Genomic DNA, 57,671 nt, shown 5'->3' with positions numbered 1-57,671 from the left:
GCCACACCTGCCTCGGTCAGAAACTCGCGCACCAGCCGATGGTATTTCGTGGCAATCCGCAGCCGGTGGCCATGCGCCTTGCGGAAGGCCGCCGCCGCGGCATCCAGATCGTCCAGCGTATCGACATCCACCCAGCAGGCAGGCGTAGCAATGATCAGATCCGCCTTGCCGAACCCCAGTTTCGAGACCTGCTCAACCTGCTGTTCCCAGCGCGGTAGTTTCTCTTGCACCAGATCTGTTCCGGTGACGCCCAGATGAATGCGCCCGGCAGCCAGTTCGCGTGGGATTTCCCCGGCCGACAGCAGGATCAACGATACCCCGTCGATCCCTTCGACCTTACCCGCGTATTCCCGATCCGACCCGCTCCGCGACAGGGTGATGCCGCGCTTTTCGAACCACGAGAAGGTTTTCTCCATCAACCGGCCCTTGGAGGGCACGCCAAGTTTCAGGCTCATTGCGCGTCCTCCTCGATCTCGAGCATCAGGTCCGGGCGGATCACGCCACCCACGGCGGGGATTTCTGCCCCGTTGCCCAATTGCCGTGTCAGCGCGTCATAGCGCCCACCGGTCGCGATGGGCGGCAGGTCCGGGCGTCCCTCGGCGTAAAAACCAAAGACGAACCCGTCGTAATACTCCATCGAAGTGCGGCCATAGGCAGCCTCGAAATCCAACGTCTCGACATCGACACCACGCGCCTGAAGCGAAGCGATCCGAGCCTCAAGCCGGTTCAGCGCTGGCGTGATCTGCGGCAAATCGACTGCCACATCGCGCAACTGTTCCAACGCAAATGGCATGGTTTCGCGCACGTTCAGCAGCGTTTCCAACCCGGCCAGTTCGTTGTCCGAAATTGGCGGCGTTTCGCGATCTTCGCGCAGAGCTTCGATCCGCGCCTCGATCTCGGACGCGCGACGCTTGCCAATCATTGGGACGTCACCATCCAGCGGGTTTTCGGCGTCCAGAAGTGTATCGCGCCCTTCAGGGCCGGGCTTACGCCCAGCGTAACGTTCCAGCAGAATTCGGAACCGGCGTGGACGCCACAAATGCCGCATCAATGCAGCTTTACGGCGATCTGTCGTGCGCAAACCCTGCACCGCCGCCGTCAGGATACCGATATCCCCGGTCGCCGCGCGCAAAGGCAAGCCACGCAGTTGCAATGCGAACAGCGAGAATACCTCGGCATCCGCCCCGGCAGGATCATTGCGGTCGAAGACTTCGTAACCAACCTGAACGTACTCATTGGACCGGTCCGGGTCGTGCTCTTGTCGCCGGAAGACTTCACCGGAATAGGTATAGCGTGCGGGCTCAGCGCCCTCGCTCATATGCATCTGAACCACCGGCATGGTGAAATCCGGGCGCAGCATCTGTTCGCCGCGTAACGCGTCCGAGGTCACATAGGCACGGGCCCGGATATCTTCACCATAGAGGTCCAGCAGGGTTTCGGCCGGCTGCAACAGAGGCGGGTCCACGACCTGCGCCCCGGCGGCCTCAAAACGCACCCGCATCATCGCGGCACGGGCCTGAATCTGGGAACGGTTGGGCATGGGTCAGTCCTGACTGTTCAGAATTTCACGCACCTTGGCGACCAGATCGCCACGCGGCACTTCGAACTGGCTGGGGCGTTCTTTCCACTCCTCCAGCGTTGCGCTTTCGGCAATCTTCGCACCAAGGATCAGGTCCTTGATCTGCACGATACCGTTGGCCTTTTCGTCGCCGCCTTCGATCACTGCAATCGGAGAGTTCCGCTTATCCGCATATTTCAGCTGATTGCCGAAGTTTTTGGGGTTGCCCAGATAAACTTCGGCCCGGATGCCCGCATTGCGCAGCTCTGCCACCATCGCCTGATAATCGGCCATGCGATCACGATCCATGACTGTGACAACGACGGGTCCCGTAGCCCGCGCGGCGATCCGTCCCTTTTCGCGCAGAGCGGCCAGCAGCCGATCGACGCCGATGGAAATACCGGTCGCAGGCACTTCCTGTCCGGTAAACCGTTTGACCAGATCGTCGTAACGCCCACCGCCCGAGACAGACCCGAACTGCCGCTTGCGGCCTTTCTCGTCGAAAATCTCGAAGGTCAGTTCAGCCTCATAGACCGGCCCGGTGTAGTACCCCAGACCACGCACAACAGAAGGGTCGATCTCGATCCGGTCCGCGCCGTAGCCACCCGCATCCAGCAACGCGCCAATCTGTTCCATCTCGGCAATCCCGTCCGCGCCGATCTTGCTGTCGCCGACAGCGGCGCGCAGGTTGGCCAGCGTACCGACGGTGTCGGCGGCTTTGGACGTCAGGAAGGCAATCACAGGCTCGGCCTGATCGTCGCTGAGACCCACACCGTCGATGAACGCGCCTGAGGCATCCAGACGGCCTTTTGTCAGCAACTCGCGCACACCCTGTTCACCTACCTTGTCGAACTTGTCGATGGTGCGCAGAACGTTGTCGCGGGCAGCGGCGTCTTCTCCAAGGCCCATCGCCTCAAGCACGCCGTTCAAAACCTTGCGGTTGTTCACCCGCACCAGATAGTCACCGCGAGGAATGCCGACGGTCTCAAGCGTATCAGACAGCATCGCGCAGATCTCGGCATCAGCGGCCATCGAAGCCGTGCCCACCGTATCCGCATCACACTGATAGAATTGGCGAAAGCGACCCGGCCCCGGCTTTTCGTTGCGCCAGACCGGGCCCATCGCGTAGCGGCGGTAAGGCGTGGGCAGATCGTTGCGGTGCTGCGCATACACGCGAGCCAGAGGCGCGGTCAGGTCATAACGCAGGGCCATCCAGTCGCCCTTGTCGTTCTCATCAACCTCTTGCCACGCAAAAACGCCTTCGTTCGGGCGATCCACGTCGGGCAGGAATTTGCCCAATGCCTCGACGGTTTCAACCGCGCTGCTCTCCAGGGCGTCGAAACCGTACCGATGATAGACGTCCGCGATAGCCCGCAGCATCTCGGTGCGCTGCGTGACTTCCTGGCCGAAATAGTCGCGGAACCCTTTTGGCGTTACGGCCTTGGGGCGGGGCTGTTTCTTGGGCTTGGCCATGTGGGGCGTCCTTGGGAGTATACTTGTTCCGCGCGCGGTCTATCTCATGGTCTGTGCCGGGGCAAGGCGCGCTTTCTCTGGTGTTGGCGTCACAGGCTCGCTATGACCGGCGCAGAGACAGGAGCCCCCAATGCAGCATCTGGAAGAACAGATCGCCCATCTGACCCGCACGGTTGAAGAGTTGAATTCGGTCGTCACCCGCCAGCAGGACGAGATCGACCGCCTGACCCGCCGGGTCGAAATGCTGTTGCAACGCGAGGCCGAACGGGCGCAGGAAGGATCGGGTGGGGTCGTGCTGGGCGACGAACGCCCACCACACTACTGACGTTACAACCCCAGCGTCGTTTTCACCGCATTGTCGACCACTCCGCCCAACAAAGCGTCCTTATCCTCGGCGCAGCCTTCGGCCAGCGCAGACAGAAACGTCTCGCGCAGTGCGGCCTTGTCCTCGTCCGAGGTCGCGTGCTCCTCGATGTTGATCTGACGATTATAGATCGACAGGGCCGTCATCTTTTCGACGACTGCATGAATGTAGGTTTCGTCCCCATCAGCCTCTTCGACGACCGAAGCGCAGGTGTGGTACATCACCGGCAGCGCATCCTGCACCATCTGTTCTGCTGCATCGTCAGCCTGCCCCAACCCAGGCGCGACCAGAAGCGCAGCACAAGTGAAAACTCTGAGATTATCAAAACGCATAGCACTCACTTCCAGTTATGTCCGATAATGGCACCAGCCACAGCACCGGCTGCCGCACCTTTACCATCGCCGATCAAAGCACCAACACCGGCACCAATCAGAGCGCCCTCAATCGTATTTTTCTTCTTTTTGTCATCCGCCAGCCCTGCAGACGCGATCGCCAGAGTTGCGGCGGCGGCTAAAGTGAATGCCCTGAATCCAATACCTGAAATCGCCATATCGGAGCCCTCCTGTGACATGACCCAAAAGGTTACGTCTCAAGCCTAGCCCCGCATTTTCCGTGTGGCAACAAAACGGTGGCTCAGATTTCCTCGACCGACATCACCCCATCCAGCGATTTGATCGCCCCTTTGATCTGAGGGTTGATCGGGAAATCCTGCCCCAGATCCATTTCCACGTCACCCGGTAGACTCGGATCAAGCAGGCACAAGTGGATCGGGCCCTTAGACGCGCCCTTGGCCACGCCGGCGGCGTCTTCCAGGACTTTGGCAACAGTAGGCAATACCTGTGGTTCGTCCACGAAGATACGCAAGCCGGTTGCACCGGCCTCGGCCACGACAGAATCCACCGGCCCAACAGACCGACCCAACAGTTTGAGTTGGTCGGATTCCATCGTCGCTTCGGCGGTCAGAACCACCTGGGCTCCGGTTTCCAGGAACTCGCGCGATTTCTCCAGCGTTTCCGAGAACAGCGTGACCTCATAAGCCCCGGTTGGATCCGAGAGTTGGGCAAAGGCAAAACGATTGCCGCGCGCGGATTTGCGTTCCTGTCGTCCGGCGACAACACCGGCCATCTTGGCGATCAATGGACCAGAGCGCGCCTTCTCCATCACCTCGTCCAGCGTCAGAACCTGCTTGCGCTTCAGCGCGGGCATGTAGTCGTCCAAAGGATGGCCGGAGAGATAAAAGCCGATGGCCTTGAATTCTTCACTCAGGCGCTCGGCCGGCAGCCAGTCCGGCGTCGTCGACAAGCGGGGTTCCGGCAGATCGTCCCCAGCCTCACCAAACAGCGACACCTGGTTCGAGTTCTTCTGATCATGGATCGCTGCCGAATATTGCACCAACGGATCCAGGCTTTCGAACACGCGGCGACGGTTCTTGTCCAACTGGTCGAACGCCCCGGCTCGTGCCAGCATTTCCAACGGGCGTTTGCCAACCTTCTTCAGATCGACCCGACGCGCGAAGTCGAACAGGTTCACGAACGGCTTGTCGCCCCGCCCTTCTACGACCAGATTCATCGCCTCGGCACCCACATTCTTGAGCGCGCCCAGCGCATAGACCAACTCACCGTTCACCACGTCGAACGTCGCCAGCGAACGGTTCACACACGGCGGCACATAGGGCAGCTCAAGTCCCTTGCGAACCTCCTCGAAATAGACCGCCAACTTGTCTGTCAGGTGAATATCGCAATTCATGACGCCAGCCATGAACTCGACCGGGTGGTTCGCCTTCAGCCAACCGGTCTGATAGCTCACCACCGCATAGGCGGCGGCGTGGGATTTGTTGAAGCCGTAGTTGGCGAATTTCTCCAGCAGGTCGAAGACTTCACTGGCCTTCTTAGCATCCACGCCATTCTCACCCGCGCCTTTCTCGAATTTCGGGCGTTCGGCGTCCATTGCCTCTTTGATCTTTTTACCCATCGCGCGGCGCAGCAGGTCGGCGCCACCAAGGCTATATCCCGCCATCACCTGCGCGATCTGCATCACCTGTTCCTGATAGACGATGATACCTTGGGTTTCCTCAAGGATGTGGTCGATCAGGGGATGGACGGATTCAATCTTGCGCAGCCCGTTCTTGACCTCGCAATAAGTCGGAATGTTCTCCATCGGACCGGGACGGTAAAGCGCCACAAGGGCCACGATATCCTCGATGCACGTCGGCTTCATGCGCTTGAGCGCGTCCATCATGCCCGAGGATTCCACCTGGAATACCGCTACCGTCTTGGCCGCCGAATAGAGCTTATACGTCGCCTCGTCATCCAGCGGGATCGCGTTGATCTGGTTTTCGGCCCCGTCCGCGGGTTCATATAGTTCTGTACCATCGGCCGCGACATGCAGGGGACGCCCGGATTTGAAGATCAGATCCATCGCGTTCTGGATCACGGTCAGCGTCTTCAGGCCCAGAAAGTCGAACTTCACCAGCCCGGCCTGTTCCACCCATTTCATGTTGAACTGGGTCGCAGGCATGTCGGACCGAGGGTCCTGATAGAGCGGCACCAGCGCGTCCAGCGGGCGATCCCCAATCACCACGCCCGCCGCGTGGGTCGAGGCGTTGCGCAGCAGCCCTTCGACCTGCTGGCCGTAGGTGAGCAGACGATCCACCACCTCTTCGCTGCGCGCCTCTTCGCGCAGTCGGGGCTCGTCTTTCAGTGCCTTTTCAATGGAGACAGGTTTCACACCCTCAACAGGGATCATCTTGGACAGACGGTCCACCTGCCCATAGGGCATTTGCAGCACCCGCCCGATATCGCGCACGGCGGCCTTCGACAGCAAAGCACCAAAGGTGATGATTTGCCCCACCTTGTCGCGCCCGTATTTCTGCTGCACGTAGCGGATCACTTCTTCGCGGCGATCCATGCAGAAGTCGATGTCGAAATCGGGCATTGAAACCCGTTCGGGGTTCAGAAACCGCTCGAACAGCAGCGAATAACGCAGCGGGTCAAGGTCGGTGATCGTCAGCGCGTAGGCCACCAGAGACCCCGCACCCGAGCCCCGTCCCGGCCCCACCGGAATGTCGTGATCCTTGGCCCATTGGATAAAGTCCGCAACGATCAGGAAGTAACCGGGAAACCCCATGCCTTCGATGATGCCCAGTTCGAAATCCAGCCGTTCCTGGTACTCCTCAGGCGTCACCGCATGTGGGATAACCGCCAGACGTTTCTGCAAGCCTTCATTTGCAATCCGGCGCAATTCGGCAACCTCGTCATCGGCGAATTTGGGCAGGATCGGATCGCGACGATAGGCCATGAAGGCGCAGCGTTTGGCAATCTCGACCGTGTTCTCGATGGCCTCGGGCAAGTCTGCAAACAGAGTGACCATTTCCTGCTGCGACTTGAAATAGTGCTGCGCAGTCAGACGGCGGCGGCCGTCCTGCTGGTCGACATAGGCGCCCTCGGCAATACAGATCAGTGCATCATGCGCCTCGTACATGTCCGAGGTCGGGAAATAGACGTCGTTGGTGGCCACCAGCGGCAGATTCCTGGCATAAGCCATCTCGACATGGCCACGCTCAGTCAGGCGTTCAGCCTCAGGCTGCCCACCCTCGCCGGGATGGCGCTGAAGTTCGATATAGAGGCGATCCGGGAACATCGCGGCCAGCCGATCCACCAAGGCCTCGGCAACCGGGCGCTGACCTAGTTGCAGCAATCGACCCACAGGCCCATCCGGACCGCCAGACAGACAAATCAGACCATCCGACCGTTCAGAAAGTTCCTCCAGCGTCACTTGCGGTAGTTGCCCGCCTTTGTCCACATATAGGCAAGAGCTGAGCTTCATCAGGTTTTCGTAACCGACCTCGGACTGCGCCAACAGCACCAGCGGCGCAGGCAGTTTGGGCTTTTCACCCGGTTGCGCCTGAACGTAGGTCAGATCGACCTGACAGCCCATGATCGGCTGTACCCCAGTCCCGCTAGCGGTGACCGAAAACTCCAGAGCCGAGAACATGCTGTTGGTATCTGTGACCGCGACGGCGGGCATCCGCATCTTCTCGCACAGACCCGGCAGCTTTTTCAGCCGCACGGCGCCTTCCAGCAGGGAATATTCAGTGTGAACGCGGAGATGAATGAATCGAGGAGTACTGCTCATAACGCCTACGCTATCCCAGCCAGCGGCGCGGCAAAAGCGGTAACCGCAGCTTCGAAACGCTTTAAAAACCTGCCATGATTATTCGGTTTTTTTAGAAGGTGCTTCGGCAGGCTTGAATCGCTTGGAACAGAAAACGCTTTGGTTTCAACCGACTGGCCACTAAACTTGTGCAATAATCAACTGCCGTCGAGGCGTAATGATACATCATGCAGGCAGTTTTTCTTGCCAGATCACGCATGCTGTTTCTAACATCTGATGGTAAGCCACCGGCCCGCTTCTCTTTCTACGTCGCATCGAAGGAGGGCACCACAGGGCGAAACCAGGTAAGGCGACGGGTTTCTCGTATGAATATCACGTTTCTTCTGAATGGAGAGACAGTGGAGTTGTCGGATGTCGATCCAACCGCAACCCTGCTGGATTGGCTACGCGAGGATCGCGGCCTGACCGGCACCAAAGAAGGCTGCAACGAAGGCGACTGCGGGGCCTGCACCGTTATGGTGACGGACGAGGGCGGCGCTAAAGCTCTGAATTCCTGCATCCTGTTCCTGCCTCAACTGCACGGCAAAGCGGTGCGCACTGTCGAAGGTGCGAGCGGTCCGAACGGAGAGGCCCATCCGGCACAGCAGGCGATGGTAGACCTGCATGGTTCACAATGCGGTTTCTGCACACCCGGGTTTGTTATGTCGATGGTTGCAAGCCACACCAATGGCGCGACGGATCACGACACACAGCTTGCGGGGAACCTGTGCCGATGCACAGGTTACGCGCCGATCATCCGAGCGGCGAAAGCGGCCGAGGAGCATCCCGTACCCGTATGGGTCAAGGACAAGCCGGTCGCCCCACAGGCCACGTCGTCGATGCTGCCCGGCTCATCCGACGAATTGGCCGCAGTCTACGCAAAGCGCCCGGATGCCACGCTGGTCGCAGGCGCAACCGATGTGGGCCTCTGGGTCACCAAGCAGCTGCGCGATCTGGACCCGGTGATTTTCCTCAACCGTTGCGACGATTTGAAAGAGATCGCCATCACCGATGACGAAATCCGTTTCGGCGCCATGGTCGACATGAACCGCATGGGTGGGGCATTGGCCGGGCTTCACCCCTCCTATGCCGAGATGATCCGCCGTTACGCCAGCGTTCAGGTGCGCCACGCGGCCACCGTCGGCGGAAACATCGCCAATGGCTCACCCATCGGGGATAATCCGCCCGCGCTGATTGCATTGGGCGCGACATTGCATCTGCGCAAGGGTGACGCGCGCCGGTCGATCCCGCTGGAAGATTTCTTCATCGACTATGGCAAGCAAGACCGTGCCCCCGGCGAGTTCGTCGAAGCGGTCAGTTTCCCGCGTCAGACAGATCGTCTGAAAACCTACAAGCTCAGCAAACGGTTCGATCAGGATATTTCGGCCGTCTGCGGGTGTTTCTACATTACCGTTTCGGACGGCACTGTCACGCAGGCGCGCATCGCCTTTGGAGGCATGGCCGCCATTCCGAAACGAGCAACCAACGTCGAGGCCGCACTGATCGGCAAGCCGTGGACGCACGAAACCATTCAAGCCGCGCTGCCATCTTTTGCCAAGGATTTCACGCCACTAACGGACATGCGCGCCTCGGCCACCTACCGTCTGGAGACCGCCAAGGCGATGCTCGAGCGGTACTTCCTTGAGGATCAGGGCGAAACGACAAACGTTCTGGAGGTGTCGGCATGAGTGTAACCAATCCCCTCCCCCATGACGCAGCACCCTTGCATGTGTCCGGCACCGCCCGCTACGTGGACGACATCCCGACGCCCAAAGGGTCGTTACATCTGGCTTTCGGCCTCAGCCCGATTGCCAAGGGCAAGATCACGGCGATGGACCTGTCCGCGGTGAAAGCCGCCGAAGGGGTCGTTATGGTGATGACCGCCGATGACCTGCCTTTCGCCAACGACGTATCACCATCGATCCATGACGAACCATTGTTATCGGACGGAACCATTCACTATATTGGCCAGCCAGTATTCCTGGTAGTCGCTACCAGCCATCTGGCAGCCCGAAAGGCGGCGCGACTGGGCAAGGTCGACTACGCCGAAGAAACTCCGATCCTTACGATCGAAGAAGCTCTGGCGGCAGACAGCCGGTTTGAGGAAGGCCCACGCATCTACGCAAAAGGCGATGTGGATACCGCTATCGCCGGGTCCGCCCATGTCATCGAAGGCGGGTTCGAACTTGGCGGGCAGGAACATTTCTATCTGGAGGGCCAGGCCGCGCTGGCCGTGCCCAATGAAGGCGTGGACATGCTGGTGCATTCCTCGACCCAGCACCCGACAGAGATTCAGCACAAAGTCGCGGACGCTCTGGGCGTTCCGATGCACGCTGTCCGGGTTGAAACCCGCCGCATGGGTGGAGGGTTCGGCGGCAAGGAAAGTCAGGGCAACGCGCTGGCTGTCGCTTGCGCCATAGCGGCCCGCGCGACCGGCAAGGCCTGCAAGATGCGCTATGACCGCGATGATGACATGACTATTACCGGCAAGCGCCACGCGTTCCGGATTTCCTACCGCGCCGGATTTGATGTGCATGGCCATATTCAGGGCGTTTCCTTCCTGCAATACGCCATTTGTGGTTGGGCGCAGGACCTGTCCCTGCCCGTCGCGGACCGTGCGATGCTGCATTCGGATAACGCCTATCTGCTGCCGAACGCCCGGATCGAAAGCCACCGGCTGAAGACCAATACCCAGTCTGCCACCGCCTATCGCGGATTCGGTGGTCCGCAAGGTATGATTGCTATTGAACGGGTGATGGATCACGCGGCGTATGAGCTGGGCCTGGACCCCGTCGAACTGCGGCGCCGCAACTATTACGAACCTGCCCATACGCCGGTTATGAACATCCCCCACCTGCCCGAGCGCCCGCTGGGCCATGTCGATCCACATGAAGAGCTGACAAGCCCCGGAAGGGTTGAACAGGTGAAAACCGCCCCGCCCGTCCGACCGGTCCCTGCTGACGGCAACACTACGCCCTACGGTATGGAAGTCACCGATTTCGAACTGCATGGAATGACAGAAACGTTGCTCAAGTCCAGCGACTATGCGTCCCGCAAAGCAGCCATCGAGAAGTGGAACGCTGAGAATTCCGTCATCAAGAAGGGTATCGCATTCTCTCCGGTCAAATTCGGCATTTCCTTTACGCTGACGCATCTCAACCAGGCGGGTGCGCTGGTGCATGTGTATCAGGACGGCTCGGTCCACCTGAACCATGGCGGCACCGAGATGGGCCAGGGCCTGTTCCAGAAAGTGGCCCAGGTGGCAGCTTCGCGCTTTGGCATACCGCCCGAGATGGTAAAGATCACCGCCACCGATACTGCGAAGGTGCCGAACACGTCGGCGACGGCGGCGTCCTCGGGCAGTGACCTGAACGGCATGGCGGTCAAGGCGGCGTGCGATACGATCCGCGCCCGGATGGCCGATTATCTGGCCCAACGGCATCAGGCAGATCCGTCCACTGTGACTTTTTCTAATGGCCATGTTTCGGTTGGCGAAGAGCGATACAGCTTTGCCGAGGCCGCAGCGCTGACCTATCAGGGGCGCGTCAGCCTGTCGGCAACTGGGTTCTACAAGACTCCCAAGATCGAGTGGGACCGGATCAAAGGCCGCGGTCGCCCGTTCTTTTACTTCGCCTATGGCGCGTCGATTACCGAGGTCGCAGTCGACACGCTGACTGGTGAAAACCGCATCCTTCGTACGGACATCCTGCATGACGCAGGCGCGTCACTGAACCCGGCGCTGGACATCGGACAGGTCGAAGGCGGCTATGTCCAGGGTGCAGGCTGGCTGACAACCGAGGAACTGGTCTGGGACGGCAAGGGCAACCTGCAAACCCACGCGCCGTCGACCTACAAAATCCCTGCCTGCTCGGATCGGCCCGACATCTTCAACGTGGCTCTCTGGGATGGCGCAAACCGTGAAGACACGATCTACCGCTCGAAAGCAGTCGGAGAGCCGCCATTCATGCTGGGTATTTCAGCCTGGCTGGCCTTGTCGAACGCGGTGGCGGCCTGCGGGGACAGCTATCCGGCATTGGATGCCCCAGCCACAGCCGAGGAAGTTTGGCGCGGTATCCAAAGGGTAAAAGGAGGTACCTGATGGGATTTGATCGGGAGGCTTTGAGGGAGGCGGTCAAAACCCACGGAAAAGTGGTCCGGGTGGTTATCGCCGGGATCAAGGGATCGTCCCCCCGCGAAATTGGTGCTGCTATGCTTGTTTGGGAGGATGGGCAATCCGGTACCATTGGTGGCGGTACGCTGGAATTTCAGGCGACCGAGGCTGCAAGAACTCAAACGGCACCGTCGCGCCTGACACAACACGCCCTTGGCCCCGATCTTGGTCAGTGCTGCGGCGGCGCGGTGACATTGTTCAGCGAGGTCTATGACCTGGATGCAGTGGACAGGCTGGACGATAAGATAATCGCCCGCCCGGTTTCCAAGAGCGAAATGCCCCTGTCGGTCAAGCGCCTGCTGGCGCAGGCGCGCGGTCAAGGCGTTGAACCAGATTCCCAACTGGTTGATGGCTGGATGGTCGAGCCGGTTCACCAACCCGCCCGCAATCTGTGGATCTGGGGGGCTGGGCATGTGGGTCGAGCTCTGGTCGATGTGCTGTCGCCCTTGCCTGATCTGGCGATCACCTGGGTCGACACCGGGCCCGAGCGATTCCCGGACACGGTGCCAAACGGTGTGACCGTCGTGCCAGCCGCCAAACCGGCCGAACTGGTACGCCATGCGCCAAACGATGCCGAGCATCTGGTGCTGACTTATTCACACAATCTGGATCTGGAACTGTGCAACAGGCTGCTTTCGCACGATTTTCGCTTTGCGGGGCTGATCGGCTCGGCTACGAAATGGGCGCGATTCCGGTCGCGGCTGGCGGCCCTCGGGCATCCGCCCGAACGGATTAGCCGGATCACCTGCCCAATTGGCGACCCGTCGCTGGGCAAACACCCGCAGATGATCGCCGTTGGCGTCGCAGCGCATATCCTGCGCCCGGCCCGGCAGAATGACTTGAAGAAGGACCTGAGCGCGTGACCACTCCACTTCTAAGCTTGCAAGGGCTGACCAAAGCCTATCCCGGCGTCGTGGCCAATGACCAGGTGTCCTTTGACATCGGCGAAGGTGAAGTTCACGCCCTGCTGGGCGAGAACGGCGCAGGAAAGTCCACGCTGGTGAAAATGATCTACGGGCTGGTGAAACCCGACAGCGGCACAATGCTGCTGCGCGGACAGCCCTTTGCGCCGCCTGAACCCCGCGCGGCCCGGGCAGACGGAATCGCGATGGTGTTCCAGCATTTCTCGTTGTTCGACGCACTGAACGTGGCAGAGAACATCGCGTTGGGGATGGAGAATCCGCCCCCGATGGGTGATCTGGCCTCGCGCATCCGCGAAGTGTCCGAGACATATGGTTTGCCGCTGGACCCATTCCGTACTGTTGGCGATCTGTCTGCCGGCGAACGTCAGCGGGTCGAGATCATTCGCTGCCTGCTGCAGGACCCCAAGCTGCTGATCATGGACGAACCAACATCGGTTTTAACGCCACAGGAAGTCGAGATCCTGTTTGAAACGCTGAATAAATTGCGGTCCGAAGGCACTTCGATCCTGTATATCTCGCACAAGCTGGAGGAAATCCGGACGCTGTGTGACCATGCCACGATCCTGCGTCTGGGCAAGAATGTGGGCGAATGTGTTCCGTCCGAGACCTCGGCGCGGGATATGGCTGAAATGATGGTGGGTTCGACCCTTCAGACACCGGAGCGCTCTGGCCGCGACTTTGGTGAGGTTGCGCTGGATGTCAGCGGCTTATCGGTGCCCTCGCCATCGGAATTCGGAACTGCGCTGAAGAACGTCCATATGAGGGTGCGCAAGGGCGAGGTACTGGGCATTGGCGGCGTCGCCGGGAACGGGCAGGACGAATTGTTGGGGGTACTTTCGGGTGAAATCCCGACAACGGCGGATGCGATCAAGTTCAATGGCCAACCAATTGGCAAGCTCGGTCCTACTGCGCGTCGCACGCTGGGTGTGCTGACCGCACCTGAAGAGCGCCTGGGTCATGCGGCGGCGCCGGATATGAGTCTGACCGAAAACGCCCTGCTGACCGGCTCGGTCCGGGAGGGATTGGAGAATAACGGCTTTCTGAAATGGGCTGAGACCAAGAGCTTTGCCGAGAAAATCATCAAGGATTTCGACGTGCGGACACCGGGGCCTGAAAACGCGGCGCGGTCGCTGTCGGGCGGCAACCTGCAGAAATTCGTGATCGGACGCGAGGTGTTGCAAAACCCCGATGTGCTGGTGGTGAACCAACCGACCTGGGGAGTGGATGCGGCGGCGGCGGCCTCGATCCGGCAGGCCATTCTTGATCTGGCGGCAAAGGGCACCGCGGTTGTCTGCATCAGTCAGGATCTGGATGAACTGATGGAAATATCAGACAGTTTCGCCGCGCTGAACGAAGGGCGGCTGAGCGCACCACGCCCAACCACGGGCCTGACCGTGGACGAGGTCGGCCTGATGATGGGCGGCGCGCATGGAATGGAGGTGGCACATGTGTGATCAACCGGGCCGCTTTCGGCAAGAAAGACTACAAAAAGATGAAATACTTGGGGGGATGAGGTGATGATTGTGTTGGAGAAACGGCCTCAGCCGTCCAAGGCGTGGTCCTATGCGACCCCCCTGGTGGCGGTGCTGGCGACGATGGTGTTTGGCGGCATTCTTTTTGCCATTCTCGGCAAAAACCCGATCGAGGCCATTGGCACAATCTTTTGGGAGCCTCTGTTTGGTGAGTTCTCGTTCTTCTACCGGCCGCAATTGCTGGTGAAAGGCGCACCGCTGGTGCTGATCGCCATTGGCCTTTCATTGGGCTTTCGGGCGGGCATCTGGAATATCGGCGCCGAAGGGCAATACATCATGGGCGCCATCTTTGGCGCTGGCGCGGGTCTGGCATTTTATCCGCTGGACGCATTCTATGTCTTTCCGATCATGGTGATTGCAGGAGCGTTTGGCGGCTGGCTTTGGGCAATGATCCCTGCCTTTCTGAAGGTGCGTTTTGGCACCAACGAAATCCTCGTCTCACTGATGCTGGTCTACGTGGCCGAGCAGATGCTGGCCTCAGTTTCACTGGGTTTGCTGAAAAACCCTGAAGGATTTGGCTTTCCCGGCTCACGTAACCTGCAGGCTTATGAAAGCGCCCATAATGCCGAGCTGATCGCCGGATCTGGGATGCACTGGGGGGTCGTGACCGCCCTGATCGCAGTGATCTTTTCCTATATCCTGCTGAACCGTCACATGCTTGGCTTCCACATCCGGCTTACCGGCGAAGCGCCCCGAGCGGCGAAATTCGCGGGTGTGAACCCGGCCCGTCTGATCCTGTTCTGTCTGGGCCTGTCCGGGGCATTGGCCGGGCTGGCGGGGATGTTCGAGGTCTCGGGTCCTTCGGGCGTGGTCAGCATCGACTTTAACGTGGGTTATGGGTTCACCGCGATCATCGTGGCCTTTCTGGGGCGCCTGCACCCGGTGGGCATTCTGCTGGCCGGTGGCCTGATGGCGCTGACTTATATCGGCGGCGAGATCGCGCAGAGCAGTTTGGGTCTGCCCGGCGCCGCCATTCAGGTGTTCCAGGGAATGCTGCTGTTCTTCCTGCTGGCATTCGATCTTTTGACAAACTACCGCATCCGTGCGGCCCGTAGCGAGGTGGCGTGACCCATGGATCTTGGCGAAATCAATCCCGTACTTTTAGTAGCCTCACTGATGGTGGCTGCAACCCCTCTGCTGCTGGCCGCGATCGGAGAACTGGTCGTGGAAAAAGCCGGCGTTCTGAACCTCGGTGTCGAGGGCATGATGATCGTGGGCGCGATCAGTGGCTTTGCCATCTCGGTCGAGACCGGCTCGCCCTGGCTGGGCTTTGTCGCGGCGGCCATCGGTGGTGCGGTCTTGTCCTTGCTGTTCGTGCTGCTGACACAAGTGGCGCTGGCCAATCAGGTGGCCAGCGGCCTTGCCTTGACGCTGTTCGGTCTGGGATTCAGCGCCCTGATGGGACAGGGCTATGTGGGTGTAAAACCCCCTGACATGGCGGAAATACACATCCCGCTGATCAGCGATATTCCTGTGATCGGACCGATCCTGTTTCAGCACGACCCGATCCTCTACGTGGGTATTGCGCTGACTGCGGCGGTCTGGGCGACATTGAAATACACCCGCGTCGGACTGATCCTGCGCGCGGTGGGCGAAAACCACGATGCGGCACATGCTCTGGGCTACAAGGTCATCAAGATCCGTATCATGGCGATCCTGTTCGGGGGGGCATGTGCCGGTCTAGGCGGCGCCTATATCAGCCTGATCCGCGTCCCCCAATGGACCGAGGGCATGACGGCCGGCGTCGGCTGGATCGCTCTGGCACTGGTGGTCTTCGCCAGCTGGAAGCCATGGCGTGCATTGCTGGGGGCTTATTTGTTCGGTGGAATCACCGTGTTGCAGCTTAATTTGCAGGCGGCGGGCGTTGCCATTCCAGTCGAGTATCTGGCAATGTCACCCTATATCATCACGATCCTTGTGCTTGTGATCCTTTCGGCCGACAAGAGCAGCGCACCTGCCTCACTGGGCCGGATCTTCCACGCCTCTCACTAGAGGCCAACTTTACCAACTTGGGGAGTAACCACATGAAATTCACATCACTTTTGGCAAGCGCCGCCATGGCGCTGGGTCTGGCGACAGGCGCCGTGGCCGAAGACAAAACCAAGGTCGGTTTCGTCTATGTCGGTCCCGTGGGCGACGGCGGCTGGACCTATGAACACAACAAGGGCCGCCTGGCTGTTGAAGAGCACTTTGGCGACAAAGTCGAAACCGTATTCGTTGAATCGGTGCCCGAAGGTCCCGATGCCGAGCGTGTGATGACTCAGATGGCGCTGGAAGGTGCTGACCTGATCTTCACCACTTCGTTCGGCTACATGGATCCGACCATCAACGTGGCCAAGAAGTTCCCGAACGTGAAGTTTGAACACGCCACTGGGTATAAGACCGCGCCGAACGTTTCGGTCTACTCGGCCCGCTTTTACGAAGGCCGCGCCGTTCAGGGTCACATTGCTGGCAAGATGACTGAATCGAATACCGTCGGCTACATCGGTTCCTACCCGATCCCTGAAGTGATCCGGGGCATCAACTCGGCTTACATCCACGCCAAAAAGGTCAACCCGGATATCGAGTTCAAGATCGTCTGGGCCTACACTTGGTTCGACCCGGCTAAAGAAGCGGACGCCGCCAGCGTCCTGATCGAACAGGGTGCAGACGTGATCCTGCAACACACCGACTCGACCGCGCCGCAGGCGGCCGCGCAAGAGGCGGGCAACGTGATCACCTTTGGTCAGGCTTCTGACATGAGCGAATACGCTCCGATGCCGCGCGTCAGCTCGATCATCGACAATTGGGCGCCCTACTACATCGCGCGCACCCAGGCCGTCATGGATGGTTCGTGGGAGACCGTGAACACCTGGGACGGCATCAAGGAAGGTATGGTCGAGATCGGTGAGATCACGGACGCAGTTCCGGCCGACGTGAAGGAAGAGGCGCTGGCACTGAAAGCGTCCATGGCCGATGGCAGCTATCACCCCTTCACCGGCCCGCTGAAAAAGCAGGACGGCAGCGACTGGCTGGGCGAGGGTGAGACCGCTGATGACGGTACCCTGGCGGGCATGAACTTCTACGTCGAAGGGCTGGAAGGCGAAATTCCGCAGTAAACTGCAGAACAGAACGAATTGAAGGGCTGGCCAATTGGCCGGCCCTTTTTTCTTCCTCGGGAGGTATGCTCAGTACTCAGATAAACGCATGGAGCCTTGACGAACAAAGGCATACCGGACCTGATAGTCCCAAGGGTATTTCTCTCACAGAGCGGAACGAAAAAACCGATGCAGACCAAGGCACAAGATCGAAGCCGCTGGTGGATACTTGGCGCAATGGGGGCTATCCTTGGCGTCATTCTTCTGGACGAAACGGTCGTCAGCGTCGCGCTCCCCACGATCCGGGCCGAGCTTCATTTGTCCCGACTGGATGCGCATTGGGTCGTGAACATCTACCTGCTTGTGCTGGCTTGCTTTGCAGGCGCCGCCGGTCGTCTGGGGGATATACTGGGCATACGTGTGTTGCTGGGCACAGGTTTGGTGATCTTTGGCCTTGCTTCAGCACTTGGCGGATTCGCAGATAGCGGGTTTTCTCTGCTCACCGCACGGGCCGTTCAGGGCTTGGGTGCGGCGTTGATCTTTCCTCTGTCGCTTGTGGTTTTGATCCAATCATTTGACGAAAAGGAACGCGGCCTTGCCTTGGGTCTTTATGGCGGGATCGGGACCATATTCCTGTCGATGGGACCTCTGGTTGGGGGTCTGCTGACCGAATACCTTTCGTGGCGCTGGATATTCTGGGTCAATCCTCCGATCGTGCTGATTGTGGCCGCAATCGCGTGGAAGTACTGGAGCGATCCACCGCACCAGCCTGAGCACGGGTTTGACTGGAAGGGTCTTGTGATGCTGGTCCCCGGACTGGCCGCTGTTGTCTTTGGCATCATGGAGGGCCCGGATCGCGGCTGGACACAGCCCGAAGTTCTGGTTGCACTGGTGACAGGGCTGATCTTTCTGGTTCTCTTTGTACGGGTTGAGCGCAATCGAACAGCACCTCTGATCGCGATTTCCCTGTTTACCAATCCCAGTTTTGCCGCGTCGAATATGATCCTGTTTACCGCTCAGTTTGGGAAGATTGCGCTGTTCGTATTCGGCGCGTCCTGCTTTCAGTCCCAGCTTGGCTATTCGCCCCTTGCGGCCGGCGTTGCGTTGTTGCCGATTGCCATTCCGCAGATTTTTATCGCGCCCATGGCCGGAAAGATCGCGGATCGCTTCGGAACTCGCCAGCCATCGTTGACCGGCACCGCGCTGGGTACGGTCGCCGTCGTCGTGGTTGCGCTTGGTATGCACCTGGAAACCGCCGCAGTGATTTACGCGGGCTTCTTCCTGTGGGGATGCTGCGTACCTTTCCTCTTCGTCCCCCCAAGGCGCGCAATCATGTTTTCCGTTCCACAGGATTTGCACGGTCAGGCGAGCGGCATATCCATGACGTTTCAGCTTTTGGGCGGCACAGTTGGAATGGCATTAGGCAGTTCGGTTTATGCCATCACCGGTTCATTCCCGATGGTATTTTGCTTTGTTGCGGCTTTCGCGGCTTGCGTTCTGGCTTTTTCCTACGTCTCTCTTGAAAGAAAAAAGACACCCGCCCCCACATCCACGTAACATCGGGACGCAGGGGCGGGCTGAGGTCAATTGGGCATGGTCCGGATCAGTGACCGCTCAGAACAAGCGTATTCACCGGCATCAGGATCAGGCGCAGGCGCAGCCCTGCCGCATGCACCACGCCGATTGTATCGACGACGTGCAAAAACGCGGCCTGCCAAAAACCCAGATCTTCATGCTCCAGTCTCTCATGATTGTCGGTGTAGACATTGGCAAGGCAGTTACTGCCAGGTGGAATGTCGTCCGTCATGCCTTTGTAAAGAGGCTCCATATAAACCAGAATTGATCCGGGGTTGGTGTTGGTCTGTACGTCACGCAGTTCATCCGTAGGTCGGATCTGACCCGAGGGAATCACGTCCTGAACCTCGACCACAACCATCGGGATAACAGTGAACGGCTTTGTCATACACCCCAGTTCTCCGATCATGCCGGGTTTGATGACTTGGGCGGATAACTGATTGAATGCCGCCTGAAACCGGTTATGCCCCGAGGATGAAGGCACCAGAATACCAGCCGGACGAAGCAGAGGGCTGACGTAGTCACCGACCTGCAGGCCGAACTGTTCGACCCGACCGGTTACGCCTGCGCTGATCACGGTCTTCTCAAGCTCGGTCAACGCCGCATCCAGTTGCGCGTTTGCACTGGCCAACTGGGCGGGGATCAGCTCTTCGATCTGTTGTATGACAGCGGCGCGTTGCGACTGCGCGGCATTCAGTTGGGCTTCACGCTCGGCCACCAGGTTTTCCAACCGGTCTATCTCGGCCAGTCGCACCGCACTCGAGCCTTCGTCGCGCAGGGTGGTATTGCGTTCCAGATCCTCAAGGGACTGGTCCAAAGCAGCACGGGCACCGGCGATACCTGCCTCTGCCTCAGCCAGATCGGTTTCCGCCACTTTCAGTGAGGCCTGAACCTGCGCGATTTCCGCATGCGCCGCCTCGACCATGGCGGTTTGCGTGAAATCCTCGATCCGGAAGATCGGTTGACCCGCGACAACCTGCTGGTTGTTGGCGACGTAGACCTCGGACACCCGGCCACCCAGTTGCGGCAGGATCGTCACGGTGCGGAAATACGAGGCTGCAGTCTTGCTGGATGGATGGAAATAAAACAGCGTCGTGATCACGGTCAACGCCAGAATGGCGCAGGTGGTCAAACCCCAGCGCAGCTCGTACCACATAGTGAACAGCGTGATCTCATGCCCGATCCGTTTACCCTGCACAAATCGGCGGAAAAGATAATCCGGCAGCACCGTCACCAGCGCGCACATCAATGTCTCAAGCATGTCTTACGGCTCCTGCTGCGCGGTGGGTTCGGTGGGCGGAGCCGAGGCGGTTTCCTCGGGGCGTTGCGGGCCCAAAGATCGGATGGCATCCGCTATGGCCCGCAAAGGCGCGGCGACATCGGGGAACTGGAACCCGGCCACAAGAATGGCGGCAACCCAGAACAACCCGTTATGGGTAAACAACGCCAACAAGGCCAGAATGCCTACAAGCTGGAACTGAGGGTGGTTGGATTCATGCGCGATTTTCTCGGGAATCGAATGAAGGGTGAAGTATCCCACTCCGATCAGAACGATCACCAGAACGGTAAAAACAAACATGAACGTCAAAAGAAAATCACTGCCGTCCGCCTGGGTCACGTAGGACGGAATATGCCCCGTGGCCATCGGGTGTAGATCTGCGGTACTCACCCTGCCCTCCTGTTTCTGCGTTACACTTGTTTGGATGGGTTGATGCACAAATTCAAGCCTGCTTAAAGTTCCCGATACGGTTCGGGCGCGCGTAGGAGGCGTTTTCGCCACGGAATTACTCGAAGATCAGAGTGCAAAACCTAAAAGGAGAAAAATGATTGATTTCCTGATCATAGGCGGCGGCATTGCTGGCCTCAGCGCCGGAGCACGGCTGTCGCGCCATGGAAAGGTGACTGTGCTTGAGGCTGAGGATGCCATCGGCTATCACGCATCGGGGCGCTCGGCTGCCTTGTTCGAAGAAAGCTATGGCCCTTCGTCTGTCGTGGCGCTGAACAAGGCCAGCGCCAGTTTCCTGCGCGATGAAAACGGCGGCTACCTGACCCCGCGCGGCTTGATGTTGGTCGGCAGAAAAGATCAGGGCAGGATCTTCGACCAGGATTCCTCCGACCTGAACATGCAGGTCATTGCGACGGAAGACGCTTTGGCTCGTGTACCGATCCTGAACCCTGACACAGTTGGCTATGCAGCCGTCAGCGACTCTGCATTTGACATCGACACGGACAGGTTGCTGCAGGATTTCGCACGCAATATTCGAGGCAATGGTGGCGATGTTCTGATCCGAAAAAAGGTCACCGAAATTCGCAAAGATGGGCAATGGATCGTCGTGGCGGGCCAGACGTTTGAGGCTCGCAATCTGGTCAACGCCGCCGGAGCATGGGTGGATGAAATTGCTGTTCTCGCCGGGATCGCCCCGATCGGGATAACCCCTAAACGCAGATCAATGGCGCGTATTCCTGCACCGGGCGGGCATGACGTCAGAGGATGGCCCATGATGCTTGGGGTAGGAGAAAGCTGGTATGCCAAGCCCGATGCGGGCAAACTGCTGGTCTCTCCGTCCGAGGCTGATCCGGTTGCGCCGCAAGACGCTTATGCCGACGATATGGTGCTGGCCGAGGGGCTGGCCCGATACGAAGAGATGGTCACGGAACCGGTCACGCGGGTCGAGGCGACGTGGGCGGGACTGCGCAGTTTCGCACCGGATGGAACACTGGTGCTGGGTCCTGATCCGTCAGACCCTTCCTTTATCTGGTCGGCGGGTCAGGGCGGTTACGGGTTTCAGACCGCGCCGGCCGCGTCACAATTGGTTGCAGATCTGGCCACCGGTACCCCATCTCAGCTGGATACCGGGATCATTGCGGCCCTCAGCCCGGAAAGGCTCCGCCGATGAGCAAAAGAACCCTTCCATCGAATGCCAGCGTTGCAACCGAAGGACAAAGTGGTCGTCTGGTTGCCCCTGCGGCGACCCGCAATTCGGATGCGTTATGTGACCTTCTGGTTCAATTCGCGCCATCGACCGGTCGGGCGTTGGAGATTGCCAGCGGCACGGGTCAGCATGTCTGTGCATTTGCCCGGCATCTGCCTGACCTGAACTGGCAACCGACTGAAATCGATCCCGAACGGCGCAATAGCATCAACGCTTATGCCGCAGAATTGCCAACGGTGGCAGCGGCCGCCGATCTGAATGCAACAGCGCGGGGATGGCACAAGGATTTCGCAGATCAGAACCTGATTGTATTGATCAATCTTGTGCATCTGATCAGTTGGGCAGAAACTAGGACGCTGATCTCAGAGGTCGCACAAGCATTGGGTTCTAACGGACGCTTTGTTCTCTACGGACCGTTCAAACGGTCAGGACAACTGATAAGTGACGGAGACCGACGATTTCATGACGCGCTGGTCCAGCAAGACGCTGAAATCGGGTACAAAAACGATGATGACGTTACGGGCTTGTTGACGACCCACAACCTGAGCATCGTCGAAATTGTCGAGATGCCTGCGAACAATCTGGCCTTTGTCGCGGAAAAATCCGACATCTGATCGAGATCAAAGTCGCGGCCAAAGTTCCACCACATATTCCGTTTGAGGAATATTTATTGGGACAGTGATATGAACTGGCAGGAAAAGATCAAGGACACTCGCAACGGGCTGCGCAATCTGAACGGCGCGCTACCAGACGCAACCCGCGCCTTCGGGGCACTTGGCGCAGCGGTTAAGCAAGGCGGAACGCTCGACTATAAAACCAAGGAGTTTATAGCACTGGGCATGTCAATCGCCGTTCGGTGCGAGCCATGCATCACGCTACATACCGAAGCTTTGGTCAAAGCTACCGCCTCGCGGGACGAGGTTTCAGACGTACTGGCCATGGCCATTCAAATGGGCGGCGGGCCTTCGATGATGTACGCCGCAAAAGCGCTGGAGTGCTTTGACGAACTAAACGCTCAATAAGACCCACGCGTTTTCGGCTTTCCCAAGGCGGCGACATCAGATGCCGCCTTTTTTGTGCGCGCTGGCCGTTCATGGTGGTGGTCCAACGGGACAACCGATCGCTAGGCCGTATCCCCGGCCCCGCATTCAGCGAAAGCTCTAAACGACAATCCTTGGCGCATCGTCAGCAAACCGATTGAAATCAAAAGCCAAGCCTTGGACAGGCCACGTATCGTGACTTTTTCGGTCTTTTTTGCTAGGGTAACTGAAGGAGTGTAGCCGCGATGAAAGCCATACCAGCTATACTGATTGCCCTGCTGCCCACGCAATCATTGGCCCAGGAAGACCCGATCAGGGGCCGTTTTCTCTGCGAAGTTCTCAGCAACCGATTTGTCCCCTCTGACAATGATCGCACGGTTTCAGACGTTGGGCATCCTATGGGGCATTTGCCCGGCTCAACGTTCATCGTTGATTACACGCTGGAACCTGAAAGCGGCCTGACAATATTTCTGGGAGAACCAAACAGAACGAATGTCCTGATCGAAGAACCCTTTCCGACGAGCAGTTTTAAAGGGATATCCAAGATCACCAACAAGGCTGAATACCGCTCGACCTTCAGCGAATTTTCACTGGGCAAGTATTCGGTGAACTACAAAGGCAATGATCAGTTAAGTATCAAAAGTTATTGTGGCGCTGAATGGTCAGGTTTTTATGTGCAAACTTACGCCAGCGGGCTTTACACTCAGGTCGTCTCGCTAACGTGCCGCCCGTTTGTGGACGCCACAGCTGAGCTGCTCGACCGGTTAAAACTGCACAACTAGCTATTTGCCGATAAGTCACGACCTAGGCTGAGCGATGAAAAATCAAAGATGGAACGCCTTTCGGTGCGTCGGTCGTGAGCGACGCACTTTCAACTGTCCCTAATGAAAAGGCCCCGGACTTCTCCGAGGCCTATGTTTGGTCAGCCGTCCTTGCGGATGGTTTCGTTTTTCGGGTCGTAGGGGCTATCGCAGGTCACCACTGCATCCCACAGTTTGTCCTGGATCTTGACCTTCAGCTTGGTGCCTTCAACCGCCAGCTCGGGCTTCACATAGCCCATACCGATGGATTTCTCGAAGGCCACCGAATACCCGCCCGACGTCAGACGGCCCACGCGCTCACCTTCCGGCGTGTACAGCGCCTCGCGGCCCCACGGATCGGCATCGTCCGGCCCGTCGATCAGCAGGGTGCAGCATTTCACCCGCACGCCGGTTTCTTCCAGCTTGGCCTTGCCGTAAAAGTCCTTGGACAGGTCGACAAAGCGCGGCAGATCGGCTTCCAGTGGGGTCGCATCGCGGCCCAGTTCGGTACCGAAGGCGCGATAGGATTTCTCCTGACGCAGCCAGTTTTGTGCACGGGCACCGACCAGCTTCATACCGTGCTTCTCACCGGCTTTTTCCAGCAGGTCGAACAGGTAGTTCTGCATCTCGATCGGGTGGTGCAGTTCCCAACCCAGCTCACCGGTATAGGCCACGCGGATCGCGTTGACCGGGCACATGCCCAGTTCGATCTGACGGGCCGACAGCCACGGGAAGCGCTTGTTGGACAGCGCGGTTTCCGGATCGGCGTCCTTGATGATTTCTTTCAGAACATCACGCGACTTGGGTCCGGCGATGGCGAAGACGCCCCACTGAGTGGTCACGTCCTGGATCTCGATATAGCCGAACTCCTCCATCTTGTCCTCAGCCGCCTTGCGCAGGTAGTCGGCGTCGTACTCGGTCCAGGCACCGGCAGAGACGATGTAGTAGTTGTTCTCGCCGTTGCGAACGATGGTGTATTCGGTGCGAGTGGTTCCATGCGACGTCAGCGCGTAGGTCAGGTTGATACGACCGACCTTGGGCAGTTTGTTGCAGGTGAACCAGTCCAGGAATTGGGTCGCACCGGGGCCCTTGACGACGTGCTTGGTGAAGGCCGACGCGTCGATCAGGCCAACGCCTTCGCGGATCGCCTTGGCTTCTTCGACGGCATACTGCCACCACCCACCACGGCGGAATGAACGGCTTTCCTTGTCGAAGTTGTCTGACGCATCCAGCGGGCCAAAGTAGTTGGGACGTTCCCAACCGTTCACCCAGCCGAACTGTGCACCGCGTGCCTTCTGGCGGTCATAGGCTGGAACAGTCCGCAATGGACGGCAGGCTTCACGCTCTTCGTCGGGGTGGTGCAGGATGTAGACGTGCTCGTAGCATTCCTCGTTCTTGCGCGCCGCGAACTCGGTGGTCATCCAGTTCGACGAATAGCGCTTGGGGTCAAGCGAGGCCATGTCGATCTCAGCTTCGCCATCGACCATCATCTGCGCCAGATAATAACCGGTACCGCCTGCGGCGGTGATGCCGAACGAGAAACCTTCGGCCAGCCACATGTTGCGCAAGCCGGGTGCCGGACCGACCAGCGGGTTGCCGTCGGGCGTATAGCAGATCGGGCCGTTGAAATCGTCCTTGAGCCCCGACTCGGCACAGGACGGTACACGCTCGGTCATTGCCATGTACTGCTCGGCGATCCGGTCCAGATCGAGTGGGAACAGGTCCGCGCGGAAACTGTCGGGAACGCCATATTCAAAGCGCGCCGGTGCGCCGTGCTCATAAATTCCCAGAATCCAGCCGCCGCGTTCCTCGCGCGCGTAGGACTCCGAGTCGGCGTCACGAACCACTGGATGTTCGGCGTTGCCCGCTTCGCGCCATTCGACCAGCGCAGGGTCTTTATCCATGACGATAAAGGTGTGCTCGACCGGGATCGCCGGCATCTTGATGCCCAGCATCTTTGCGGTGCGCTGCGCGTGGTTGCCCGACGCGGTCACCACATGCTCGGCGGTGATCACTACCTGTTCGTCCGAGGGGACGAGGTTGCCGCCCTGCTCGACCATTTTGGTGCAGGTGACTTCCCAGTGGGTGCCGTTCCAGTGGAAGGCGTCGGCCTGCATTTTACGCACGATGTCCACACCGCGCTGACGGGCGCCCTTGGCCATGGCCTGCGTCACGTCGGCAGGGTTAATGTAGCCGTCTTCGGTGTGGTAGATCGCACCCTTCAGATCGGAAGTTTCAATCAGCGGCCAGCGTTCCTTGATCTGCTCCGGGGTCAGCCATTCGTAAGCGACATCGCAGGTCTCAGCTGTGGACGCATAGAGCATGTATTCGTCCATGCGTTCCTGCGTCTGTGCCATACGCAGGTTGCCGACGACGGCGAAACCGGCGTTCAGACCGGTCTCTTCCTCAAGCTGCTTGTAAAAGTCGACCGAGTATTTGTGGATGTGGGTCGTCGCATAGGACATGTTGAACAGCGGCAGCAGACCAGCCGCGTGCCAGGTCGAGCCCGATGTCAGCTCGTCCCGTTCGATCAGCATCACATCGTCCCAGCCCGCTTTGGCCAGGTGATAGGCAATCGAGGTCCCGATGGCGCCACCGCCAACGACCAGTGCTTTGACTTGGGTTTTCATAACCGGGCGTCTCCCCTTGAATTAAGCTGCCACCATATGGCGCATTTGAAGCCCCCGGCGCGACATTCATCCGACCAGTGATATAAAAAAAACGACCCGCACATGGTGCGGGCCGTCGTTTTTACCGGTCTGCGGGTCAGTTGTTGCCCACCAAACACCGCTTACTACTGCCCAGCGCGGCACAGGATGCCCCCCCTACGCCGCCCTTGCGGACCGTGACAGCGGTCGCGGTAGAGGTGGCGCTCTTTGGGCCTGCCACGTCTGCGTCGGCCTTAGCCTTAAACGCTTTGTTCATCAGGTTTCTGAAAAACCCTCCGGTATCGCCTGCGCCGTCGTCTTCAGGTCCGGTCTCACTCATCGCAGATTTGAGCAGCAGATCCTGCGTACGAATATACGTCAGTTGCGACAATTCCTGATTTTCAAAAACTTCGCCATTGGTGATGTCCACCACGCCCTCGGTGTTGAAGCCCGAGCTTGTCAAAGTGTTGACCATAACCGACGCGACATCCAGATTCTTGAGTTTTTCCTGGGTCACCTTTTGCTGCGCGACTTTCATCGTTTCATAAAGATCATGCATCTCGTCGGCAATTTTGGGCTGTTGTTCCAAAGGTACATCTATACCCTGACCGACGATCAGGGCAGGCAGAGGCAACAGCGCGTTCAACCCTTCGTAATCGACCAGCCCCAAAAACTCCCGAATTGTCGCGTCGCTGGCATTTGCGTTAAGGCGAATGACCACTTCCTGATCAAAACCAATGCGACCGGTGAACGCGCGATATTCGGGCTTATCATTGCCATCGAGCAGGTTTCCGGTCGTTTCCAGGAATGCAACCCCGTCGACTATGGCATAGCCCTTTTGAATCATCGTCCCGTTCATGAACGCTTCCTGGGCGCCCAGAGCCAATCCTGCCATGGTATTGCGGACCGACTTAGGTTTCAGCGAGATATCGAGCCAAACGATCTCTTGATCTTTGGAATATACCATTCCGGTCTCATCCAGTTTGCGGATCACACCCTCTTTCCCGGACCGATTGAGATTGGCCAATTCCATCGGATCGGCGATGGAACTAATCAGCGGAGCAGGCTGGAATTTGGCAAGAACCGCGGAAACGGCTTCGTTGTCGGTGTCGGTCAGGGCGTGACGTTTCCACCCGGGGGGTGGTTCAGGCAGGTATTGTTTCGCACCCGCTTTCCAGAGTTTCTGACGCTCTCGCTCAGCCTGTTGCGCGTCGCGTTCTTTTTCATACAGGGCAAAGCGGTCGTTAATGGTTTCAACATATCCGTTGAGTGAAAGCGACCCCTCGGCCTTTTTGTCCTGCTGGTAGTAGTCCAGGCCCGCCACAACCAAAGCCACAATCAAAGCAAAGCCAATGAACCTTATAGCGTCCATCTGAAATCCCAAATTCTATCGCTGCCCATTTTTTCGGTTGGATAGCAAAGAATTGGGGCGGACTTGTGACTGAAATGCAGAAACTCCGACGTTACTTCAGCGATCGGTCTTTGGAAGAATTTTCCCCGGATTCATTATGTTATTGGGATCCAGCGCCTTTTTAATTGCGTCCATATAGGTGACCGCCGGGCCAAGCTCTTTTACTAGATAGGGTCGTTTACCCTGCCCGATTCCATGCTCACCTGTACAAGTCCCTTCCATTGCAATTGCCAGGTCGTTCAGCCATCCGACAAACCCGTTGGCCTTGGACACTTCGTCTTCGTTTTCCATGTCGATCAGCAACAGGGTGTGGAAATTGCCGTCCCCGACATGCCCGACAATGGGTGCCAGCAGCCCCAGTTCCTCAGCTCTTTCCCGGGTCGCCCTGACGCATTCGGCCAGACGCGAGATCGGAACGCAGGCGTCGGTGGAAATCCCGCGCGCGCCGGGGCGCAGTTGCAGGCTGGCCCAGTACATATCGTGCCGGGCCTGCCAGAGTTTATTGCGTTCCTCCGTGGTCGAGGTCGCCGCGAAATCCGCGCCTCCGAATTCCTCGGCGATTTGGCCGAAGGTTTCCGCCTGCTCAATCGCGCCGGTTTCCGATCCGTGAAATTCCAACAGCAACAGAGGCGTTTCGGGCAGGCTCAATCCGGAATAGGCGTTGGCAGCCTTAACCGACACCTCATCCAGCAATTCGATCCGGGCGACAGGTACGCCGTACTGGATGGTCATCATCACCGCCTGACAGGCGGCATCGACCGTTGGAAAGGAACACCGTGCAGATGTGATCGCCTCTGGGATGCCCTGCAGGCGCAGGGTGAGTTCGGTGATGATGCCCAGCGTCCCTTCGGCCCCAATCAACAGGCGGGTTAGGTCATACCCGGCTGAGGTCTTCCTGGCCCGGTGGCCGGTACGGATGATCTGACCGTCCGGCATCACAGCTTCGAGACTGAGGATATTGTCCTTCATCGTGCCATAACGCACCGCATTTGTGCCCGATGCCCGCGTCGCGGCCATTCCGCCCAGCGAAGCATTCGCACCGGGGTCGATAGGGAAAAACAACCCCTGATCGCGCAGATGCGTGTTCAGGTCTTCGCGCGTCACGCCGGGCTGCACAACACAGTCCAGATCACTGGCGTGGACGGCCAGCACCTTGTTCATCTGGGTCAGGTCCACCGAGATGCCGCCAGCCGGGGCATTCACATGACCCTCCAGCGAGGTACCGGTACCAAAAGGAATGACTGGCACCCTGTGCTGGGAACAGGTCTTAACGATTTCGGACACTTCCTCGGTCGAATGGGGAAAGACTACCGCATCCGGGGATTGGTTTTCGATCCAGGTGGTCGTGTGCCCGTGCTGTTCGCGGATCGCCTGCCCGGTTTGCAGACGGTCCTCAAATTTCTGCTTCAGGATGCCGACAGCCATTTCAATCCCGGCTTCGTTTCGCGGTAGCTCGGCCACCTGCACCATGTGGTTTCTCCTTATTCTCCCAGCGCGATGCCTTCGCGCCGGGGATCGGCACCACCGACCAGTACGTCACCGATTTCAATCGCATGCAGCCCCGACGTCAGATCGCGCGGATTAACCTCGAACCCCTGTTCAATCAACGCATCCGACAAACCCTCGGCCGCCGTGCCCAGTTCAACATCATAAGTCCCAAAGCGATTGACCATATGAGGCAGGGACAGTGCCTGCTGCACATCCATATCCCAGTCCGCCCAGGCGATGATCGACTTGGCCACATAGCCAATGATGCGGCTGCCCCCGGGCGATCCGATCGCCAGCACAGGCGCGCCATCCTCCATCACAATCGTTGGACTCATCGACGAGCGCGGACGCTTGCCGGGCTCCAGCCGGTTGGCAATCGGCACACCGTCGCTGTGGGTTTTGAACGAGAAATCCGTCAGTTCATTGTTGAGCAGGAACCCGTTCGTCATCAGCCGCGACCCGAACCCGTTTTCAATCGTCGTAGTCATCGACAGGACGTTGCCATACTGGTCCACGATAGAAATATGCGAGGTCGAGGGCAGCTCAAGCGAGACATCATCCGCCCAGTTCGACGCGTGATCGAATTCCGGATTGCCCGGCGCAATCTCGGTCAACGCGCCCTCGCCACCCAGCAGTTCACCGCGCTTCGACAAATAATCCGGGTCCACCAAACCCTGGGTGGGCATGGGGACAAAATCATGGTCCGCCATATAGCGCCCTCGGTCGGCAAAAGCCAAACGCGACGCGTCGCCGATCAGACGCCAGACATGCGGGTCTTCGTGTTCCATTGCCGCCAGATCATACCCATCCAACATACCCAGAATCTGCCCGACAGTCAGCGCCCCGGACGAAGGTGGCCCCATGCCGCAGACTTCATAGCTGCGATAAGCGGCACAGACCGGTTCGCGCTCGATCACCTGATACAACGCAAGATCGATACCGGACAAAATCCCCGGATTTCCCGGAGCATTGCGAACCGTACTGACGATACCCGCCGCTATTTCTCCTCCGTAAAACCCGGCAGAGCCCTCATTCGCCAGAACCCGCAGCGTTTCGGCATAGGCCGGGTTCGTCAGGCGTTGCCCTTGCTGCAAAGGTTCTCCCCCGGGCAGGAAATACTCTGCGGTCACGGGAAAGCGTGACAGGCGCTCGGCATCTGCTTCGACAAGGCTGGCCAGACGCGGAGAAACAATAAACCCCTCATCCGCCAGCTTGATGCCATCCTGAAACAAGCTGGGCCACGGGCTGCGGCCCCAGCGACGATGCGCCTGCTCCAACAACGCAGGCGTGCCGGGCGTGCCGACAGACAACCCGCCTACCACGGCATCAAAGAACTTCAGCGGCTCACCATTCTCATCGTGGAAAAGCCTGTGGTTCGCCTCTAGCGGGGCGGTTTCACGCCCGTCCAGCGTTGTCAGTTTGCCCGTCGCTGCATCGTACCAGACCAGAAACGCCCCACCGCCAAGGCCCGAGGATTGTGGTTCGACCAGCCCGAGAACAACCTGCACCGCGACCATTGCATCGGCCGCAGAACCGCCAGCTCGCAATACCTTGGCCCCGGCCTCAACGGCCAGAGGATTCGCTGCCGCAACCATCCAGTTTTGGGACTCCACCGGAACACCGGCAAGTTTCGCCTCAAGTGACGCGATGACTTCCTCGGTCAGCCCCTGAACCTGCCCTTCGGACGCCCCTTCCGGGGCGACCGCATCGGCGGTCTCCTGCGCGAACCCAGACCCGGCAAAGGCCACTGCCGTGACAAACAATCCCGAAATCAGACTTCGTTTCATAGTATCCTCCTGAAAATCTGTTTTTAGTGTCGCCCCGGCAGCCGCGCAGAGTAAAAAACTCGTCACAACATGGATGGCACGACCTGATCCGGCGGCCGGTGACCGTCTTCGAACGTTTTGATATTAATAATGACTTTTTCGCCCATCTCGATCCGCCCTTCCAGCGTAGCCGATCCCATATGGGGCAGCAAAACAACATTCGGCAATTGCCGCAGGCGCGGGTTCACATCCGTCCCGTGCTCATAGACGTCCAACCCCGCCCCGGCGATTCCACCCGAGCGGATCTGGCGGGTCAGAGCGTTTTCGTCGATCACCTCACCCCGCGAGGTATTCACGACGACGGCTGTGGGTTTCATCAGTTTCAACCGCCGCGCGTTCATAAGATGGAAGGTCGACGGCGTGGAGGGGCAATGAATGGATATAACGTCCATCCGCGCCACCATCTGATCCAGGCTTTCCCAATAGGTCGCCTCAAGCTCCTGTTCGATCTCGGGGCGCAACCTACGGCGATTGTGGTAATGCACCTGCATCCCGAAAGCACTGGCGCGGCGTGCGACGGCCTGCCCGATCCGTCCCATACCCAGAATGCCAAGGCGGCGCCCGCCAATCCGGCCGCCCAGCAAAGCGGTCGGCGCCCAGCCGGTCCAGTCACCCTTTTGCATGACAGACAGGCCTTCGGGGATCCGACGGGTCACTGAAAGGATAAGGGCCATGGTCATGTCGGCGGTGTCGTCGGTCAGAACACCCGGGGTATTCGACACAAGGATGCCCCGCTGCCTGGCCGTGGCCACGTCGATATTGTCGACCCCGGCCCCGTAATTGGCAATCAAACGCAGTCTTTCACCCGCCTGCCCCAACAACCCGCCGTCGATCGTATCAGTTACGGTGGGCACAAGGACATCCGCACTCTGCACGGCGGCTACCAGCTCTTCCCGCGACAAGGGCGTATCTTCGTTGCGCAGCTGCACATCGAACAATTCGCTGAGCCGGGTTTCCACCGCCTCGGGCAACCGTCGCGTAACGACAACACTCAGACGTTCTCTTGGCACCTTCGCACTCCCATTGCTTTGCAAACCTTCGCGCGTCATGGCATCGTGGCGCAGGATAAGGCGGGGCACAAGAACCCCAGAGGCATTGAGTCGACCTTTTTTCGAAACCAGACAAACAGGCACGAGAGCAGGCAGTCAGTGAGTGGTATTCTACCGGTGAAACGCCGTTTTTTGGCGATGTCGTCCGTGTTTCTCATCGTACTCGGTGCGGTGACGGCCAACGCGCAGGACAAGCGTGGCCCAGTCACCAACCTGCCCTTGCCGCGATATGTTTCGATGAAAGCTGCCGAAGGGAACGTACGTCGTGGGCCATCTCTGACCCACCGAATCGACTGGGTGTTCAAACGGCGCGGGATGCCACTGCAGATCACAGCGGAATATGGCAACTGGCGCCGGGTCCAGGATCGTGACGGTGCCGGAGGCTGGGTCCACTACGCCTTGCTGTCCGGTGTGCGCACTGTACTGATCGAATCCGAATTGCTGCCGGCCTACACCAGCCCCGACACAAACTCGCCGATAAGCGCCAAATTCGAAGCCGGAGTCGTGGCACGGCTGGGCAGTTGTAGCGTGGACTGGTGTCACATTTCGGCTGGCGGGTATCGCGGCTGGGCCTTGAAATCCAGCCTTTGGGGCGTCGATCCCTCCGAGATCCGCGAGTAACCACGGCATTTGACACCACCTTTGTGGCTTAAGGCGTCCTTGCAATGAAATCTCAGATCGGTTTGACAAATTCTGAACAGACTTCCTCTTGCAGAAAACGGCCTGCATCCGGCAGCAGGACGTAAGATTGCCCGGATGCGGCAATCGCGGAAGTCCTGACGAGCTTAGCGAATGGCAACCAAAGCCGGGCCAACAGGCGAAAAGGCACCAGCATTTCCGCCCAACACACTGCACCGATCAGCCCCTCCCAGTCTCCGCAGAACGGACCAATATTGTGCCGCTTCGTCTCACGCATCTACCCGCTCACTCACAAGACATAGCGCTCATAACTAAAGCCACTGCGCACTTCCGACTTATCCGAGCGTCCGAGTCCGACCAAATTCGGGGCAAGCCGACGATGCACGACAGCCACAAATCCCTAGATCAAATAGCGGTATAGCTTGGACTTACCATGCATCATCGGCAATTGTGCGCCATCGCTGGGCTCTTCATCCATGTATTGACCGCTCTGAGCGCCACATGAATAGTGCAGTTCAGCATCTTAGTCTGAAAAACCTTGGAATCGATCATTCAGACGGAGCAAGGCTTTCACGTCTCAACTTTTTTGCCCCTTTAATTTAGGACCTGATTTCTCATAGCTGCTGTTCCTGCCCCATCGCCAAACAGTAACAGGGTATTTTTCGCAAGATTCATATTCGAACCCGCAATCAGGTTTCTTCCATAAAGAGATGCCACACGCACATACTTACGCGAAATTGGCTGTAAAAACGTTAAAGTGAAAACGTCGCAAACAGGCGCTCTCGCCGCCCGAAAAATATTTTGGAACCTTGTTCATTTTTTGTCGGAAAGGTCTTGAACCCTCCAAACAACAATCGTAGATAGCGCCTCACCGTTGGGGTGTAGCCAAGTGGTAAGGCAGCGGTTTTTGGTACCGTGTATCGTAGGTTCGAATCCTACCACCCCAGCCATGATTTCCCCTTAAATCACGCACTGAATATTTGGTCGCCTATTACCGCGTGTTTTCCGCAGGTTATCATCCGGCTATTCCAGCTGAGACCCGAGTTTATGCGCAACAATGGTTGATTTCGGGCCGCACTCTCCGTTCGCGATTCCGACGGTACGAGTTTGGTGGCTTTGGATGAGTCTGTAGATCAGAGTGCAGAGAACTGCTTGTGCTGATCTGACCAGATAGCCGGGAAGCCCGACTTGATCAGGTAGTCCGTTGACTGGCCATCAGGTTGTTCGCCCGCAGCGATGGCATCCAGAACATCAGGCGCCAGCATTGCCAGATCGATCAAATTCTGCACCCGGCGTTTGGACGTGCCCTCTTCTTCCGCGATTTCTGGAAACGTTCTGCCATCAATGATCATCGCCAACCACCGGCGCGCTTTGATGACATTGCGGACAAGTGTTTGATCGATCTCAGGCGGTGCATCGCCCAGGTGCAGTTTCAGCTCCACACCTCTGCGGCGCATCTGGAATGGCGCTTCGATCGTTAGTTCTTTGGCATCGACCTGATCCGCCCTGCACTCCATCGTTCGGGCGAGTGCCCGAGGATCCAGCTGCACGGCCAGGGACCCCTGTCTCAGATCTGCCCGCGCAATCAGGCCGAGGCATTTGCTGATGGACTGGCAATCTCTGAGATGCTCCGCTGCTGAAGCAATTTCGGCCGCCGACATATGCAGCGCCATTGATGTTACGGCGTTCGGTTGGCTCAGACATTGTCTGACCACTTCGGCCAGTACGTTTTCAAGCTGCTCTGCAGGCAACCGCCATGCATCTGGATGCTTCTGACTACTATCAGTCACCAGTCGCCCGGAGATTTAGTAACGCAAACGCTTCCCATTTTTGCGACTATGACTGGGTGTCAACCGATCTCCGGTCTCGTCAAAGAGTTTTCCGGCCAGCACGGACTGCTTTGCCTTCTGCTTTACTCCACGCTCCCTGGCCGCACCATCTGTAAGTAGCTGTTGCACGTGGCTCCAGACTTCCGGGTCGATAATGGCAGGGTGCTGCCCCTCAAAGACCTGCCCTTTATGTCGGATACGGCCGGCATAGATCGGATTGCTGAGCAAATGATGAATGTGTCCGCGGTCAAAAAACTTACCGCCTGTCACGCGTCCGCCCGGGCGTTGCCGGCGCCGGGACCGGAGCCCCAGTGCCTCCGCCCCCTCTCTGACATCAAGAATGGTTTGATGCTCCAGATAGAGTTCGTAGAGCGCTCTTATTGTTGCCGATTCCTCTTCGTCGATTTTGAGCGTCCGGCCGTCAGCCTGATACCCGAGCGGAACATTCCCGCCCATCCACAGGCCCTTGCGTTTAGAAGCTGCGATTTTGTCCCGGATACGTTCAGCCGTGACTTCCCGTTCGAACTGAGCGAAGCTGAGCAACACGTTAAGTGTCACCCTGTCAGGCTGCAATACCGTTCCGCGGCAACTGGGACACTTCTACTTTGCAGAGGGAGGGACATTTCTACTTGGTTGCAACATCAGCAAGCGGACCGACTGCCCGCTAGGTGCGGACCACGCAAATGGGACCTGCACTGTCAACAGTCTAAATGTCAGAACTCCAATTCAACTATCGGTGCTTCGCTCAAGTCACTTTGGAAAACGCAAACGACAATGGACCCCTTTCAGCCTGTTGCCCGGATGTGGATCGCTCCAACGCCGAAGGTGGTAATTTCCGATCACCCGGACTTCGTGGCGATACGGCCGCGCGGTTCGCCAATGACCGACAAGGCAACTGCCGCAACGTCGACCGCGGCCTCGCCACGCGTTCGCGCCGTCGCCGTCGAGGTCCGGACATCCGCCTGGGCTTCCCCTTCCGCGTGATGGTCACGCGCGACCTGATCCTTGAGCCCTTGGGAGAAGTAAGATGACGAAGCTGAAGCGTGGCCCAATCCATGACAACAAACCGGTCAAGATAACAGTGGAGCTTCCCGCCGACGTCCACCGCAACCTCTGTGACTACGCAACGGTCCTGAGCCACCAGACCGGGCAGGAGCTGGAGCCTGCTCGCCTCGTAGCCCCCATGCTTGCCGGCTTCACGTCAACCGACCGAGGGTTCGCCACAGCAAGAAAGTCTTTCTCGAAGACCGACCAGAAGAAACAACAGCAGCCGCCCTCTCTGAACAAGGATCAGGACTAGAGGTAAGTGAAATCTAAATAGCGGATCGCGTTGCACATCGATCGCACGTCTACACCACCTATCCACCTTAAATCGCAACTGCTTCGGTCCGATCCTACGGACGCGGCTGATCTCGTTATGTCAGAGTTGCACTTGGTCGCTACGGTCCGTCGATCTCTCACTTACTAGACCGGATCCCGCCAGCCAAAACGTAGATCGCTTGGCAACCAACTGCCTCCGACTGAGTTGATCTTTTGGAGCGCAAACCGCCTCTTGCGGTCCTCATTCAGCCTCGGAAAGTCGCTGAACAACCGCCACTGATAAATCGCGCGTCTGCGCACAATCCCGTCCAACAGATCGCGAGGGTCGACCAGTTCGATCTCCGCCGCCGCAGGACTCGGCGCATAAATGGGCGCGGCGACGCGCGCGTCCGGTTTCAGGACCGTCGCGTAGTCCAGAGCGAGAAGCGCAAACCCTGCCGGGTTTGACGGCAGCAAGGGGCGAGTCACCACATTGAATGCGAGACTGACAAGCTGTGCGGCCTCATTGAAGAGACGGAATGTCAGGCGATCTCCGGGCTCCAGAAGCGGTTGCTTGTCCTGAACTCTTACCGCGGAGGCAGCGAGTTGGCCCAGATCTGCGCAGGGCACTGAAAGAGCCGCATAATTCGGCGATCCCGCGAATATGATGGAGACCGCGTCGACTTCACCGCTTTCACCGCGAAGGCCGAGTTGAACCGTGCCCTCAACGCCGCTTCTCTGCAACTCGACGTTGACTGTTACCGGCTTGCCTTTGAAAGTCAGTGACCCATCGTCGCCCTCGGTGAAGCCCGTGCCCGACGTGCCCGACGTGACCGGATCCCCGACCTGCGACCGCAAGCCGACCGCAAACTCGATCCGATCCGGGGGCCGGATGTCGGGCCGGTCGCAGGCGAATGTGATCTCAAGCTCGTTTTCGGGAAGCAAGTTGCTGTCGAGCTTGGCCAGCCCGTCCAGCCGGTCATTGTATTCGGGGTCATCGAAACGCAGGAAACTCTGGCGTTCGGTTAGGTTCAGCCCGGAGCCGGCGCTGAAGAGAGCGAACCGAAGCTTGCGACTTAATGCGCCATTGTTCTCCTGGACGCTCAGTTCCAGAACGACCGGGGTTGCCGGTTTCGCGTATTTCAGGACCTCTTCGGCGGAGCGTCCGGCTTCATCCCTGAATTCCGACAGCTTGATGTCATGCAGACCGCTGATCTTTCCGGTCTCACTGTCCTTGGGCGGTATAATGGCTTTTGCGCGAAAGGACTGGCCGTCGAACCGGAGCGTTGCCGCTTTCGGTAGCCAGAGTTGAGACCGATCACCACCGCTGCCCCAGGTCTCCACCTCCTCAAGGCGAAATACGCCCTCCCAATCCGTCGTGATCAGGCCACGGTCGGGCTCGGCGAGGCGGATCAAGGAGGCCCAGGCCGACCGGGGGCGGCGATCCAGTCCGGTTGGTTCCAGCGCGGTGCCCTGCCGCAACCGGCGCGGCCCGTGCAGGATCGCCTGCGGGTCATGGGATACGGCAAGATGACGGTCTTCATAAGAACTTGCCCGCGGGCGGTCGTTCCGCGCCAAAAGCGGCGGGCGCGGTGTGCGCAGATGGAACGGCACTTCCGAGGCAGCCAATGCAACGCCATCGTCCGATCCGGCGACACTGAGGCCAAGGCGTTCGTTCGCCCAAGCACCGGCACGCGGCGACACCCGGCCCATGCCGACAAAGCCCGGTGCAAAGGCCTGACGCATGGCTGTTTCGCGTCGCACCGTGCCCGGTGTTTCCGAGCGGACGGCAGGCAACAGGCCGAGCGGCGTTTCGGCCTGGAAACCGCTCGGTAAGGCGAAGCTGAGCCGATCTTTAGTGCCATACATCGGCGCGGAGGGCCGGTAGGCAACTTGCATGCGCGAGGCGACCCAGAACGTTTCCCCTTCATTCTCGCCAAGTTCTGCGCCAAGATAGGGTGCTGGCGTCTCGTCCAGAAGCCAAGCGGCATCTGTCCCGGTCGCAGTCAGGCGCGGGCCATCGGTGGAGCGTCCGGGCGTCGTCACCGTCAGCGGGTCGCTGGCCAAAAGGCTGGCACCGGCTTTGCGCGGGGCATAGCCGGCGACAATTCGCGACGGCACCTGCGCCGCGCTGAAGCCACTGCCAGTGACGCGCTGGCCTTCCGATTTCTGAGTCCGGCGCGGCGCGTTTGGCAGGCTTGGCCGTTCGTCCCGTTCTATCGAGGATGGCAGCATGACTCTGAGCGTCGCCGCGCCATATCTGTCCGCCACTTCAAGAAGGCCAGCCGCGCCCCAGGGGGCGAGCCGTGCCAGCGTAGTCTTCGCCCAGATCGCAAACTGCTCAAGGCTGGCGTCGCCCTCGCGCAGCAAGGCGACACGCTGCACGGCCGAGGCCGCCTGACCAGCCGCGAACAGCGCCGCGGTTTCGGTTCTGGCGGCATCTTCCACCGGCGGCAATATGCGGTCGGGAGACGCAATCGCCTGCTGGAACGCGACATCTCTGAATGCTTTCATCGACCTGGAATAGTCGCCCCACGTGAACGGTCCGCCTGAGCCGATCTGACGAAGGGCACCGGCCTCGGCGAAACTCATGGCCTGCGGCGCGGTCTCGTCGGGCGGCAGGGCCACGATGATCTCGGAGATCGCGACGCTCATCGGCGCCGCCGGCATCGTCAATGTCGCAAGTTTGTAAGGCGGCTTCGCCGTGTCCGGATCATCGCCGATCAGCGCGAAGGACTGGAATACCGTGCGCTGGAAGTCTTTCTCCTTGCCGTCCGGGAAGAGAACGGCCGTCGCCAGATCGTCACCTGACACGCGGGCTGCCTCATCGGCCCGATGCAACCATGTTTCCGCCAGTTGCTCTGCCGCCTCGGAGAGCCCGATCTGTGCCTCCTCCACAAGCGGGCTTTCGAGACACGGCAGGAACACTTTTTGCGTCTCACCATCCGGTGCCAGGCTGCGCATGAGCCGCAGCACTTCGGAGCCGCCTTCATCGAAGAGCGTGTCGCTGCCATCGGGGGTGCCGAGGGCGGCGATGCAGGACAGCGGCAATACCGCCGTCGTTTTTGTCCCCTTGCCGTCTTCCCAGCCCAGCGCGTGATGGCCCGAGACTTCGATGACAAGCACCGGGCGCGTGTCATTCGTCTCGTTCAGCCAGGCCTCGGCCAAAATCCCTGTCACATCGGCGTGGCGCGCGCCGAAGGGGTGGTAGGTCGAGGCAAAGGCTGGGTATTCCTTCACCGAATACTCCGTATCAAAGGCGTGAAACGCGCTGGTACTGTGCTTTGCGGGCCTGAGGTCCAGCTCAGCCTTTAGAGCTTCCAATCTGGCGCGGAAGGCGGTCATGGGTGTCAGCCGGATAGTCTCGAATGACCGCCACCGAACCGCGCGCGCGCCATCGGTGATCTCATGCGCAACCGTCGCCGCCAGGGTCATCTCCACGTTCTGATCGAATTCGGAACACGCGACCGATGTCCTGTCGACGGTCACACGGGCGATATGCCGGTAGACCTGTTTAGTTCCGTCCGCGTCCCGAAATGTTGCGCTCTTCCAGTCGTCGAGCGACGCTACCGGGCTGGACGCGACCCTAGGAAAGCGGAAGAGGTTGGGCAGTTCAAGATTGCCGGAGAGCCGGAAGTCCCCGCGCTCGGCAGCTCGGACGTCGTCCTCTTCGATATCGAGGCGGAGATCGACGCCTTTCGTCTCGCCGCTCTGCAACGCATTCGCTTGAAGCTTCAATGCGCCGGTCAATCGCACATCCAATACCGAAAAGTCGCCGTTCGGTTCTCCGTTGTGTTGCAGCACTGCCAAGGTCGTTCCACTGCCCTCCGAAACATCGAAAGCCCCGAGAATGGGCCGTGCCGCCTTGCCATGGGACGGAACGGTCCAGACCGCGCCCAAAACGCTGCCATCGAACCAGATCGACTTGGCGTCGACCTCCTTCAATTCATCCGGGATGTCCGATGGCGTGATCGGAAGTTCGATCCCGGCGCTATGTTCGCTTTCTAGATGCAGCCGTGACGCGTCGCCGAGACCGGTCGCGTCGTCCAGCAATGACTGCGTGACGCCCAGGTCGGCGACGAGCCGGCCTGCCGCAAGCTGCTGTTTCCACGATCCGGTCACGAACCGGCCGCGGAGCACCGCTTCGGCGGTGTCCGGGAAGAACAGGTTTCCGGTTTTCGCGATCCGTACCTTTGCCCCGGTCAATCCGAAGACACCCGCAGACACGTCTTTGCCGCGTTCCCAGCCGCATAGCAGATCCGCGCCGTCCGTGTAGGCTTTCAGAGCCAGGCTGTAGGTGTGCCCGCCAAGCACAAATCGAAGAGTGCCGTTGGCTTTGGCGGGTTGCTTGTCCGGCAAGGGCCATTTGTCCAGATCGAGCAGAGGAACCGGCGTGGTGTCATCGTCGCCGGGTGCCGCGAGTGGCCATGTCAACGTTTCGTCGGAGGACAGTTCATAGCCTGTCACGCCGTCTGGCCCGAGCCCGAGCGTCAATTGCACTTTGCCACCCGCGACCGGCGCGCGTTCAGGCGCTGTCTTGTCCAGTGGCAAGCGGAGATGGCCCTCGACAACGAAGCTTACCGGGCGCGCGGTATCGTCCGAGATCGGTTTGTCCAGCGCCGCTCCGACCAGCCTCAGCGGTTCGAACAGGAGTCCGTCAAGGGTCAGGAACCTGCTCTCCGCCTTGCCGGAAAGCGCCCAGCGGTAGCCGGTCAAATGGTTATCGGCAAAGCCCGCGCTGTTCTCCGGCGTCTTCGTCGCCGCCGCCCCGAGGTGCCCTTTGCCGTTCGCATCGAAAGGCACATCGGCACACCAGAATTTCGCGCCATCGGCAAATTTGAGCGGTGACTGGAGCGTCAGAAGCGCGAACGGCTTCGGTGTCGCGTCGCTGGTCGATCCCTTCCGGAGAACAAACCCGCTGCCCGTCTCTGTTGGCGCACCGGAGGCGTCCGCCTCGGTCAGCAGCCCGCGCTGATCACGGAAGCGCTTGTCCTGCCGCGTGAGCGTCGCCGTGCCGAATTTGACATTTACGGGACGCCCGTCCGCCGTGCGCACGAACGACTGGTTCACGCCGATCAGGTCACGCTCATCCGGCAGGCCCGGAAGGGCGATCGGGTCGGCTCCGGCCAATTCGATCTGGCCCACATGCTCCAGCACCTGGAACCCTTCGGGGTCCGCTGCCGGGTCTCCGCCCGTGTCGAACCGCATGGCGGTGTCTGTCGTGATCTTCAGCGACGTGTAGGAAAACTGCTCTTCACCGAAGACACCGTTCAGCAACACACCATCCGCCAGTTTGGCCGCCGGTTTGACGAATATTCGGTCGTCCGTCGCCGCAAGCGCCGCGAGCCGGTTTGTCCGCAACCAGAGATCTGCCCAGACCGTGTCAGGCACTGCGCCGTCCAGTTCTGCACCCTGAGGCCCATTGTCCGGGCGAGGGGCGAACAGCATCGGCGGCGGAGCCCCGGGCGGTTCCAGCGCGACATCGTCCTTGTCCTCGTCCGATGGCTCTTCTCGCGGCGGCAAGGTCGCGAACGCATAGGCTTCATCGCGCAATGCAAGATCGTGGCGAAGCTCAAATTCGATCACCGCCTTGATCCCGTTCCACTTCGTAGGGGTCGGCCAGCCATCGACCCTGGTCGATTTCAACCGGCCTTTGCCTGCGGGCGCTGACACCCCCGGGAAGAGCGTCAGCGACGGAAGGGTCAAAACCGCCATGCCAACCTCGTCGATCCAGGTCGCGGCTTCGGTTTCCCGCTGGTATTTGCTGTCGATGAAAATCGGCACGGTGGATTTGCCAAGATCGATATCGTGGCCGAACGCGCCGCTCTTCACCGCATTGCGAAAAGCGAAAATGGTTTTGCCCTTGTCCACGGGCTCGGCTCTGCTGAGCGGCGCAAGTTCACGGCTCCCGGACGGGGTGCGCTGCGCCTCCCCCGCAAGCGCGAGTGGCAGCGTCTGAACTGTCGGGAGGACCGGATGGCGCAACCAGAGCCAGGGCCGAAGCGCTGCATTCAGCGCCTTGTCGTCCTCGGCTACGCCCGTGCGCATCGTTGTTCTGACGCGTGGAATGCCCCGCATCGCGGCGTCTGGATGTCCGGCATCGCCGGCGCGAATGGCGAAATTCTCCAACGTCATTTCGACCCGCGCGACGGCGGCGGCATCGGCACCCTTGTCCCAAAGCCTGCGCTCTATACCGCGCAGGAGACCGGGAGACATGGCCCGCAGGGACTGCCGCGTCAGCGCCCGCTCAGCATGATCCGGCAGAAGTTGCGTCTCCGTCTGGCGGAAGGGCACAACGGGTACCAGACCGTCCAACTCGACCTGACCGCCTTCGAGATCCACATCGGCTTCTATGATTCTCCAGAACGTGGGCGAATTATCGACGCAGATCCGCAATTTGCCATACTGGCATTCAGACAGGCTGAATGACCATGCATGCTCGTCCTGACGCGCGTTCTCCAACCCCGGCCGGTTGGCGAGCGAAAACGCCCCCGACGGGCGCTGACCGTCCGCCGGACCCGGAACGGTGACAGAGGCGCTGTCATCCACCAGCTGATTCAGGACGGCGATGGTTGCGTTGGGCAGCGGCCAGTGCAGCCACCCGCCCTCGATTGGCGTGAACGTCCACAAGAGACCAAGGTCATCGTCCAGATCGGGCGTATCGAGACCGGTTGCCGCGCGCAGGCGTTCGGCGGTTTCGACCATGGGCACGGCAAGCGACACTGGCGCGCCGCCCTCATCCAATGCGAAGGTCTCCTTGTCGTCTTCGTCGAGCCGGTATCGATAGCGACTGTTCAGCCCGATCGCTTCCGTGCCGACGCTTCCGGTGAATTCGATGCCCGACGGCGTTTTGGTCACCATGAATTCCGGCGGTTCGATGCCGAGGGTTGTCAGCGGAACCCCGTTCGCCGGGCGATAGGCGAGCCGCGCTGCGATCCCCCGGTTCTCGATGGCAACCGTCAGTTTCTTTGGGTTCGACCGGTGCCGGTACAGAAAGCTCTCGCCATCATTGTCGCTTGGCCAGAAGAGATCGTCCGGGTCGATCCGGTCGTTCAGCGACACCCTGAGCCACGCCGGATCGGCGGTATTGATCCGCCCCAGGCCCAACATGAGAGAACGCAGCGTGGCGTTCCATAGCCCGTCCAGCCATCCCGAAATCGGCTGAATGCCGTCCCCTGACCACGGACGCATGACCTGCTGTCCCGCCTCCTCGGCTTCCTGATCGCGGCTTCTGTCGCAAACCTTGAACCAGCCGCTGACGGCCTCCGCGCTCCATGGCACCTGTATCTTGCCGGAGAGCGCAAACCCGTCGGGCAGGAGAAAGAGCGTATTCTCAAGCGCCTTCAGTTCCGGTTTCTCGGAGAAATCCGGTTTCGTGAGGCCCATCTGAGCGCGGGCTTTCGTCAGATAGGCCGGGTTTGCCTCAAGCTGGATATGACCGCGCAGCAGGACGAAGGGCGGCACGAATTGCTTGCGTCGCTTCTTGCCCGCAAGATATTTAGAATCCGGTTTCGGAACATCGTAGGGGGCGACGATCAAGGGCCCGTTGGCCGGTCCGACCGCGGTGTTGTGCCTGACGGGAATATCGCGGTCCTGCTTCGGCAGCTTTGAATCGGGCAGCGTCTCAAGTGCCAGGATCGACAGACGACGATAGGACCGCGTACTGCCCCCGATATTGGGTTTCTTCGACGACACGCTTTGCACCCGAAGCGTCATCAGCCGGGGCTCGTGATACTTCTCAATTCTGTTCTGCCCCCGCGTGGTCTCCTGCGCCTCCTGCATCAGCCACATCGCGTTGGCGTAGATACGGGACAGTCCCGTCGTGTCAGTGTCGTCGTCGACCTCGGCGATCGTCTCGATCTCGAAGCCAAAGGACCACATCGGCGCGAGAATTCGAACCTCGGGCAGTATGCGCGAGGTCGTATATGCCTTTGGAAACAGAGACCTGTAGCGCCCTGGATTTTCAAGAGGCATCGGTGATCTCCTTCTCAGCCTTGCTCCAAACGATGCGGCTCCGACTGCCACGCTGGGCATGCACGACCAGTCGGGCCGGGGTTCTCGGTTCGGGTTGCGCCGCTCCGAAGCGCAATATCTGCTCGCGATAGGCGGCAAGCTCGGCACCCTTGGCGGGGCGCGCGCCATCTCCGTATTTCGTCACGAACTCGTCGAAGGGCGCGGTCCAGGCCGTTGCCGGATCGGTGGCGAGAATGAGAACTTCGCGCTTGTCGTCGAAGTCTGGATACTCCTCGACTTTCAGCCAAGTTGGGTCTTCCCCATCGCTGCCCATGCGCCGCCAGAGCTCGAGCTTCTCGGTCCCCAATGTATCCCAAAGCGCATCCGGGAAGGCGTCGAGATCGATCGGCGGCGTGACATAGGCTCCGGCACTGAGTTCGAGTCGCGCCAGAACTTCGCGGATATCGCTCGGCCCTTCCGTCGCCGCCTCGTCGCGAAGGATGTCGAAGCTCAGCAGCCCGGCCGCCCGTTTGCGTTCCAGATCGGTCAGAAGCAACAGACCGAGCCCGACATCCGAGGGCTGCATCGGCAGCGTGCTGGGACCGTTCGAGGGACCGAGCGAGGCGCGCAGACTGGCCCGAGGAACGGGCGACCAGACTGTCTCGCCGTCCGCGCTGACACCTCTGAACTTGCCGAGAGGTCGCAGCAGAGCCAGCCGGGTTTCACTTTCTTTTTCCTCACGAACCAACCGAATGGCCAGTGGCGCAAGTTGCGATAACGGTCCGTCCGAGGGCAATTCGCCGGAGGCGAGGAGCGTGCTCGACGGCGCCCTGAGGTCCGGCTCATCAGGGATGTCGGGCAGCAATGTCCCGTTCAGCGGCTCCGAGGCGGCCCCCGGCGCTTCCGACGCCACAAGCGACAGGAACATCCCGTCGTCCCACGCGTCATGCCCGGACACCGTCAACGGACCGAGATGCGCCGATGGCGATACCGGAATCATTGCAAAACCGCCTGACACCTCTACGTCAGGCGCAAATTTCGCAAGCACATTCGTGACCCCCTCACCCAAAGTGGCCAGATGCAGGTCCACGCCCGGGTCCGGCAGACGCCCGACGGTGCCGGACCCGGTTTCTGCCGCATGCAATTGCGCCCGACCAGCAGTGGACAGACCTTCGACCAACCGAGGTGCGCGCATCTCCACCAGCCATCCGCCGGGGTGAAGGCCGTCCTCTACGAGTGTACGGGACCAACTCTCGAATATCGTTTGCTTGGCATCGAAAAGCGCCTGCGCGTCGCCGTCAATCCAAGGGTTGCCCCATGCGGCAGGCGTGATCTCCACCGGTTTGTCCTCATCCGGCAAACCGCGCGGATCGGCGGCAGGAGGCCGGACCAGAGGAACAGACGTGATGGCCGACATTTCCTCACCGCCGGTCGCCAGAAACCGCAGCGTCTGGTCGTAGTAGAAGGGCGCCGACGGCGTTGTCATGCGGCTGCTCCCCCAACGCGCCTGCGGCACATGCGCCAGGAAGCTCTCGTCATGCTCCGACAGATCAAAATCGGCCGCTTCGACAACCGGGCGCCGGTCGTCGGGCAACTTCGGCGTCGATCCCAGGTTCAGGGCGTCGATCCATGCGGCGTCCGGGAAGGACCGTTCGAAACTCTGCAAGATGCCGCCGAACTCGATCTTGCGCATCATCCGGATGTTGCTGTTGCTCAGTGTGGCTTCCACATGTGACGCCGTGGTGACCTCATGGAAATGGTACGCTCCGGTGGCGTCAGACAACAACCGTTGCGCCAGCACCTGCGGCGGTTCAATCTTGCGCACCCTGGGCAGTTGGACATCCGCGCGATACTCCGGCGACTGGAGATCGGGCGGCGTCTCCCTCGTTCGCCTTTCATCGGATTCAACCGCCTTGTGCAACGCATCGTAGCGTCTGGTGGAGACCAGAGAATAGGCCCGCGTCAGCGCCCATTCTTCGGCAACGCGTTGTGTGAGCGAAAATTGCCCCTGGGAATTGGGCGAGAGGCGCAGGGGGTCCATTGTCTTCGGCGCAGCGAAGCTCACATTCCGCATGATAGTGTCATCGAGCCAGGCCGCTTTCGCGCCTTCGGGAACGTCTAGCGGCGCCACCGCGAAGAACCTGTCCGACCAGTCGATATAGGCCCGGCGCTCCTTCTCCTCCCCGAACTTCGAGACAATCCCCTGTTTGAATTCGCCCTCGTCATCAAGCGACCGGAACGCCTGCTCGAGATAGCCCATGAAATGGCTGAAAGTGTTTTCGTCAGTATCGGTGCGTTGCCCATCCAGATGCTCCAGCATCTCCTCCGGGACCGGGAGTTTCCGGTAGGGCGTCATCTGGTTTGCCACGTCTGCGGGGTCTGCCGGCAACGGCCAGAGGATGGCGTCCTGCCGCTCCGCCAGCAACTCGCGCGCAGGATCGACAGCGTCCAGCGCGTCGCCGAAGACCTTGCCCGTGCCCTCACCAGCTTTCAGGTGCCGGACGAAAACCACGTCTCCTGCTGAGAAGACAGCGCTTGCCACCACCGTGGCGCCTTCTTCGAAACTCCGGTTCCGTTTCGAATTCCCGGCGAATATCAGATCGGCGGCGTGCGGGAGGGTGAATGTCGTTTTCGGGTCAATGTCACCGAACTTATTGGTGATCGTGAAGCGGCTATAGGCGAAGACATGTCTCGGGATCGGGCGGAGCGCCAGTTGCACCATGCCAAGCCCGGCATTCGCGACCTCGCCGCTGCCGTGTTCCGCCCGCAAGGCCGCCGCCGTCTGCAATGGCAGGTCGATCGCGAGGTGCCTGCCGCGACCGAAAACGCCGGGGTCTCTCACATCCGATGCCTTTATCGCCGCATCGACCCCGCGCTCGCCGAAGACCGCGCGCGCGATTTCCTGACGCAGCCGGTCCTGCGGCAGCACCAGACCCGTCACCCGGTCCCGAAGCGCCACATTCACCGACAGTCCGAGATGGCCGAGACCATTCCAGCCAAATGGATCAATGGCGGCGGAGTTTTCGCGAAGCCATTTCATCGGATTGGTCTGGGACACCGGCTTTCCGGTCGAGGCCTGAAGCTCAAGCGTCACCTTGAATCTGTTCAGCCCGGCGGCGGCCAGACGACCGGTGATCAGGGCGAGGTAGGGATGCAGGTCGCGACCGACCGACTGATGCGACAGGTCCGTCCAGGCCGCCATCAGTTGTTGCAACTGCGCGGTAGTCATGTCGTCGAGGGCGATGTCCTGCAAGGCGGCCAGCCGTTCCAGCGGCGATGCGCCCGTAACCGGATCAGCGGTGTCGGCGCGACGACCGGCGGCAACATATTCCCTCAGTTCCAGAGGTGTTTCGTCCGTCTCGGTCGTGGATTTGCTGTTTTCCGGGTCCGGCCAGACAAGCTCGCTTTCCGCCCAGGAGAACCAGCCAGGTCTGCGCTCGATCTGGGCCTTGCGCGGTATGCCCGCCTCCGCCATCCACGCCATTATCGCCACATCCGACGGTGGCCAGGCCGTCCAGTTCTGGGCGTCATTCATGGTGTCCGGCGTTTGCTGCGACACCTGTCGGTCGCTCGGCAGAACGCGGGCAACCCGTTGCCAGTTGGGCCGGAATCCAAGGGCGCCGTCGCTGTCCGCTAAGTCGGCGTTCAGCATGTCGTCCAACGAGGCGCGCATCACTTCGTATTCGCACACGCTCGCATAGTTGCGGAGCGCTTCGCCCTTGCCCGGCGCCTGCACCGCGCTCCAGGCGAGGGTCACGGCGCGGGCGCGTCCGGGTTCGGGGCGATAGTCGATACCGATGGCGGAGGAGAGATTTTCCGCCACCGACATCGAGCGTTTTGACAGAACCGGCACTGGGATATGCGCGGCACCGGCGGCCCAGCCGAGATTGGGCACCCGGCGTTCGACGGTCTTGGCAATAACCGACGGCCATTCGAAATGTGGTAACGGTCTGAGCGCCTTGTCGAGTTGCTCCTGTTTCGGAAGACCCGTCTCCTTCTCAGGCAGACGCAGGTAAAGCCGCACTGGCACTAGGCCGGAGTGGGTGTATTTGTCGCCTTCTGCTGTGCTGGCTCCGGCTCTGCCGCGATCGCTGACCGCGCGCAGGAAGATGCGCCAGCCGCGCCCCTCCGGCCGATCCCCGGCGACGCCGTCGAGGAAGCTCTTCGCGGTCACATAAGGATAGCTGCCCGGCGGCGCTTGTCGACCGGTGAAGTCCAATATCTGCGTGTCCTTCGGCTTGTAGGCGTCATCGCGTGCGGGATCGAATATCAGCCTGATCTCGGAATCCGCGGCATCGCGTCCGTTCTCGTCTGACTTTCCGTTCGGCCGCGTCACACTCATGCCGGGCGGGATGTCCTTGTGCCCGGGAGGCAGGTCCTGCAACCGGATGATGACGTCGCCTTCCTGAAGCTCCTGCCCGGTCTGGCTCATCAGACCGCGATGCGTGACTTCGGCAGCGTCGTTCGGGTACGCGCCCATCGGCACCCGTTCCAGCGGGCGCAGGACGATATCCCAGTAATCCGTTCGCGCGATACCGGGGCCGCCCGGAAGGCTTAGCTTGCGCCAGCCCATCCCGGCAAAATAGGGCTCGCCCTTGGCACTCTTCGGTTTCGCCTCCGGGCGCTCACCCGGTCCGACAAGGGCGCATCTAGCATCGTCGGGTGGCAGCGGCGTGAAGGTCGGCTCTTCGGCCAACGTGAAACTGCGGCCGACCCCGATGCCACCGTTTTGTCCGATGGGAAGCACGGTGGCGCTGATCCGGCGCAGCAATTGCCGGTCGGCGCCGCTCTCCGGGAACAGATCCGTCGTCGGAACAGTAATTCTGTAGCGGCTTTCCAGACGTGCGCGCTTGTAAGTGTCGTCCTCCTGCCGCTCGGCCCGCCCCGCAAGATCGCAAGGCAGGCAGGTGTAGCTTCGGAGCGGCTGGTTGGTCGAGAGGTCGATGAAATCGACGCGGTAATGCCGCAGGAAATTTTCCGGGCTAGTCTCGACCCCTTTCGCCGCCGCGGGCGCGTCTCCGGCCCAGGTCAGATCCCAGGTCAGACCCACCACCTCTTCATCGAAATAGACGACAGGTTCGCGGATCACCGGGCGGTTCTTTTCGAAATCCGCCATGTCGAAATCGACAATCGGGAAGAGAGAAAACCCCTCGGCCTCCAATTCAAAGCCTTGATCCCGGACCTCGGGCATGCGCGTGACATCTGTGTTGAAGGTCAGCTTGGGATACTCGTCCGGGTTGAGCATTCCGGACCGCTTAACGGCCCAAACCGGCGGCGGGCCGTCGATGCGCAGCAACATGCCAAGATCGAGGATGGTCGGGCGCTCGTCACCAAGCTCCTTGATCGCGTCTTCCCAACTGCCGGTCGCTTCGTAGGTTTCGCCAAGCTTGACAAGATCGTCGTAGAAGGTCTGAAGCAGATAGGTCTGATTGCCTTCCGCCTGCTCCTGAATCTGGCGTTTGAGTTTCTTGAACGCCGGATCGTTTTCAGGCTTTTCGAGCCCCGCATAAGCGTCCGCCTCGCCCTCGTCCCGGGCGTCGAGCGCATTCACCAGTATCTCGTCATATTTCGACTTCTGCGGATCGATCTGGCGGCGCGGTTTTCGCGCCGGATCGTTCGGATCCCTGACCCGGTCGTCTTTCAGAGCCGCCTCAAGCCGATCCTCTTCCGGCAGGAAGATCGACACCGTTTTGCCCGGCCAGAACTGAGGGAAGTACTCGTCATCGTCCTTGGTGCCGGTCCCCTTGTCATCGACATAGTCTTTCGGCGCCACCGCGTAGCAGCCCGCAAGCATCTGCTGAAGCGTCATTGGGACCGGTTGGCTGCCCGATCCGTCGACCTCCAGCGTGAGATCACTGTTCGGCTTCGCCTTCAGCGTCACCTCTTTGCCGCTGACAGGCTTGAATTCGGTCCTGTCATAGACCCAGACATCCATCTTTTCCGGCAGGGTCAGCGTTGCGTACTTGACAATGTCGTCCTTACCACCCCCGGTCAGGAAAAGCGCCGGATAGAACGCCCCGCCCGCCGGGGCGGGCATGATCCAGATCAGGGTGGTTTCCTTGGCTTTGCCCTCGCCACGCCCAACACTGATGTGGCTGGTGACGAACTCGTCTAGCTTGGCGGTCTGCAGCAGCTTGTTGCGGGCGGTCTTGCCCAGGGGTTTGGCCGCCTTCACCGCCGCGACCGCGGATGGCGGCGCATTTGGCCCTGCGCTTTCCGACAGGACAACCGCATCCTCGATCTCGCCCGAGCGTCCGCGCTGCAATGTGCCGTCCGGCACCGGTGGAATCTCTCCCGGCTCCAGGAAGGATGTCATGTAAGGCAGAAGCGAGAGCCGGGCCTTCTCCACGGCGGCATCGTTGAGGCCGACGGCAACGCGCGCCGACAGACGCCGACCGAAAACGCTCAGCACAACTGTCGCTCGGCCCCGGAACCCGATTTCGCCCGCGCCGGCCCAGCCCACATCCAGCCCGATCATGATCTGAAGCTCGAACGAGAAAGAGATCGAGATGTTGATCCGGCAGAACCCGATCTTGATCCGAAGCCAGGCTTCCACCGAGAACTGCACCGCGATGTCGAGCCCGACCTGGGCATAGATTTTCGAGGCCAGCGGACGCGAGAGGTAAAGCGCCGACATCAGCCGTGTTGCGAAATAGACCTGCACATGCGCCGACACCCGGAAGCCCACGAACCCGAGGCTTACGCCGCCCGAGAGATCGAGCGATCCGCGCGCCGAGAAGAAGATCCCGTGGACGAGCACGTCGTTTTCGGCCCGGAACAGCACACCGCCCCGGCATTCGAGTTGCAGCGACCCCACACTCATGCGGAACATAAGCCGGTCCGGCCAGCCAAGCTCGGCATGCAGAAGCGACGGCTCGATCAGCATGGTGGCTTCGAAATGGCTGTTGTTCAGCACGTCCTTGACCGCGTCCGGCACCGGATCGTTAGGCTTGCCGAGATAGGGGTTCTTGCCCTTGGCGGCATGCGCCAGGAACCGCTTCTGCGGCACCGAGAAGATCATGAAACCGCGCGCCAGCGGGCGGTTGCGCATGCCCTCCTCATTCTCGAAGAAATCGTCGACGCTGACCGGGAACCAGACCTTGGCCGCTGCCAGCAAGGTGAAGTCGGAGCGGATCGCCGCCAGAAGCTGCGCGATGACGGTCTTAACCTGTCTTTCCTTGCGCGCATTGTAATCGAAGGGTGCCACCTGGCTGGTGCCGAGCGTGAAGACCGCTTCCAGCGCGATGGTCCAGCGCGCAGATTGTCCCGGTTTCTCCGGGTCCGGCACCCAGCTGTCGAGGCGCGCCAGCGTCTGGTGCCGGTCCAGCGCCTTCAGCATCCGGTCGATCAGTTCGCGCAGCGTGGTTTCCTGTTCGAACTCACGGATCAGCGGAAGTGTGTAGCGATAGCCGAAGCCGAGGCCGATCTGGCGCAGATAAAGCGGCAGGGCCCCCATCTGATAGCTGATCTTCGCGGCCTCGATGGCCACGAACCAGCCGCGCCGGAACTCCTCGGTTTCGTCGCCGCGAAGCTTCACAAAAGCGAAGGCCGCCGAAAGCTCGGGGAAGCCGGGGATCTGAATGGTGCCCTCGCCGCCGAAGCCTTCCAGGGTCTCCGAATCGTAGCGATCGACACGCCCGGCAATCTTAAAGCCTTCGGGCGAGGATATCTCGACCCGCAGACCGTCGAAGTGAACCTGCGGCAGCACCTCGCCCTGCTTCGGCAGCCCGATATACATGCTGTGAAAGTCGATCTCCGCCGCGATCACATCGCCAATGTCGGCAAATTCCATCTGACCGCCCAGAACGATGGCCGGTCCGCCAAACGCTTCGAAATGCGGGGCAAAGCCGATGGAGCGGATCTCCATCCTGAAGAGATTGTAGACCCCGAAGCTCTTGGGTTCGTTCAGTTCCACGACAAGGCGGATATGCTTGGCAAACTCATCGGTGAGCGGCGCGCGCACAAAATCGATACGCACCGCTTTCAGGTCTTCGAGCAGCCCGCCGTCGAATTCCCCAGGATCGGGTGCGAACTCCGCTGAGCCGGTGATCTCGAAGAAGAAGTGCCGGTCTTCCTTCGGGGACGGGCGCTGATAGCGCAAATCCAACGTGACGATCTCGAACTTGAACCGTGTCCCTCGCGAGAAGATCGGCGCACCCTTCTTGCCCAATTCGCAGACAAGCTCGTCCAGTTCGATGGCACCGCCCGCTTTTTCTTGCGTGAAGGCAATCGACAGCTCGACCGGCGCATCGTCGAACAATTCGGGCAGCGCGCCGGATGCCGCGATGGAGAGCGTCTCCAGCCTGCTTTCCCGGATGCGAAGCCCCGCTTCATTCAGCGCGAACGGCTTCTTCAATCCCTTGACGTTCAGGGCCGAGGACACCAACCGCGCCTCGACATCCAGACCGCCCGGGCCGATCTCGAACGCATCGACCCAGAAATTCAGACTGTCATTGCCCAGACCGTCAAAGCGCAAAACCATGTGCTTGTCGTCGGGAAGCGCCAGCTTGAACCGGCCATCGTTGACGGTCAGGCGCAGAAATTCGATGGCTTTCGGATTGGCGTCCTTGCCCTCGGCGGAGAGGAAATTGGCCTTTAGGTTGAGAAACTCTTTCTCCTCGCTGAAGGCATAGACCTGGCCTTCGCCAAGTTCGGGCAGCGGCACCTGCTCGGCCCATCCCGGCGCGGCATCCATGGTGGCAAGCGCGACAGCCAGTTGCGCCTCACCGTCGATGGAAAGAGCCAGAGTGGCCGGATCCAGTCGGAACCGTACATTGCCTGTCGCCTCAAACCCGCCGTCCAGACGGATCGACAGCTCGGTGTCGACCAGCACGTGGTCGAGATCACCGTCGATATTGCCGTCCTTATCGAGCGGCAGGCAGATATGCGTGATTGTATAGCTGACAGGCGCGGTCTCCTGTTGCTCGTCTGCTCGGCTAAACAGTCTGAAGAACGCCTTTTCCGCGGCGAACCTTAGAGAGAGCCGCCACCCGTCTGCATCATTGAACCGCGGCGCCGCGAAACTGTTGAAGGCCAACGGTACCGGCGCTTTCGGCGGCGGCGCGGGCACAGGGCAGCCGAGCGAACCACCGCCGGGGGACTTGTTGGGGATCAGCTTCGGGATCGGGTGTGCGCCCCGGTCGTAAGCCTCGATGAAGCGCGGCGACTGACCGACCCGCCACCCGATGACGCGCAGGGCCGTCGACTCCGCCCCGCCATAGCCCAGGCCAAGGGTCGCGAACTTTCCCTTATCCGTGTCCAGAGTCTCACGCGTGCCCGCGTCGGTATCCGCCATCGAAAACCCGAATTTCGCCAGGGCAATGGCGGCGGCAGGCTTGCTGCCGGACGCGCTTGGCGCGTCGTAGATCAATAAGTACCCGACCGAGGTGTCGCCATCCGCCTCCTGACGGATGATCACCGAATGCGCCTCGGGTTCAGCCACTTGAATAGAAAGACCCGGCAAGGTTATCTGGCGCGACTTCGGCAACGGATCGGTGAGATTGACCCCGCTCGATTTGAAGGGCAGCGAAAGACCATCGTCAGCCAGTTCATTCCACGGGATACAGCGATGCGTCGGCGCCTCTGGCGGTTCGTCCGTGCCGTCGCCCGACATGACCGGCGTCCCGCCCGGGGTCAGCACCGCCGCGTCGCGCGCGCTCCAATCCAGGCGCAATTGCGTGTCGCGCGCATCCTCCGGGCCGAACCACGCCAGTTCCAGAGCGACGGTTACCTCTTCGGCATCATCCGGAATTTGCCCCGCCGGTTCGCCACCGGTCAGATCATACGCCAGCGCCTTAAGAAGCTGGTTGCCCCGTTGCGTCCAGGCTATGAAGAAGCGCTCGCCCTTCCGTACGTCACCATCGAGGATCTCGATGCCGTAGTCATTGTCCTCCTTCGCAGGTTTCGGCGCGCTAAGATCGCGCGCGAACGAAAGGGCGGGAATCTTGCGCGCAAAATCCTTGAACGGCGCGTCATCCTTGTACTCCTCGAACAGAAGCGGCGCCTTGGCCTCGTTCAGGTCGGCGAACATCACCGTGAAATTCCGCATCAGGATGCGAAGGTCGGTTTTGTAGAGCGGCTCCGCGCCGCCGTCACTCAACGAGGAGCGAATTTCAGCTCCGCCCAACTCGATCAAGACTTCGGGGCAAATCGCGGCATCCGAGGAGAGGTTGGAGACGTGCAATCCGAGCCGGAACTGCCAGCACGCCGCGCCGAGCGACAGAACGTCAAACGGCAAGGCGAAGCGGACCGCCTCCCCCTTAGTCTTGAAAAGCGTCACCTCTACCACATAGAACCAGTCGGTGCCATCGAAGATGAGCTGCATGCTAATTCGTGCATCCTTGATCTCGAACTCGGAAGCGTCGCCCCATCGGAGGATCAGGCTCTCCGCAACAGCCTTGATACGGTACTGATCGTCCTCGCGGGTGATGCTCAGTTGCGTGTTGCGGAACGCAAGGCCGAGCGGAAGATCAATCTCGACATCGAGGTCAAGGTCCCAGTCGGGCAGGTCTACATCCCTGAAGATATCGGGGAACGTCGGCAGGGCATCGGCCAGTTCAGCAAACCAGCGACCGAGTCCGTTCATGTGATAGCCCGACAACCAGCCGTCGTCGATTAGTCGCAACGGAACCCAACCCGTTGAAAGGCCAAGGCTTTCGAGGTCGAGCCGAACCTGAAGATCCTCCGGCGTTAGTTCCTCGCCATATGGGTGGATGGCGGAGAATCCGGCGCAGACAATCGGCTCTGCAGTCAATTCGGCGGAGAGTTTCTGTTCGGTCGTCTTGCCGTCGGCATCCTCCAGCAGCACCAGACTGTCCTTGGCCACCTTGCCGGTGAGTTTCCAACAGAAAAGGATGGCGAAGGACGGCGCCTCGGAGGTCCAGTACCCGCCGGCGTTTGGCCCGCGCAGCCGTATCCGGACGCTTTCGAGCTTGGCGGCAAGGGAGAGATTCAGACCCGCCGCGCCCACCTCGGAGAGACGCTGCGCTTTCGTTGTGTCGCTGAGATCAAGCGCCAGCTCGATGGTGTCGATGTCGCCCGGATCGAACGGATCGGGCATTGTGCCCGCGCTGATGTCGAAGATGTCGGCTTTCTCGGTGGTGCCGTCGCTGACACGGCACCGGACCTTCTTGTTCGCCGCATCGATATCGACGCGCAGTATCAACTCGCCCCGGGGTTCCGGGGTTTCGTCTGGCGGAAAGACATCGCATTGCGTTTCAAATACCGGTTGCCAGGTCACGACGCCGCACCCTCCATAATTCGAAGTGCGTCCAGACGTGGCGCAATCGGTTTCCTGCCTTCAGGCAGGTTTGATAGTCTCAACGTTTCCTCGAAAACGCTGACATTGGCCTCCAGAACCGCCGTCATCAGCGCATCCAGTTCCGTGTCGTTGAGAACCCTCGCACCTGCCCCCGGTTCCAAAGGAATGCTGGTCGACAAAACCGCGTTTCTCACCCGCTTCAGCCGTGCAATCACTCGTTTGCGCTCCGGATCGGCGACTTTGATTCTGTCGCGCGAAAGCCGTTTCGCCTGACGCACAGCATAGACGTGCAACCGACCGATCTCCGCCGTTGCGACGAAAACGCCGCCGAGAAATCCGCTGGCCTTCGGAACCGAAGTCACAAGCGCAAGTTCCGCATCCTGCGACAGCGTCGCATGGGTCAGACTTCCCGCACCGAAGCTGATCGAGGATATCTCGCGCTTGCGCGTCGAGCCGTCAGCGTTCGGAAGTTTCAGCCGCGCGCGGTAGAGCGAGGATTGCGCGCCCGGCATCCCGATGATCGACGCACGGCCCAGAACGCCAGGTCCGCACTCGACCAGCCGCGTGATCCTTGCCAGATCGAAGCGGTTGCGATTGCTCGCAAGTTCAAAGAACGCCGCGCCGCCCATGAGATGCCAGAGACAAAACTGGCTCGAAACAAGCGCCCGCAAAAGCGGACCGCCGAAAACCTTGCCTTTGCGTGCCGCTTCTAACTCGGCAACCGCCGGGTCGAAGACCTTGTCGATCTGCGTCTCTATCGCCGCATGCGAATTGCGATAGGCCTCCCTTGCGCGCCCGGTTTTGTCGATGTTTCCCAGACGCGGCAGCAATTCCCGATAGGCATCCAGCGTCCGGCGAATGCTGCGCGAATGATCGAATTCCAGCGTCTCGTAAGGCTTCGGCAAGGGATTGCGAAGACCGTTCTTCCGGCGACGCGTCCGCTTGTACTTGCTGTCAATCTTGCCGCCGCGCATTGCCGGCGCATAGGCGGCGTCGGGCCGGAGATTGGCCTTCCAATAGGCCAGCGATCGGCTCTTGTCGTCACCTTCGAATTTGAGCGACCAGCCCAACAACTTCACCGGATCGACCGGGGTGACGGTCTCCTCCGGCTGGCCTTTCACCGTCGAGGGCGCTTTGCGAATGAGCTGCGCCACAAGATGCACATGTCCGGAGCTAACGCGCCATTCGCCATTGTCCGGATTGCATTCCCCAAGATCATTCGCATTGCCGGTGCACCCCGCATATCCGATGACCTCGCCTTTTCTCACCCGACGCGCCTTGTATTCTGCGCCTTTGTGACGCTCGACATCCGGTCCATGAAACCGCGACAGATGCCCGTAGAGAAACTGGACCTGATATCCGTCATACGTTCCGTCCAGCCGCAGAACCGCCATGTTGCCGATATTGTTGGGATGTAGCGCGTCCGCCCGCAGTTGAAGCAGCTTTCCTGCCCCCAGCGCCACAACCGGCGTTTCATAGGGGAACCTGTTGGGCGGCGCGAAGATATCCAATCCGTCATGACCGCCGCCTGAACGGCCGCCAAACGCACTCGATCGCGGCCGCCAGTATTCAGAGATGATCGTCTTTCCGGTGTTGTCTTCGATTGCCGTCCGATAGAATCCGCGCAGTTCACCGGCCTTCCCGGCCTCGACCGGCAATCTCGTTTGCGCCGGGTACGGCCCGAAATTATTCGGGAACAACCTCTCCGCCCGGACCGCGTCGGGCAGAACGACCTCGCGGGGCTTCTTAACAGCCAACTGACCTCCTCAGTTTTCACGCATGTCCAAGCTGTAACTTGTAGCTCGGGCCTTACGAATGCTTCGGTGACTGCGCGCGACTTGATGAAATATGCACCATGGTGAGTCTCGTTTATTGAATTTTCCGTTTGAACATCTCTCGTATTATATTACCTCAGGTTTTCTTAGCTGCGACAATTTAGAAACTGCAATGACATTCTCATAAGCTGAAACGAACGAACATTTCTCAGTACCAAATATTCCAAAGCCTAACTGCAAAAAATCGAAAAGGGAAATAAATAAAACTGCAGTCTATTCCTCGAAATTTCTACGGACACTAGGTGTTCAGTCCCATACTGTGAAGGGTTGGATTGACGTTGAAGCGATCAGGTTCGTTTGCCCAGAATTTGCAGATGTATTCGAACGGCGTTAGGCCTTGCAGGGTCTTCAAGCGGCGCGCGTAGTTGTAAGCGGCTATGAAGTCGGAGACGTGCGTTTCGAGCTGTGCATGTGTTTCGTAGTGGTAGCGTTTTACCGTCGCCCCTTTGATTGTTCGGCTGATCCGCTCGACTTGACCGTTGGTCCAGGGGTGGTTCACCTTGGTCAGCCGGTGGTCGATCTCATGTCCGCGACAAACGCGGTCGAAGACATGTTCGAATGCTGATGTGTCCTGTTTGCGATTGGTGAACTGGACGCCGTTATCGGTCAGCAGAGTGTGGATTTTGTACGGCACCGCCGAAATCAGATTGCGCAGAAATTGGGCGGCGATCATCTTGCCCGCCTTCTCGTGCAACTCGACATAGGCGAATTTGGAGGTTCGGTCGATGGCAACGAACATTCGGATTTTGCCTTCGCCGGTGTGCAGTTCCGCGATGTCGATACTGAACGACTACCGGCTGGCGCCGGTAGGATCGGCGATGTGATTTTCCAGGTAC

Annotated in this window: 35 protein-coding genes, 1 tRNA gene and 1 pseudogene (1 of these 37 running past the window's edge); 17 read left to right on the top strand and 20 right to left on the bottom strand. The window is 59.9% G+C overall.

Going from position 1 to position 57,671, the window contains the following annotated elements:
- The 3 genes in view from hisG to hisS are tightly spaced (at most 3 nt apart) and all read right to left on the bottom strand, a layout consistent with a single transcriptional unit that may run on beyond the window.
- Positions 1–455: the 5' portion of an ATP phosphoribosyltransferase gene (gene hisG, locus GOX66_RS15895; RefSeq protein ID WP_170763720.1), read on the bottom strand. Its footprint begins 235 nt before the window's first position; the window shows 455 of its 690 coding nt (coding positions 1–455); the start codon lies at positions 453–455; its stop codon lies beyond the left edge, outside the window.
- Positions 452–1,540, bottom strand: coding sequence for an ATP phosphoribosyltransferase regulatory subunit (locus GOX66_RS15890; RefSeq protein WP_170763719.1), 1,089 nt, complete (start codon positions 1,538–1,540; stop codon positions 452–454). The genes hisG and GOX66_RS15890 overlap by 4 nt, the downstream gene beginning before the upstream one ends.
- Before the next feature lie 3 nt (positions 1,541–1,543).
- Entirely contained in the window at positions 1,544–3,031 is a 1,488-nt protein-coding gene (gene hisS, locus GOX66_RS15885) for a histidine--tRNA ligase (RefSeq protein WP_170763718.1), read from the bottom strand.
- A 130-nt stretch (positions 3,032–3,161) separates the two neighbouring features.
- On the opposite strand from hisS, the gene GOX66_RS15880 reads away from it, so the two are divergent.
- Positions 3,162–3,356: a SlyX family protein gene (locus GOX66_RS15880; RefSeq protein WP_170763717.1), complete on the top strand. Its 195-nt coding sequence runs from the start codon at positions 3,162–3,164 to the stop codon at positions 3,354–3,356.
- 2 nt (positions 3,357–3,358) lie between these two features.
- Here the strand turns inward: GOX66_RS15880 and GOX66_RS15875 are convergent, their stop codons facing one another.
- The 3 genes from GOX66_RS15875 to dnaE all read right to left on the bottom strand — a co-directional run bounded on the left by GOX66_RS15875 (position 3,359) and on the right by dnaE (position 7,529).
- The gene (locus GOX66_RS15875) at positions 3,359–3,727 is read right to left on the bottom strand and encodes a hypothetical protein (RefSeq protein WP_170763716.1); all 369 of its coding nucleotides are present in this window, start codon (positions 3,725–3,727) and stop codon (positions 3,359–3,361) included.
- A 5-nt stretch (positions 3,728–3,732) separates the two neighbouring features.
- A complete protein-coding gene (locus tag GOX66_RS15870) occupies positions 3,733–3,945 on the bottom strand; it encodes a hypothetical protein (RefSeq protein ID WP_170763715.1) in 213 nt (70 codons plus the stop codon).
- An 83-nt stretch (positions 3,946–4,028) separates the two neighbouring features.
- Positions 4,029–7,529, bottom strand: a complete 3,501-nt coding sequence (gene dnaE, locus GOX66_RS15865; protein WP_170763714.1) for a DNA polymerase III subunit alpha — start codon at positions 7,527–7,529, stop codon at positions 4,029–4,031.
- A 344-nt stretch (positions 7,530–7,873) separates the two neighbouring features.
- Between dnaE and xdhA the strand changes: the two genes are divergently transcribed.
- From xdhA to GOX66_RS15825, 8 genes are all read left to right on the top strand, one after another.
- Entirely contained in the window at positions 7,874–9,235 is a 1,362-nt protein-coding gene (xdhA, locus tag GOX66_RS15860; RefSeq protein ID WP_170763713.1) for a xanthine dehydrogenase small subunit, read from the top strand.
- The gene (gene xdhB / locus GOX66_RS15855) at positions 9,232–11,646 is read left to right on the top strand and encodes a xanthine dehydrogenase molybdopterin binding subunit (RefSeq protein ID WP_170763712.1); all 2,415 of its coding nucleotides are present in this window, start codon (positions 9,232–9,234) and stop codon (positions 11,644–11,646) included. Before xdhA ends, xdhB begins: the two co-directional genes overlap by 4 nt.
- Positions 11,646–12,581: a xanthine dehydrogenase accessory protein XdhC gene (xdhC, locus tag GOX66_RS15850; protein ID WP_170763711.1), complete on the top strand. Its 936-nt coding sequence runs from the start codon at positions 11,646–11,648 to the stop codon at positions 12,579–12,581. The genes xdhB and xdhC overlap by 1 nt, the downstream gene beginning before the upstream one ends.
- Positions 12,578–14,095: an ATP-binding cassette domain-containing protein gene (locus tag GOX66_RS15845; RefSeq protein WP_170763710.1), complete on the top strand. Its 1,518-nt coding sequence runs from the start codon at positions 12,578–12,580 to the stop codon at positions 14,093–14,095. The genes xdhC and GOX66_RS15845 overlap by 4 nt, the downstream gene beginning before the upstream one ends.
- 63 nt (positions 14,096–14,158) lie before the next feature.
- The gene (locus GOX66_RS15840; protein WP_170763709.1) at positions 14,159–15,241 is read left to right on the top strand and encodes an ABC transporter permease; all 1,083 of its coding nucleotides are present in this window, start codon (positions 14,159–14,161) and stop codon (positions 15,239–15,241) included.
- Between the two features lie 3 nt (positions 15,242–15,244).
- The gene (locus GOX66_RS15835) at positions 15,245–16,165 is read left to right on the top strand and encodes an ABC transporter permease (protein ID WP_170763708.1); all 921 of its coding nucleotides are present in this window, start codon (positions 15,245–15,247) and stop codon (positions 16,163–16,165) included.
- 32 nt (positions 16,166–16,197) lie between these two features.
- Positions 16,198–17,271, top strand: coding sequence for a BMP family ABC transporter substrate-binding protein (locus GOX66_RS15830; protein ID WP_170763707.1), 1,074 nt, complete (start codon positions 16,198–16,200; stop codon positions 17,269–17,271).
- A 168-nt stretch (positions 17,272–17,439) separates the two neighbouring features.
- Positions 17,440–18,807, top strand: a complete 1,368-nt coding sequence (locus GOX66_RS15825; protein WP_170763706.1) for an MFS transporter — start codon at positions 17,440–17,442, stop codon at positions 18,805–18,807.
- 46 nt (positions 18,808–18,853) lie between these two features.
- On the opposite strand, the gene GOX66_RS15820 is transcribed toward GOX66_RS15825, so the two are convergent.
- Both GOX66_RS15820 and GOX66_RS15815 read right to left on the bottom strand, forming a co-directional pair.
- Positions 18,854–20,086: an HlyD family secretion protein gene (locus GOX66_RS15820; protein ID WP_170763705.1), complete on the bottom strand. Its 1,233-nt coding sequence runs from the start codon at positions 20,084–20,086 to the stop codon at positions 18,854–18,856.
- Positions 20,087–20,089: 3 nt separating this feature from the next.
- On the bottom strand, positions 20,090–20,494 hold the full coding sequence (locus GOX66_RS15815; RefSeq protein ID WP_336509489.1) for a hypothetical protein: 405 nt from the start codon (positions 20,492–20,494) through the stop codon (positions 20,090–20,092).
- Between the two features lie 154 nt (positions 20,495–20,648).
- Here GOX66_RS15815 and GOX66_RS15810 point away from each other — a divergent pair, with 154 nt between their 5' ends.
- From GOX66_RS15810 to GOX66_RS15795, 4 genes are all read left to right on the top strand, one after another.
- Positions 20,649–21,722, top strand: coding sequence for an NAD(P)/FAD-dependent oxidoreductase (locus GOX66_RS15810; protein WP_170763704.1), 1,074 nt, complete (start codon positions 20,649–20,651; stop codon positions 21,720–21,722).
- On the top strand, positions 21,719–22,372 hold the full coding sequence (locus GOX66_RS15805) for a DUF938 domain-containing protein (protein WP_170763703.1): 654 nt from the start codon (positions 21,719–21,721) through the stop codon (positions 22,370–22,372). Before GOX66_RS15810 ends, GOX66_RS15805 begins: the two co-directional genes overlap by 4 nt.
- 69 nt (positions 22,373–22,441) lie before the next feature.
- Positions 22,442–22,780: a carboxymuconolactone decarboxylase family protein gene (locus GOX66_RS15800; protein ID WP_170763702.1), complete on the top strand. Its 339-nt coding sequence runs from the start codon at positions 22,442–22,444 to the stop codon at positions 22,778–22,780.
- 263 nt (positions 22,781–23,043) lie between these two features.
- Positions 23,044–23,580, top strand: coding sequence for a hypothetical protein (locus GOX66_RS15795; RefSeq protein WP_170763701.1), 537 nt, complete (start codon positions 23,044–23,046; stop codon positions 23,578–23,580).
- 140 nt (positions 23,581–23,720) lie between these two features.
- Here GOX66_RS15795 and GOX66_RS15790 read toward each other — a convergent pair whose 3' ends face one another.
- From GOX66_RS15790 to GOX66_RS15770, 5 genes are all read right to left on the bottom strand, one after another.
- Positions 23,721–26,228 (bottom strand): GcvT family protein, encoded by a 2,508-nt coding sequence (locus GOX66_RS15790; protein ID WP_170763700.1) that lies wholly within the window; start codon positions 26,226–26,228, stop codon positions 23,721–23,723.
- A 136-nt stretch (positions 26,229–26,364) separates the two neighbouring features.
- Positions 26,365–27,618: a hypothetical protein gene (locus GOX66_RS15785; protein WP_170763699.1), complete on the bottom strand. Its 1,254-nt coding sequence runs from the start codon at positions 27,616–27,618 to the stop codon at positions 26,365–26,367.
- Positions 27,619–27,714: 96 nt separating this feature from the next.
- Positions 27,715–29,127 carry an FAD-binding oxidoreductase gene (locus tag GOX66_RS15780; RefSeq protein ID WP_170763698.1) on the bottom strand — a complete coding sequence of 471 codons (1,413 nt, stop codon included), beginning with the start codon at positions 29,125–29,127 and terminating at the stop codon, positions 27,715–27,717.
- An 11-nt stretch (positions 29,128–29,138) separates the two neighbouring features.
- A complete protein-coding gene (ggt, locus tag GOX66_RS15775) occupies positions 29,139–30,932 on the bottom strand; it encodes a gamma-glutamyltransferase (protein WP_170763697.1) in 1,794 nt (597 codons plus the stop codon).
- A gap of 62 nt (positions 30,933–30,994) precedes the next feature.
- Positions 30,995–31,981: an NAD(P)-dependent oxidoreductase gene (locus GOX66_RS15770; RefSeq protein WP_170763696.1), complete on the bottom strand. Its 987-nt coding sequence runs from the start codon at positions 31,979–31,981 to the stop codon at positions 30,995–30,997.
- A 177-nt stretch (positions 31,982–32,158) separates the two neighbouring features.
- Between GOX66_RS15770 and GOX66_RS15765 the strand changes: the two genes are divergently transcribed.
- The gene (locus GOX66_RS15765; protein WP_170763761.1) at positions 32,159–32,641 is read left to right on the top strand and encodes an SH3 domain-containing protein; all 483 of its coding nucleotides are present in this window, start codon (positions 32,159–32,161) and stop codon (positions 32,639–32,641) included.
- A gap of 52 nt (positions 32,642–32,693) precedes the next feature.
- On the opposite strand, the gene GOX66_RS15760 is transcribed toward GOX66_RS15765, so the two are convergent.
- Entirely contained in the window at positions 32,694–32,936 is a 243-nt protein-coding gene (locus GOX66_RS15760; RefSeq protein ID WP_170763695.1) for a hypothetical protein, read from the bottom strand.
- A gap of 598 nt (positions 32,937–33,534) precedes the next feature.
- On the opposite strand from GOX66_RS15760, the gene GOX66_RS15755 reads away from it, so the two are divergent.
- Positions 33,535–33,609 (top strand) — tRNA-Gln (locus GOX66_RS15755).
- A 183-nt stretch (positions 33,610–33,792) separates the two neighbouring features.
- Here the strand turns inward: GOX66_RS15755 and GOX66_RS15750 are convergent.
- Positions 33,793–34,449: a hypothetical protein gene (locus tag GOX66_RS15750; RefSeq protein ID WP_170763694.1), complete on the bottom strand. Its 657-nt coding sequence runs from the start codon at positions 34,447–34,449 to the stop codon at positions 33,793–33,795.
- Between the two features lie 15 nt (positions 34,450–34,464).
- Complete coding sequence (locus GOX66_RS15745; RefSeq protein ID WP_170763693.1) at positions 34,465–35,061, bottom strand: recombinase family protein; 597 nt, start codon at positions 35,059–35,061, stop codon at positions 34,465–34,467.
- A gap of 137 nt (positions 35,062–35,198) precedes the next feature.
- Here GOX66_RS15745 and GOX66_RS15740 point away from each other — a divergent pair, with 137 nt between their 5' ends.
- Both GOX66_RS15740 and GOX66_RS15735 read left to right on the top strand, forming a co-directional pair.
- Entirely contained in the window at positions 35,199–35,519 is a 321-nt protein-coding gene (locus GOX66_RS15740) for a hypothetical protein (protein WP_170763692.1), read from the top strand.
- Positions 35,516–35,788 carry a DUF2274 domain-containing protein gene (locus tag GOX66_RS15735; RefSeq protein WP_170763691.1) on the top strand — a complete coding sequence of 91 codons (273 nt, stop codon included), beginning with the start codon at positions 35,516–35,518 and terminating at the stop codon, positions 35,786–35,788. The genes GOX66_RS15740 and GOX66_RS15735 overlap by 4 nt, the downstream gene beginning before the upstream one ends.
- Positions 35,789–35,952: 164 nt before the next feature.
- Here GOX66_RS15735 and GOX66_RS15730 read toward each other — a convergent pair whose 3' ends face one another.
- The 4 genes and pseudogenes from GOX66_RS15730 to GOX66_RS15715 form a co-directional block, all read right to left on the bottom strand.
- Positions 35,953–43,761 carry a hypothetical protein gene (locus GOX66_RS15730; RefSeq protein WP_170763690.1) on the bottom strand — a complete coding sequence of 2,603 codons (7,809 nt, stop codon included), beginning with the start codon at positions 43,759–43,761 and terminating at the stop codon, positions 35,953–35,955.
- Complete coding sequence (locus GOX66_RS15725) at positions 43,751–54,979, bottom strand: hypothetical protein (protein ID WP_170763689.1); 11,229 nt, start codon at positions 54,977–54,979, stop codon at positions 43,751–43,753. Before GOX66_RS15725 ends, GOX66_RS15730 begins: the two co-directional genes overlap by 11 nt.
- A complete protein-coding gene (locus GOX66_RS15720) occupies positions 54,976–56,757 on the bottom strand; it encodes a M23 family metallopeptidase (RefSeq protein ID WP_170763688.1) in 1,782 nt (593 codons plus the stop codon). Before GOX66_RS15720 ends, GOX66_RS15725 begins: the two co-directional genes overlap by 4 nt.
- Positions 56,758–57,073: 316 nt before the next feature.
- Positions 57,074–57,622 (bottom strand): annotated as a pseudogene (locus tag GOX66_RS15715) (integrase core domain-containing protein); the annotation flags it as partial.
- Positions 57,623–57,671 lie beyond the last annotated feature (49 nt).

The organism is Ruegeria lacuscaerulensis (genome assembly GCF_013031245.1).
GTDB classification, from domain to species: Bacteria; Pseudomonadota; Alphaproteobacteria; order Rhodobacterales; family Rhodobacteraceae; genus Ruegeria; species Ruegeria lacuscaerulensis_C.
The sequence above is the reverse complement of the archived record's forward strand: the minus strand, read 5'-3'. Positions and strand labels throughout refer to the sequence as shown.

Bases quoted from the DNA above. Each gene is read 5' to 3' on its own strand.
- GOX66_RS15890 (WP_170763719.1), bottom strand. From the start codon at position 1,540: ATGCCCAACCGTTCCCAGATTCAGGCCCGTGCCGCGATGATGCGGGTG.
- hisS (WP_170763718.1), bottom strand. From the start codon at position 3,031: ATGGCCAAGCCCAAGAAACAGCCCCGCCCCAAGGCCGTAACGCCAAAA.
- GOX66_RS15880 (WP_170763717.1), top strand. From the start codon at position 3,162: ATGCAGCATCTGGAAGAACAGATCGCCCATCTGACCCGCACGGTTGAA.
- GOX66_RS15875 (WP_170763716.1), bottom strand. From the start codon at position 3,727: ATGCGTTTTGATAATCTCAGAGTTTTCACTTGTGCTGCGCTTCTGGTC.
- GOX66_RS15870 (WP_170763715.1), bottom strand. From the start codon at position 3,945: ATGGCGATTTCAGGTATTGGATTCAGGGCATTCACTTTAGCCGCCGCC.
- dnaE (WP_170763714.1), bottom strand. From the start codon at position 7,529: ATGAGCAGTACTCCTCGATTCATTCATCTCCGCGTTCACACTGAATAT.
- xdhA (WP_170763713.1), top strand. From the start codon at position 7,874: ATGAATATCACGTTTCTTCTGAATGGAGAGACAGTGGAGTTGTCGGAT.
- xdhB (WP_170763712.1), top strand. From the start codon at position 9,232: ATGAGTGTAACCAATCCCCTCCCCCATGACGCAGCACCCTTGCATGTG.
- xdhC (WP_170763711.1), top strand. From the start codon at position 11,646: ATGGGATTTGATCGGGAGGCTTTGAGGGAGGCGGTCAAAACCCACGGA.
- GOX66_RS15840 (WP_170763709.1), top strand. From the start codon at position 14,159: ATGATTGTGTTGGAGAAACGGCCTCAGCCGTCCAAGGCGTGGTCCTAT.
- GOX66_RS15835 (WP_170763708.1), top strand. From the start codon at position 15,245: ATGGATCTTGGCGAAATCAATCCCGTACTTTTAGTAGCCTCACTGATG.
- GOX66_RS15830 (WP_170763707.1), top strand. From the start codon at position 16,198: ATGAAATTCACATCACTTTTGGCAAGCGCCGCCATGGCGCTGGGTCTG.
- GOX66_RS15825 (WP_170763706.1), top strand. From the start codon at position 17,440: ATGCAGACCAAGGCACAAGATCGAAGCCGCTGGTGGATACTTGGCGCA.
- GOX66_RS15820 (WP_170763705.1), bottom strand. From the start codon at position 20,086: ATGCTTGAGACATTGATGTGCGCGCTGGTGACGGTGCTGCCGGATTAT.
- GOX66_RS15810 (WP_170763704.1), top strand. From the start codon at position 20,649: ATGATTGATTTCCTGATCATAGGCGGCGGCATTGCTGGCCTCAGCGCC.
- GOX66_RS15805 (WP_170763703.1), top strand. From the start codon at position 21,719: ATGAGCAAAAGAACCCTTCCATCGAATGCCAGCGTTGCAACCGAAGGA.
- GOX66_RS15800 (WP_170763702.1), top strand. From the start codon at position 22,442: ATGAACTGGCAGGAAAAGATCAAGGACACTCGCAACGGGCTGCGCAAT.
- GOX66_RS15795 (WP_170763701.1), top strand. From the start codon at position 23,044: ATGAAAGCCATACCAGCTATACTGATTGCCCTGCTGCCCACGCAATCA.
- GOX66_RS15790 (WP_170763700.1), bottom strand. From the start codon at position 26,228: ATGAAAACCCAAGTCAAAGCACTGGTCGTTGGCGGTGGCGCCATCGGG.
- GOX66_RS15785 (WP_170763699.1), bottom strand. From the start codon at position 27,618: ATGGACGCTATAAGGTTCATTGGCTTTGCTTTGATTGTGGCTTTGGTT.
- GOX66_RS15780 (WP_170763698.1), bottom strand. From the start codon at position 29,127: ATGGTGCAGGTGGCCGAGCTACCGCGAAACGAAGCCGGGATTGAAATG.
- ggt (WP_170763697.1), bottom strand. From the start codon at position 30,932: ATGAAACGAAGTCTGATTTCGGGATTGTTTGTCACGGCAGTGGCCTTT.
- GOX66_RS15765 (WP_170763761.1), top strand. From the start codon at position 32,159: ATGTCGTCCGTGTTTCTCATCGTACTCGGTGCGGTGACGGCCAACGCG.
- GOX66_RS15760 (WP_170763695.1), bottom strand. From the start codon at position 32,936: ATGCGTGAGACGAAGCGGCACAATATTGGTCCGTTCTGCGGAGACTGG.
- GOX66_RS15740 (WP_170763692.1), top strand. From the start codon at position 35,199: ATGTCAGAACTCCAATTCAACTATCGGTGCTTCGCTCAAGTCACTTTG.
- GOX66_RS15735 (WP_170763691.1), top strand. From the start codon at position 35,516: ATGACGAAGCTGAAGCGTGGCCCAATCCATGACAACAAACCGGTCAAG.
- GOX66_RS15730 (WP_170763690.1), bottom strand. From the start codon at position 43,761: ATGCCTCTTGAAAATCCAGGGCGCTACAGGTCTCTGTTTCCAAAGGCA.